Annotated in this window: 42 protein-coding genes and 2 pseudogenes; 16 read left to right on the top strand and 28 right to left on the bottom strand. The window is 63.1% G+C overall.

The window, feature by feature from the left end:
- Positions 1 to 229: 229 nt before the first annotated feature.
- The 4 genes from FNJ84_RS20425 to mobC all read right to left on the bottom strand — a co-directional run bounded on the left by FNJ84_RS20425 (position 230) and on the right by mobC (position 3,395).
- Complete coding sequence (locus tag FNJ84_RS20425; RefSeq protein WP_143795007.1) at positions 230 to 637, bottom strand: PIN domain-containing protein; 408 nt, start codon at positions 635 to 637, stop codon at positions 230 to 232.
- Positions 627 to 857, bottom strand: coding sequence for an AbrB/MazE/SpoVT family DNA-binding domain-containing protein (locus tag FNJ84_RS20420; RefSeq protein ID WP_143795006.1), 231 nt, complete (start codon positions 855 to 857; stop codon positions 627 to 629). Before FNJ84_RS20420 ends, FNJ84_RS20425 begins: the two co-directional genes overlap by 11 nt.
- Before the next feature lie 79 nt (positions 858 to 936).
- Entirely contained in the window at positions 937 to 2,811 is a 1,875-nt protein-coding gene (locus FNJ84_RS20415) for a relaxase/mobilization nuclease domain-containing protein (RefSeq protein ID WP_143795005.1), read from the bottom strand.
- Positions 2,808 to 3,395 (bottom strand): plasmid mobilization relaxosome protein MobC, encoded by a 588-nt coding sequence (mobC, locus tag FNJ84_RS20410; RefSeq protein WP_143795004.1) that lies wholly within the window; start codon positions 3,393 to 3,395, stop codon positions 2,808 to 2,810. The genes FNJ84_RS20415 and mobC overlap by 4 nt, the downstream gene beginning before the upstream one ends.
- A gap of 663 nt (positions 3,396 to 4,058) precedes the next feature.
- On the opposite strand from mobC, the gene FNJ84_RS20405 reads away from it, so the two are divergent.
- The 3 genes from FNJ84_RS20405 (at position 4,059) to FNJ84_RS20395 (ending at position 6,051) form a co-directional block, all read left to right on the top strand.
- Positions 4,059 to 4,439 (top strand): hypothetical protein, encoded by a 381-nt coding sequence (locus tag FNJ84_RS20405; RefSeq protein ID WP_143795003.1) that lies wholly within the window; start codon positions 4,059 to 4,061, stop codon positions 4,437 to 4,439.
- Between the two features lie 668 nt (positions 4,440 to 5,107).
- Positions 5,108 to 5,425 carry a hypothetical protein gene (locus FNJ84_RS20400; protein ID WP_143795002.1) on the top strand — a complete coding sequence of 106 codons (318 nt, stop codon included), beginning with the start codon at positions 5,108 to 5,110 and terminating at the stop codon, positions 5,423 to 5,425.
- Positions 5,426 to 5,463: 38 nt separating this feature from the next.
- Entirely contained in the window at positions 5,464 to 6,051 is a 588-nt protein-coding gene (locus tag FNJ84_RS20395) for an SOS response-associated peptidase (RefSeq protein ID WP_143795001.1), read from the top strand.
- A 418-nt stretch (positions 6,052 to 6,469) separates the two neighbouring features.
- Here the strand turns inward: FNJ84_RS20395 and FNJ84_RS20390 are convergent, their stop codons facing one another.
- From FNJ84_RS20390 to FNJ84_RS20365, 6 genes are all read right to left on the bottom strand, one after another.
- Entirely contained in the window at positions 6,470 to 6,796 is a 327-nt protein-coding gene (locus FNJ84_RS20390; RefSeq protein WP_143795000.1) for a hypothetical protein, read from the bottom strand.
- Between the two features lie 10 nt (positions 6,797 to 6,806).
- Positions 6,807 to 7,007 (bottom strand): hypothetical protein, encoded by a 201-nt coding sequence (locus FNJ84_RS20385; RefSeq protein ID WP_143794999.1) that lies wholly within the window; start codon positions 7,005 to 7,007, stop codon positions 6,807 to 6,809.
- 23 nt (positions 7,008 to 7,030) lie between these two features.
- Positions 7,031 to 7,927, bottom strand: a complete 897-nt coding sequence (locus tag FNJ84_RS20380; protein ID WP_255471353.1) for an ArdC family protein — start codon at positions 7,925 to 7,927, stop codon at positions 7,031 to 7,033.
- The gene (locus FNJ84_RS20375; protein WP_143794997.1) at positions 7,927 to 8,166 is read right to left on the bottom strand and encodes a hypothetical protein; all 240 of its coding nucleotides are present in this window, start codon (positions 8,164 to 8,166) and stop codon (positions 7,927 to 7,929) included. The genes FNJ84_RS20380 and FNJ84_RS20375 overlap by 1 nt, the downstream gene beginning before the upstream one ends.
- A 463-nt stretch (positions 8,167 to 8,629) precedes the next feature.
- Positions 8,630 to 8,821: a hypothetical protein gene (locus FNJ84_RS20370; protein ID WP_101754930.1), complete on the bottom strand. Its 192-nt coding sequence runs from the start codon at positions 8,819 to 8,821 to the stop codon at positions 8,630 to 8,632.
- 470 nt (positions 8,822 to 9,291) lie between these two features.
- Positions 9,292 to 9,492, bottom strand: a complete 201-nt coding sequence (locus FNJ84_RS20365) for a hypothetical protein (protein ID WP_143794996.1) — start codon at positions 9,490 to 9,492, stop codon at positions 9,292 to 9,294.
- Between the two features lie 76 nt (positions 9,493 to 9,568).
- Here FNJ84_RS20365 and FNJ84_RS20360 point away from each other — a divergent pair, with 76 nt between their 5' ends.
- Both FNJ84_RS20360 and FNJ84_RS20355 read left to right on the top strand, forming a co-directional pair.
- On the top strand, positions 9,569 to 10,840 hold the full coding sequence (locus FNJ84_RS20360; protein WP_255471352.1) for an ATP-binding protein: 1,272 nt from the start codon (positions 9,569 to 9,571) through the stop codon (positions 10,838 to 10,840).
- Positions 10,830 to 13,358 (top strand): S8 family peptidase, encoded by a 2,529-nt coding sequence (locus FNJ84_RS20355; RefSeq protein WP_143794995.1) that lies wholly within the window; start codon positions 10,830 to 10,832, stop codon positions 13,356 to 13,358. The genes FNJ84_RS20360 and FNJ84_RS20355 overlap by 11 nt, the downstream gene beginning before the upstream one ends.
- A 319-nt stretch (positions 13,359 to 13,677) precedes the next feature.
- Here FNJ84_RS20355 and istB read toward each other — a convergent pair.
- The 7 genes and pseudogenes from istB to FNJ84_RS20315 form a co-directional block, all read right to left on the bottom strand.
- A pseudogene (gene istB, locus FNJ84_RS20350) lies at positions 13,678 to 14,142 on the bottom strand (IS21-like element helper ATPase IstB); the annotation flags it as partial.
- Positions 14,133 to 14,948 (bottom strand): annotated as a pseudogene (gene istA, locus FNJ84_RS20345) (IS21 family transposase); the annotation flags it as partial. The pseudogenes istB and istA, both read right to left, overlap by 10 nt.
- Before the next feature lie 187 nt (positions 14,949 to 15,135).
- Positions 15,136 to 15,498: an antitoxin Xre/MbcA/ParS toxin-binding domain-containing protein gene (locus tag FNJ84_RS20335; RefSeq protein ID WP_255471351.1), complete on the bottom strand. Its 363-nt coding sequence runs from the start codon at positions 15,496 to 15,498 to the stop codon at positions 15,136 to 15,138.
- Between the two features lie 67 nt (positions 15,499 to 15,565).
- Complete coding sequence (gene repC / locus FNJ84_RS20330; RefSeq protein WP_143795009.1) at positions 15,566 to 16,879, bottom strand: plasmid replication protein RepC; 1,314 nt, start codon at positions 16,877 to 16,879, stop codon at positions 15,566 to 15,568.
- 220 nt (positions 16,880 to 17,099) lie between these two features.
- On the bottom strand, positions 17,100 to 18,047 hold the full coding sequence (repB, locus tag FNJ84_RS20325) for a plasmid partitioning protein RepB (protein ID WP_255471350.1): 948 nt from the start codon (positions 18,045 to 18,047) through the stop codon (positions 17,100 to 17,102).
- A 23-nt stretch (positions 18,048 to 18,070) separates the two neighbouring features.
- On the bottom strand, positions 18,071 to 19,255 hold the full coding sequence (gene repA / locus FNJ84_RS20320; RefSeq protein WP_143794993.1) for a plasmid partitioning protein RepA: 1,185 nt from the start codon (positions 19,253 to 19,255) through the stop codon (positions 18,071 to 18,073).
- 434 nt (positions 19,256 to 19,689) lie between these two features.
- A complete protein-coding gene (locus FNJ84_RS20315; protein WP_143794992.1) occupies positions 19,690 to 20,751 on the bottom strand; it encodes a tyrosine-type recombinase/integrase in 1,062 nt (353 codons plus the stop codon).
- A gap of 41 nt (positions 20,752 to 20,792) precedes the next feature.
- Between FNJ84_RS20315 and FNJ84_RS20310 the strand changes: the two genes are divergently transcribed.
- The 10 genes from FNJ84_RS20310 (at position 20,793) to FNJ84_RS20260 (ending at position 31,077) form a co-directional block, all read left to right on the top strand.
- The gene (locus tag FNJ84_RS20310; RefSeq protein WP_143794991.1) at positions 20,793 to 21,029 is read left to right on the top strand and encodes a hypothetical protein; all 237 of its coding nucleotides are present in this window, start codon (positions 20,793 to 20,795) and stop codon (positions 21,027 to 21,029) included.
- Positions 21,026 to 21,484 carry a type II toxin-antitoxin system VapC family toxin gene (locus FNJ84_RS20305; RefSeq protein WP_143794990.1) on the top strand — a complete coding sequence of 153 codons (459 nt, stop codon included), beginning with the start codon at positions 21,026 to 21,028 and terminating at the stop codon, positions 21,482 to 21,484. The genes FNJ84_RS20310 and FNJ84_RS20305 overlap by 4 nt, the downstream gene beginning before the upstream one ends.
- A 144-nt stretch (positions 21,485 to 21,628) precedes the next feature.
- Positions 21,629 to 22,645, top strand: coding sequence for a helix-turn-helix domain-containing protein (locus tag FNJ84_RS20300; RefSeq protein ID WP_143794989.1), 1,017 nt, complete (start codon positions 21,629 to 21,631; stop codon positions 22,643 to 22,645).
- 291 nt (positions 22,646 to 22,936) lie between these two features.
- Positions 22,937 to 24,763 carry a Hint domain-containing protein gene (locus FNJ84_RS22570; RefSeq protein WP_304611158.1) on the top strand — a complete coding sequence of 609 codons (1,827 nt, stop codon included), beginning with the start codon at positions 22,937 to 22,939 and terminating at the stop codon, positions 24,761 to 24,763.
- Positions 24,764 to 25,112: 349 nt separating this feature from the next.
- Complete coding sequence (locus FNJ84_RS20290; RefSeq protein WP_143794988.1) at positions 25,113 to 25,460, top strand: hypothetical protein; 348 nt, start codon at positions 25,113 to 25,115, stop codon at positions 25,458 to 25,460.
- Between the two features lie 179 nt (positions 25,461 to 25,639).
- Positions 25,640 to 26,137, top strand: a complete 498-nt coding sequence (locus tag FNJ84_RS20285) for a DUF421 domain-containing protein (RefSeq protein ID WP_185968619.1) — start codon at positions 25,640 to 25,642, stop codon at positions 26,135 to 26,137.
- 527 nt (positions 26,138 to 26,664) lie between these two features.
- Positions 26,665 to 28,572 (top strand): alkaline phosphatase, encoded by a 1,908-nt coding sequence (locus FNJ84_RS20280; protein WP_255471349.1) that lies wholly within the window; start codon positions 26,665 to 26,667, stop codon positions 28,570 to 28,572.
- Between the two features lie 64 nt (positions 28,573 to 28,636).
- The gene (locus FNJ84_RS20270; protein WP_143794986.1) at positions 28,637 to 29,074 is read left to right on the top strand and encodes a hypothetical protein; all 438 of its coding nucleotides are present in this window, start codon (positions 28,637 to 28,639) and stop codon (positions 29,072 to 29,074) included.
- Positions 29,075 to 29,123: 49 nt separating this feature from the next.
- Positions 29,124 to 29,744 carry an ABC transporter ATP-binding protein gene (locus tag FNJ84_RS20265; RefSeq protein ID WP_255471347.1) on the top strand — a complete coding sequence of 207 codons (621 nt, stop codon included), beginning with the start codon at positions 29,124 to 29,126 and terminating at the stop codon, positions 29,742 to 29,744.
- Entirely contained in the window at positions 29,737 to 31,077 is a 1,341-nt protein-coding gene (locus FNJ84_RS20260; protein WP_143794984.1) for an ABC transporter permease, read from the top strand. The genes FNJ84_RS20265 and FNJ84_RS20260 overlap by 8 nt, the downstream gene beginning before the upstream one ends.
- A 249-nt stretch (positions 31,078 to 31,326) precedes the next feature.
- On the opposite strand, the gene FNJ84_RS20255 is transcribed toward FNJ84_RS20260, so the two are convergent.
- The 11 genes from FNJ84_RS20255 to FNJ84_RS20205 all read right to left on the bottom strand — a co-directional run bounded on the left by FNJ84_RS20255 (position 31,327) and on the right by FNJ84_RS20205 (position 43,368).
- Positions 31,327 to 31,599 (bottom strand): CoA-transferase, encoded by a 273-nt coding sequence (locus tag FNJ84_RS20255; RefSeq protein WP_255471346.1) that lies wholly within the window; start codon positions 31,597 to 31,599, stop codon positions 31,327 to 31,329.
- The gene (locus FNJ84_RS20250; RefSeq protein ID WP_143794983.1) at positions 31,596 to 32,774 is read right to left on the bottom strand and encodes an acetate/propionate family kinase; all 1,179 of its coding nucleotides are present in this window, start codon (positions 32,772 to 32,774) and stop codon (positions 31,596 to 31,598) included. The genes FNJ84_RS20255 and FNJ84_RS20250 overlap by 4 nt, the downstream gene beginning before the upstream one ends.
- Positions 32,771 to 34,144 (bottom strand): bifunctional enoyl-CoA hydratase/phosphate acetyltransferase, encoded by a 1,374-nt coding sequence (locus FNJ84_RS20245; RefSeq protein WP_143794982.1) that lies wholly within the window; start codon positions 34,142 to 34,144, stop codon positions 32,771 to 32,773. Before FNJ84_RS20245 ends, FNJ84_RS20250 begins: the two co-directional genes overlap by 4 nt.
- A gap of 1 nt (position 34,145) precedes the next feature.
- On the bottom strand, positions 34,146 to 36,659 hold the full coding sequence (locus tag FNJ84_RS20240) for a DUF3141 domain-containing protein (RefSeq protein WP_143794981.1): 2,514 nt from the start codon (positions 36,657 to 36,659) through the stop codon (positions 34,146 to 34,148).
- 14 nt (positions 36,660 to 36,673) lie between these two features.
- Entirely contained in the window at positions 36,674 to 37,438 is a 765-nt protein-coding gene (gene fabI / locus FNJ84_RS20235; RefSeq protein ID WP_143794980.1) for an enoyl-ACP reductase FabI, read from the bottom strand.
- Positions 37,439 to 37,650: 212 nt separating this feature from the next.
- Positions 37,651 to 37,983, bottom strand: coding sequence for a hypothetical protein (locus tag FNJ84_RS20230; protein WP_255471344.1), 333 nt, complete (start codon positions 37,981 to 37,983; stop codon positions 37,651 to 37,653).
- Positions 37,980 to 38,537: a histidine phosphatase family protein gene (locus FNJ84_RS20225; protein ID WP_143794979.1), complete on the bottom strand. Its 558-nt coding sequence runs from the start codon at positions 38,535 to 38,537 to the stop codon at positions 37,980 to 37,982. Before FNJ84_RS20225 ends, FNJ84_RS20230 begins: the two co-directional genes overlap by 4 nt.
- The gene (locus FNJ84_RS20220; RefSeq protein WP_143794978.1) at positions 38,534 to 39,643 is read right to left on the bottom strand and encodes an MBL fold metallo-hydrolase; all 1,110 of its coding nucleotides are present in this window, start codon (positions 39,641 to 39,643) and stop codon (positions 38,534 to 38,536) included. Before FNJ84_RS20220 ends, FNJ84_RS20225 begins: the two co-directional genes overlap by 4 nt.
- On the bottom strand, positions 39,636 to 40,709 hold the full coding sequence (locus FNJ84_RS20215; protein WP_143794977.1) for an ABC transporter ATP-binding protein: 1,074 nt from the start codon (positions 40,707 to 40,709) through the stop codon (positions 39,636 to 39,638). The genes FNJ84_RS20220 and FNJ84_RS20215 overlap by 8 nt, the downstream gene beginning before the upstream one ends.
- Positions 40,697 to 42,397, bottom strand: a complete 1,701-nt coding sequence (locus FNJ84_RS20210; RefSeq protein WP_143794976.1) for an iron ABC transporter permease — start codon at positions 42,395 to 42,397, stop codon at positions 40,697 to 40,699. Before FNJ84_RS20210 ends, FNJ84_RS20215 begins: the two co-directional genes overlap by 13 nt.
- Positions 42,394 to 43,368, bottom strand: a complete 975-nt coding sequence (locus FNJ84_RS20205) for an ABC transporter substrate-binding protein (protein WP_143794975.1) — start codon at positions 43,366 to 43,368, stop codon at positions 42,394 to 42,396. Before FNJ84_RS20205 ends, FNJ84_RS20210 begins: the two co-directional genes overlap by 4 nt.
- 120 nt (positions 43,369 to 43,488) lie before the next feature.
- On the opposite strand from FNJ84_RS20205, the gene FNJ84_RS20200 reads away from it, so the two are divergent.
- On the top strand, positions 43,489 to 43,698 hold the full coding sequence (locus FNJ84_RS20200; RefSeq protein WP_143794974.1) for a hypothetical protein: 210 nt from the start codon (positions 43,489 to 43,491) through the stop codon (positions 43,696 to 43,698).
- Positions 43,699 to 44,013: the final 315 nt, after the last annotated feature.

The raw sequence follows: 44,013 nt of genomic DNA, 5'->3' as shown, positions 1-44,013 counted from the left end.
AAGCGAAAACGCGTAGAACAGTGCCGCTTGTGCTTCCTGCCGTGGACCCATCATTGCCGATCCTCCCGCCTGACAACGGAATTGAATCAGCGACCAGCCCACCAATCAAGGAGAGTTTTTCAACAAAATACGCCCAAACTTTCATAGTCCAGCGAGGGAAAACACGCCGACCCTGCTCCTAACCTGGACGGGTGATCACATGGCGATCCATCATAGATAGCTGCGCGGATCATATTTGCGCGGCGAATGGATTACGGATCGTGATCCTATCGGCCACCCTGAACCCGTCCTGCATGTCCTCGGAAAGCAAGGTATCACAGCCAGCTAGCAGCCCGGCCGCAACGATCACCGCGTCATAGACAGACAGCGCGTGTTTCCGCGCCAAGGCGATACCAAGGTCATGCGTCTCATAGGTCAACGGCTCGACGGTCACAAATTCACGGATCATGAGCAGGAACTCATCCGTCTGCGACCAGCTCATCCTGAGCTTCCTCTGCGTGACATTCGCAATCTCGTTCAGCACCTGCACGCTGACGGTTCCACCGCCGCGCAGCAGCCCTTCGGCAATGTCAGCCTTGGTGTGGTCGTCAGAAAGCAAGTAAAGCAGGATGTTCGTGTCGAAGAACCTACCTGGCATTCGCCTCGTCCCGATCGAACCGATAGCCCTCGGGCATCAATCCGCGAAACTCGCGCAGGCGGGCCAGAATTTCTTCGGGATCGCGGCGCCGGTGGACCTCAAAATGCCCGGCATCGGCCGCAGTTATCTCGATCTCATCGCCCGCCTTCAGCCCGAGCTCCTGGACCATCCGCGCAGGTAGACGGACGGCCAGAGAGTTGCCCCATTTCGCGATCTGCATGGTGTTTGGCCCCGCCTAGAATGATACACATCACCAGTAATGTATATCTTGCTGCCCGACGGTTCAATCAGTGATGCGATTACAGCTCGTGACCGAGATCTTTGTTGCGCGAGACGTGCTGATCGTCAGCCTCCTGCTCGGCCATTTTCTCTTTGACCTGCCGGGTCTGGGCGAGGGTCATGCCGACCGACTGATGGGCTTCGCCCGCCGCTGCCACAGCCCGCGCAATGGCCCGACGCTGACCTGCGTCAGGGAAATCGACGGCCAGAGCGTTGGTGTCACCCGCTGCAATCCGCGACATGGCGTTTTCGCCATAGCGTTCACGGAAGTCGGAACCGAAGCGGGCAGCATGCTCGTCATTCTGGAACTCGACCTTGCCGTGTTGGGCATGGGCCTCGGCCATTGCCGACAGGGTGCGGGCGAGCTTGTCGTTCTGGGCCTCCTGCTCGATCGGCACCGCGCGGGAAATCGTCCGCGCCGCAGCGGCATAGAAGGTGTCAACCAGATCGGCCGCTCTGCCCCGCCCGTCCTCGGAAGCGAGATCGATCTTCTTCGTGTTGGCCACGGCCAGAATATCGGCCTTGATCCATTCGCGCTCCTGCCAGGCATTTGCCGCTCCGGTCTCCAGCCGGGACTGGATCACGCTCGGATCGAGACCTGCCTTCTCTGCGGCCGCACCGATCTGCGCCGTCATTTCCTTCGCGCCATCCGGCCCGATGACCTTGTGCTTGTCCTCGACAGTGATGCGATCGCCGTCCATCTGCGCCTGATAGACCGGCGTGCGCGGGGCATGGCGCATCAGCTGCGCACCGCGGTTATCGCCCAGATCGCGCACGATCTCCGAGGCAATGCCATACAGTTCTTCACGCATTTCACGCTGTTCCTGCACGGGCATGCGCGAAATGTCGTTCTCGCTTTCATCCAGCCAGTTCCCGAAGGCATTGGCCAGATCGCCGCGATTGCGGATGGTCTCGAGGTCCATGACGATCTCCTGATTTCGATGATTGATGATGCCGCCCTGTTCCAGCAGGTCGGCTGCGGCTTCTATCTTCCGGGCCAGATCCTCGTCACTGATCAGCGAGGCCACGACTGCGAGACTGCGCAGCGTCTCGATATTACGCTGAATGTGATCGATGGCATCGCTGAGCGCCCTGCCCTGCCGGCGGGCTTCGACGGGCTCACGGCCCTCACGTGCCGCCCGCTCGATCTCCGCCCGTGACGGCCCATAGGTCAGGACGCCGCGATCCAGGCGGCTGCTCTTGTCCAAAAACATGCCCTGCCCAGCCGCGATCTCGACCAGCCGTTCCTTCATGAAATCCAGATTGAAGACATGATCCTTCGCCATGAAAAACCAGTCGCCATTTTCCAGGCCCCGGTTGTTCACGACGACATGGACATGCCGATTGACGCGATCCGTATGCAGGGCTGCGACATAGGCCCATTCCTCGCCATCCGAATGCAGTCCCGACTGGAACATCTCCATGCACCATTCCTCGACCACCGGCCGGGCCCGCTCGCCGCTCACATCGAAGGGGAAGGACACCAACAGATGCGTGGTATGGCCGTTCTTCGGATCGCCTGTCCATTCGTCCGACCACTGATCGACGACAGCCTTGCGCTGGTCACCGTCCAGCGTCCTGGCCCGCGGGTCCAGCTCGGCCATATTGCCGAACACCGCCGCCGCCTTGGAAAACAGGTAATCCAGCTGATTTCCGAGCTGCTTGCCGGTATGGGTGCCGCCATTGTGGATCTTCTTCAGCACCACCGCATTAGAGCCCTGGGCGACGCGCCACAGGTTCGCGGCACGCCCCGAAACCTTTGGCTTCGGCGTCATGAACCTGTCGAACTCGCGGGCCACTTCGGCCTGCTGAAAAGCCAGCATGCCCGCCCCACCCTGCCAGATCGGGAACTCGATCTCGCCGATCAGCGCCTTGGCCAGACCGCCGCGTGTCATGCTTCACCCTCAACGAAGGCCTTGAAGAGACGCACGCCGCGCCGACGCTGCTCAGCGACGACCGCCTGCAAAAAGGTCCGCACCTTCGGCATGGTTAGCCGTAGATCATCCAGGGCGCGCATCTGACCCCTTGCCAGCTTGATCTTCCGGGTGTTCGCGGCGAAGGCGATTTGGTTGATGTTGACGCCGATCTTGTGCAGCTCGTGCTTGATCGCCTCCAGTTCCGCCGCCTGCTCGGGTGGAAATTCAAGCATCCCGACGCTGGAACGCAGCAAGGTGCGCAGCACTTCTGATCTGCTGTCCGTGCCAAGAACGTCCTTCAGCCGGTCCAACTGCTGCACCTCCTCAGGGGACAGGCGCACAGTCACGACGCTTCCATAGGTCGTGGTGGCCTCCGACTGACGCAGTTTCAGGGCCTTTTCCTTCTTGATCGCCTCCGGCTCGGCCCCGACAGCATCGGCAACGCTCGAAACAGCCCCGCCCGCTTTCAACTGGCGGATGGCCTCTGCCTTCTGGTCTTTCGTCAGCGATTTACGCGCCATCAATAGTCTCCTGACGATGGCGGTCAGACGGTTTGTATACATTCCGCATTTCCTGCCACTTCCCCATATGTGCCAGAGTAGCCCACAATCGCGATCATAACAAACAAAATCGCAACCAAAGGTTGCGTCCGCTGTCGCGATCACAGGGATGCTCGGTGCGGCACATAGGGTCCGTTTGCTTCAATGAAAAAACAGCGCCGGCACGCCGGCACCGCTGCCGGCGCCAACATGGCGCCGTCGCCTGTGACCGGATGAACCCTGGGGTGATCCGCTGCCCCGCTATGGGGATCCTCTCAATCGATAAGAAATCGCGTTGCCGCGACCTCGCTCCTCACGCAGGGCTTGTCGGAAGAGCCCCTGCAGGTCGGCGGTGCCGCGAGCCCCAAAAGGTAAAGAGGCCCCTGCCCTTTGGCCGGCACCGATGCGGTCGAAACCAAATCCGTGACAGATTGAGACCAGTACAGAAGATCGTGCGCCTACGGCGCAAGATATCTGGGCAGGCGAAGTTTAGGGGCGTTGCCCCTCGCTCTGGCAAGGGAAATCGACAGAACCGGGTCCTCGCCGCTGGCGCGGCTGCGGGCCGCACCACTTCCATCGATTCCCCTTGCCAGAGCTACCCCCAGTCTCGGCGACGGCCAGACCCCGAAAACGAATGTTTTCGGGGCTGTCCCCATTGCGGGGTGCCCCATACCGGTGGAGGGGAAGATGGCCGATGCTGCTGGACGGGATTGCGAAGAGATGAGCCCGGGACTGCGCCTGTCGCGTGTGGCGGACCTGATCGATGCGATCCATGCCTGCCATCCTGAAGATGCCGAGCAGGTTCTGTCGGTCGTCCTGGAGGAATGGCAGACCGGGGCGCCCATGCAGCCCTTCCTTGACGCCATGAGCGATGCAGAGTTCTGGGCCCATGCCGCGACGTTCGACGATCTGCGTGCGGTGTTCCTGGCAGCAGGACAGAAGATGGCGCGCTATCCGCTCGGGCCGCGCGGCCGGATCCGCATGATCCGGAGATTGATGGCAGGTCTGAGTGATGACGAACGGCAGGAGATCATCGGCCGGGGCTCGGCAGAACGCGGTCCTGCGTGATAAAGCACGATGGAGACACCAAGCCGGGATGTGCCCGCAAGGGTTCGTTCTCGGAGGACCTGCTGTCAACTGCAGATCCGTCGATAGAGATCGGCGAAAGCCACCCCCTGAACCGGTTGCCCCGGGCGGCGGCCCAGGGCCAGGAGACGCGCATGGCAGCGCCGACCTGCACATCGGTTCGAAATTTGCTGTGGATCAGGCGGTGGCCCGCATCGCTGCTCCCCTCAGAGCCCGTCGCGGCCACCGCCTTCCCTTCCGTCCAGTTTCCGCCGGCGGCACTGCGCCGGACGGGAAACACTCCTGCGCATCTTCGGCCCCTTCCAGCCGGGGTGGAGCAGAATAGCCCCTGCGCGAGACCCAATGTCGACACTGCACCGGAGGTGAGTTTTGCAATGCCGTCGGTGCCGATTGATTGGCTCTGGACGTCCCAACTGTACTCCCGATGACGACTCGGCGCGAGAAACCGGTTTGTCACCTCCGGCTACAATTCTGTATCACGGCTACCCCGTTCCTGCTCCAGTCTTACTGCGATTGCGTGATCGATAGCGCGCCGGGCAGCGGGCCTCTCGATCGCTGACGGCATTTTCGTTCACAGCCTTGCGCCTGCAACCTCGGGCTGACGTTTGGACAGCTTGTCGGTGGGCATATGTTCCCATTATGTTCCTACCATGCCGTCGATCCCCTCAACCAACAGATTCGCCAACCGCTCGATCCGCGACTGTGCCCGCGACCATATGCTCATGGTGATGCGCTGCGACCTCTGCGGCCGGACGGTGAACTATTGGGCCGAGGATCTGGCGAAGGTCATCGATGACCCGTTTCACGAAGCGCATGTGCCGCCCTGGGGTTGCGGCCAGTGCCGGACGATCGATTACATGTCGATCCGCTGGCACCTGCCGAGCGCCAATGAACTGGCGGCAGGCTTGACCGTTCGCAGGCCAGTCAGGCAGGTTGTCAAATGGATCTGGCGCGATGAAAGGGTCTGACGATCTGCAATCTGTATAATAACGGCACCACGCAGGAAATGATGCGCCGACTCTTCCCCGGCGTGACGGACCGTGCCGGCAATCTGCAGCCGGGCCGCGTCTATCCCGACCAGCCCGGTGCGATCATCCGCCATGACGGTGACGGGTTGGAGCTGGTCACAGCGCGCTGGGGTCTGCCCTCGCCGAAATTCGCCCTGAAGACGGAACGCGACCCCGGCGTGACCAATATCCGCAATCTTGGATCGCCGCATTGGCGCCGCTGGCTCAGTCGGGACAATCGCTGCCTCGTCCCGCTGAGCGCCTTCGCCGAGCCACGCGGCAAGGGGAAGGGCAACCAGTGGTTTGCCGCCACGAACGACCAACCGATGTTCTTTGCCGGCATCGAGATCCGCGACTGGACCTCCGTCCGCAAGGTGAAGGACGGCGAGACGACGGATGATCTCTATGCCTTCCTGACTTGCGAACCGAATGCCGAGGTCCGGGCGATCCATCCAAAGGCGATGCCAGTAATCCTGACCCAGCCCGACGACTGGACGGCCTGGTTGAGCGGGATCCCCGCTGCGGAGCTTCAACTGCCCCTGCCCGACGGATCCCTGGCGTTGCTGGACGAGGCCGAGCTGACCTGACCGGATAGACGACTGGCTCTGACTACCTCAGCGACGCCCCCCGCACGGCGAGACTGCGAGATCGACAGCGCTATGACATCCTGCAACCTGGCCATCACAAACATCTCCGGCGGTGCGGATCAGTCTGGAATTGATCTCGACGAAACCAGTAGCGAGTGACGAAAGGTCATGGGTGTCAGTTCCAGAGAAGCCGCCTTTATCGGCGATCGCGAGGCCCGCCCGATCGTAACCTAGACTGCAGCGGGAGCGCGGCGTGGCGCATTGGAGACGTAGCAACCAGTCAAACTCAGGTGTTTCCGAAAGGTCGAGAACGCATTGGGAAATTCATCCCCGGAATCATCCACAGAAACTGGGGATAAGTCTCGCCGCCCAAAAGACACCGCTCGAGGCGGGGCAGGCATAAACAGTGCCCCGGTCTTCAGCGCAGCAGTTCCGCCCGTTCCTCATTCGTCATCTCACCCAGGAGGCGGCGCATGAGGCGCATGCGCCCCCGTGCGCCAAGCCGGCGCTTGCTCAGGCGCGCCCCGGTGGCGAAAAAATAGGCCGTCAGTTCCGGCAATGTCGCAAAGGCCGCCCAGGCTTCCGCCTCCTCCTCGATGGCCCCCAGAGCGGGCAGCGGCGGGCCCGCGCCCATCTCGGCCAGAACTCCCGACAGGATGAATTCCGCATCGGCGCGGTCGCAGGCCGCGATGGCATCGAACAGGGCCTGCGTGCGTTCCAGGCGCGTTGGGTCGGGGCCGGCCATGAGCTGACCCTCAGAGCCGGATCCGCGCGGCCAGGTCGCGCGCATCGTGCTGGTGATGGAGCCTGTCGCGACCATCGTCGTGGCGGTCGCCGCGCCGGGCCAGATCGAACCGGGTGCGGGGATTGATTTTCATCGCGGCGGCCCGGATCACGGCGCCGCCGCCGGCTGAGATCAGCACGTTGAGGCGGGAATATCGGGCAAGGATGGGCATGATTGCTCTCCCATGGGGCCGCCTTACGCGGCGGCCCGGTTGGTTCTGTCCAAGAGACCCGCGGGGGCGGTGCGCATCAGCCAGTCGGCGGCTTTCTGCGCCTCGGTCGCGGCCTTGAAGATGAACCGCTTCTCGGACTTCAATGCTCGCAACCAGCTTTCCACATAGGCCGCCGTCTGCCCGAACTCCGGTGTCACCCCGATCTGTGCGCAGACCATGGCACCGCCGATCTCGGCCACCAGTTCCTCGAAGGCCCGATCCGCCCGCCCGTTGAAGCGGCTGAACCGGTCCAGCCGATGCGCCGCGCCCGTGCCGTGGCAGCTCTCATGGGCGAGCGTGGAATAAAATCCGGCGGCATCATGAAAGGTCCCGACCGGCGGCATGTGGATGAAATCGCCTGCCACATCATAGAAGGCTTCTGGTCGGTCGCTTGTGCGCCGCTCGATGCCGGTCGCGTCAAAGAAAGCCTCAAGCGCCGGGTCGGTCTTGGTGCCAAGATCGCGCGGGGCCTCGATGGGCTTGCCGTGAAATTCCTCGGGCAGGCCGTCGATCTGATCGCCGTTGAAGACGCGATAGGCCTTCGCATAGCCGAAGGTCTTTTCTTCGCCGGTCTCGGCATCCTCTTTTTCAAAGGTGCCGTATTTGACGACCGTGGCGGATGTCTCGCCCTTGCGGACCTGACCGCCGGCCTCCTGGGCCTGCCGATAGGTGAACCAATGGCCGCTGCGATAGCCCTGTTCAGCCGCCCGCGCCCAGAGCATCAGGATATTTATGCCGCGATAATACTCCCCGTTGCTGCGGCGGGGGAAAGGAATGCCGCCCGCATCGCCGGTCCAGGGCTTCCGCCAGACCGGGGTGCCAGCCTCGAGGCTGGCAATGATCTGGTCGGTGACATGCTGGTAGACATCGAACTCGGCCATCATGCGCCCTCCTGAACGGGACGCTCCACAGCGAACACGACGGTCTCGGTCTCGACGCGATAGTCGATCTTGCGCAGCAGCACCTGTTCCAGTGCCTCGCGCGGAACGCCGGGATAGGTCGCGGCGATGACATCCAGCAACTGCGGGCGATCTTCCTCGAAATAGTAGCCGTTGATCGCCCATGCGATCAGGCCGGGGGTATGAACGAGAGGGGAGGATCCCAAGCGATAGTCAGCCATGTCTGGCCTCCTTTCCAGTGACGGGCGGCGAGGTCCTTGCCCCGTTCCGCCGGTGGGCGGACCTTCCTGCTCTGCTTGTCTCGAAAGGCCCATGCCTTTCGGAAAGCAGGAGCGGGAAGGGCGTAGCCCTGCCCGAGGCCCTGGGGCTGACTGTCACGGGGTCGGGAAGGCGGGGTGGTGCGGCCCGCAGGCGCAGCCGAGGACACGGCCCGCCTGGACGACGACGCGCGATACGCGCGGCGCTTGCCCCTTGACCGGCAGACGCAGGGATGCGTGGCGGATGAAACAAACAGGAAGGTCGTCGGGTCGGGGGTGAGCTGGGCCTGCCCGGTCGATCCCCCGGCACGGCCACCGATCATCCTGGACCGCAAAAGCGGGCCTCCATCGATCTTCCTGGCCGCAGGCTGCCCGCGTGAGCGACTGGATGGAACGGTAAAGGGGCGGCTTGCGCCGCCCCTGTCGTTCACTCCTGGTCGTCGTCCCGTTTCGGGAAGGCGACCATATCGACGCCGGGGAACATGTTGTGGCGGACCTGGATGGAGGTGATCTCGCCGGCGTCGTTGCGGTTGATGAAGAGGACACCGCAGTTGTCCCAGAACGTCTTGCCGTCTTTCTCGCCGGTTTTCACGCGGAGCTTCATGCTATCAAAGGCCATCTGGTGTTCCTTTCCTGTCTGGCGTTTCGATGAAATTTCCGGGACGGGGCAGGAAGAGCACCGGTCAATGAGGAATTTGTCTTCCGCGGGGAATGGCCGGAGGCCAGGGGAAATTCGTCATTGAAGGCCGAAGGCCGTCCGGCGCGCTGCCCTGTCATATTTCATCAATGAGAAACGCACCTGCCGGAAAGGACCGGGTTGGCCACGACAGCAAGCGACCGCGTCACCGTGGGCGAGAAAGGTGGCAAGACCGGGACCGGCTGCCGTCTCCGGTTCAACTGCAATGCTGCCAGGATCAGTGCGCCCGACGACGACCGCCACAATATCGTCCTGCACGCGAGATTTTGCCCCATCCAAACAGGCCGACCGGGATTGGCCGGGGGCGGTGGAGGCTGCCCCATGATCCGGTTGCGAACGCAGGCGGCTCAAGGCCAGCCCGCGTCATGCGGCCGAATGGGCCAAGTCGGGCGTCACAGCGGCGCGGGCCCTGCTGCGCCTGCAAAGGTATCTGCAGGCCGGGCGGAGAGCCGCCTGATGGCAGCGCGGCATGGCAACTGCAGCGCCCCCGCCAAAGCGGTCGTTCGCACAGCTCGCAGCGAGGTGGTGGCGGCGAAATCCTGAGTGATCGTCCGCTTGGCGGCGATACCAAACGCGAGATTTTCGATCAGCACGGCTTGAACCCGATTCAGATGAGAGTGCGGTCGATTCCTAGTAGAAAATCTCCGATAAAATTGCAATACGTGGCTTGTGAAATCGAGAAAATGGCGATACAGATCGATACAACACGATCTTTATGGTGGATTTGTCGATATGGAGCACTTCGCGGTCATCCAAAGCATCGTTCGGGCCAGCTTAGCCGGGGACCGGGAGGCTGTGGACAAGCAGGTGCTGCGCCTTCGTGAGCGCCTCGAGAAGGCCGGGGCTACGAAGGAAGCCGCTACGTTGGAGCGCTTGCGCGCCGCTGCGCGCGACAGACAGGAACTAGCTCCGAGCCGCGTGGAGGTGTCTCGCGGCCAGATCTCCGGAGAAGCCCTCGAACAGGGAGTCAATCCACCGATTGATCGAGAAACCGGAGCCCGATTGTGCACGGTTGATTTTCCGGGTCGGAACGGCCGGGCGCCCGTTTATGGGGCAGCAGTGTCGGAAACGGTTGAGGGACTGTTGCAGGAATGGACCAGTGAGGCCGCGCTGCAGGAGGTGGGCGTGTCGCCCACGCGCTCTCTGTTGATTTACGGGCCGCCTGGCTCGGGTAAGACCATCACCGCCCACTATATCGCTGCCCGGTTGGGATTGCCGTTGGTCGTGGCGCGCATCGACGGCTTGATATCATCGTTTTTGGGCACGACCGCGCGCAATATTGCGAACCTGTTCGACTTCGCCAACCGATACGCCTGTGTTCTGCTGCTGGACGAGTTCGACGCGCTTGCAAAGCTCCGGGACGATCCGCAGGAGATCGGAGAGATCAAACGCGTAGTCAACACCTTGCTGCAGAATCTCGATCAGCGGCGCAACTTTGGAATCACGATCGCTATTACAAACCATGACAGGCTCCTGGACCCAGCTGTTTGGCGTCGCTTTGAAACACATCTTCAGCTTGGGGAGCCAGACGAGTCTGCTCGCGAAAGCCTGATTGCGCGTTTCCTCCAACCGCTGGAAGCGCCTGCCTCTACCCTCCGGGTCTTCTCATACTGTCTCGCAGGGCGCACGGGAGCCGACATCGAAAGAGTATGCACGGCTGCAAAACGGACGCTGGCGCTCAGCGGCGAATCTCATGACGGGCCAGGATTGTTCCATGCCTTGAGCTCTGTACTAGCCCGTTCGCCGCAACACGATCACGTGGGAGCCCGCATCCTTGCCGTCGATCCAGAAGCGTTCGTCAGCCTGATCGCGAATGATAGTGCGCTTGCGCTCAAGCAAACCGAAATAGGTGAGGCGACGGGATATGGTCAGTCGCGGGTGAGTGATCTCAAGAAGGCGAAGCGCCATCTGCCACTGCTAGAGGCAGCGCATGCCCAATAATCCGGTTCAAATCATTCTGAATGATCGCGACTTTCATCAGGCACCCGATCCGGGCCGGCCGCCGCGGAACAAGGATTTTTTCGAAGGAGCCGACAAGGCATTCGTCACCCACAAGGACTTGCTGCTGGCCGAGATCGACCGGATCATAGACGAAATTCGTACGAGCCCTTACGGTCCCGCGGCGTATCTCAAAGTCCAGATGCGAAACGAGGCGCTGGCGAAATCCTATCGACCGGTATGGTGGCTGTTCAAGCCTGACCAATTTCCATGTGTGGGAGCGGATGCAGTCGGAACGCTCTATTTTCGAGCTCCGTTGATCTATCTGAAAGCTCTGCGACAGCGCATCGAGCAGGCTGAAGCCTCCGTCGAGACAAAGTATCGGAGGGCTGACGAAAAGCCATACAAGGCGCCGACCATCGCCCGAGCCGAAGTCGGCGCCATCGAGACCATCGAAATCGCACCTCCCGAGCAGAAACGTGCATTTTCTACCGCAGCAGCTCTGGCAGCGATCGAAGATCCTCGTGCGGTCTCCGGCTATCAAATCGAGCTTTTCGAGACGCCGGCTGAACGGGTGATTGCCGATGACCCGCTCGGACGGATCGCATTACGGCGCTCGCTTGAGCGGCTGTTGTTGTCTCTCGGCTTGGGCGCGCGCAGTTACCTCGCCTTTGAGGTCGGACGAACCCCCGTCCTTGAAGTTCAACTGACCACGCAGCCTGTCGACGCCCTGATCGACCATCGAGCAGGTGCGGCTGGAAGCGATTCAGGCCAGGAAATCAGCCTCTCCTCGATTGACCGAAATCCGGAGCGACACGAGACGACCCTGAATGCACTCCAGAAGCATCCTCTGGTGCGTGCGATCTTGCCACCTGTTCTGCTCGAGCTGACAGACGACCGCTCAAGTTCTGATGCCATTGCAGCGATTGAACCAGTTGACATTCCCCTTCCGCAGGGCCGGTCGACTTACCCGATCGTGGGTGTCATCGACTCTGGTGTGGCGCCGGTTCTTGAGGGTTGGGTTGCGGGACGGTTCGACTATCTATCGTCAGGGGAATATGACACGGTCCACGGCACGAACGTCGCCGGTCTCCTGACCGTCGGGCAAGCCCTCAATGGTGTGGACGTTGCGCCCGAGGCAAATGGCTGCCATCTCTACGACATACCCCTCTACCCTAGCGGACCGTTCATGGCTCATTATCATCGAGGTTTCTCCGACTTCCTCGAAGAGATCGAGCAAGCCGTCGCAGAGGCGAAGAACGAACATGGCGTCAGAGTGTTTAATCTCTCCATAAACGCCGTCGCGCCGGTCGAGAGTCACCGATACAGCATCTACGCTTCCCGCCTTGACCAGATCGCAGATACCTATGGCGTGGTCTTCGTGAATTCCGCCGGAAACCTGCCACGCGCTCAGGCGCGTTCCGCCTGGCAGAAGCGTCCTGTCGACGTCATCAACTATTTCGCGTCGCGAACTTCACCCGACACGATCTTCAAGCCCGCCGAGAGCGTCAGGTCTATCTCGGTCGGCGCGCTCAATCCTCCGAACACCGATCAGATTGCCGACGCGCCGACCGTTTACACGACGCGCGGGCCTGGTCTCCAAGTTGGTGTCAAGCCCGATGTGGCGTTTTATGGCGGAACAGGGGGAAGCGGCCCCGGAAAGCCCACTGGGCTTTCGTCATTGTCTCCTTCGGGCGGCAGGAACAGCGTCGTCGGCACGAGTTTCGCCGCACCGCTGGTTGCGCGTACGTTGGCGGGCCTCGACACCGCGACCGAGGGCGGCCTGTCTGTAGAAGCACTGCGGGCCATGTTGCTGCATCACACGGCGATGCCCGACCCACTGACGAAGCGTGGCCTCAAGGACATCGGCCGGCAATTCGCGGGTTTCGGCAGGCCGCAAGCCGTCGCCACGATGCTGGAAACGGACGACCACCAGATCACGCTGCTTTTCCAAAGCCGCCTGAGCATTGGCGAGAAGAAGCCGGTCATACTCCGGTTCCCGTTCAGCTGGCCACAAAGCCTCGTTACAGACGGACGCTGCTCAGGCCGTGCCAAAATCACACTCGTTTACGCACCACCGCTTGATCCAGCCTTCGGTGCCGAGTTTGTCCGCGTCAATCTTGAGGCATCGCTGAAGCAGCGTCAGCCGGAGCCTGCTTCCGATGGCAGTGTCCGCTTCACGAACCAGATCACGGCCCGCTACCTGCCCAAGTCAACCAATCTCGCTATACCCGAGAAGGCGCTTATAGACCACGGGCTCAAATGGTGGCCGGCCAAGCAGTATGAGAGTACATTCATTGAGAACGGAAGCTCGTCGCAATGGCGGCTGGAGGTCACCAGCCTTGTTCGTGCTGAGGCGCAGTTTCCCGCGGAAGGAGTGCCTTTTGCAATACTCTTAACCCTAGAGGATCCAGACGGCAGCCAGCCTGTTTTCCAGGAAATGCGGCAGTGGCTACAGGCGAGCACTGCGGTAGCACAGGATGTTCGAACGGTAACGAGGCTGCGGCCACGCGGTCGGTAGTGGACACCCTCGCCGCCGTCAGTCAGGAATTCTCAGCCTTTAAAAGATACGGCAGCATTGGCGCGCTGCGCGCAAGAGCAAAGTCTTCGCCAGCACGTAAGTGAACAATTGGTCTCAGAACTGAGCTTCATGGTCGCAGCGGCCAGCGGGCGTGCTAGGACGAAGTGCTGCGGGGCGCGGGCGTAATTCCGGGTTTTCGGGATCGGTCCGGCTCGATGCAGTTCTCAGCGGGAGGAATGCGACCAAGTGCGGAAGCAGATGGACGAACCAAAGAAGCATCACTACATCCCGGCCTTCTACCTTCAGGCCCTGATCGGGGTCAGGCGCGGTTCTTGAAGCGCCATGACTCGTTGCCGGTTTCGATGATCTCGCAGTGATGGGTCAGGCGGTCGAGGAGCGCCGTGGTCATCTTGGCGTCGCCGAAGACGGTCGGCCATTCTCCGAAGGCCAGGTTGGTGGTGACGATGATGGATGTGCGTTCGTAGAGACGGCTGATGAGGTGGAAGAGCAGCTGTCCGCCGGATTGCGCGAAGGGCAGATAGCCGAGTTCATCGAGAATGACGAAGTCGAGGCGGGTCATGTAATCGGCAAGCCGTCCCTGCTTGCCGCCGCGGGTCTCGGTCTCGAGCCGGTTCACCAGATCGACGACGTTGTAAAAGCGGCCGCGGGTGCCATTGCGGATGAGCGCACGGGCAATGGCAATGGCGAGGTGGGTCTTGCCGGTGCCAGTGCCGCCGATGAGGACGACATTGCGCTGGTCCGCGACGAAGCTGCCAGCAGCCAGGCGTTCAGTTCGTCCAGACTTTTGACGCGGAGGCGCGGCGTAAAGAACCGTTCCCGCACCAGCCCGACCTGGTTCTCGACTTGTCCCTTCTCCCAGCCCGATGCGGGTGTGCAGGCGACCGGTTGAACAAGGTAATGGCTGCACATCTGCAGGAAGCGGCGATTGTAATGCCGTTCCTTGCCCGTGAAGACCGCTTCAACCGCCGTCTTCATGTTGTCGTAAATCCCGCGCGTGCAGGTGCCCTTGAAGAAGGCGAAGGCCCGGTCATGCGCGTCAAAGACCATCTCTTGACTCTCGCGCATGTAGGCCCGGGCGAACATCATCCGGCTGTGGCAAAGCCGGATATGCGCTACCTTCACCGTCACCGTGACGCCCGAGATCACCACGACCTCATGGCTCCAGTCGAACTGGTATGCCTCACCCGGTGCGTAGTAGAGCGGCACATAGGCTTCGGCTGTCATCGCGCCCCGGTTCTGCGACCAACCCTTCGCGAACCGGCGCACGGCATCATAGCCGCCTTCGTATCCCAGCCCGCGCAACTCCTCAAAGATGCGGATCAGCGTCAACCGTTCCCGCGACGGCTTGTTCGCATTTGATGACAGGAACTGTTCGAGCTGCCCTTGCCACGGTCCTATCCGCGGCATCGGTTGCCGCTCTCGTTCGTAGCTGAAGTCCGTCTCGTCCGTCCGCAGGATCTTGCGCACGGTATTCCGCGACACGTGCAGTTCCCGCACGATCTTCTTCACAGACCACTTCTGAACGTAATAAGCCCGCCGGACCCGCGCGATCGTATCCACCCGCTTCATCTCCCCTCCGTCCGCTGCCTCGCAACGAACGGTCCGACAGAACGTCAGGGGGGGCAAAATGGGACGCCGATACCCCGCCTTAGGGGGTCAAAATTGCATGCCGAAACACACCCTCCCCCGACAACGGGTCACGGGCGTAGATCGGATTCAGCGCCCGGTAAAGGAGTCCTCGATACCGCATATGACGTCAGGCGTGGACGCCTGCATCGACGGCATCGATATAGTCCATGACCGCCTCAGCCTGCCCATCGCGCACCAATTGCATTGCGGTCAGGCCACTAAATCCCGGCAGTGGTTCCGACCGATACCAGGCATAGGCGATCAAGGCCGAACCGAAGCGCGGTTCGACCCGGTTCAGGATCTCGACCATCTCGCGAAGGCGCTTCTGGGTTTTCGGACTTTGCACCCGGTGGGCCCGCATCAACGCGTCACGCCCAAGGCCGACGGTCCGCGCGACTTCATCCTTCGTCGTGCGCAGGATTTCGGCGATGCGGGCAGGGGCAAAGAGACCACCTTCAGCGAAAGACTCTATCTGCATGACGAACTCCACTTATCTTGACAAGATATAGCGTCATTATGTGCGGCGATCAAGGCCGTCACTGTCGTCCGATGCACCGTCACGCCGCCTGCCCGCTCAGTCTGCCGTAGAAGCTGCGCTCGAGATGCAACTCCCCTGCCCCGGCCTTTTCGACCATACCGCGGAGATAACCTCCCGGAGACGCAACTTCGCCCGCATTGTGCTTTTCGAAGACAAGCGCGAACGCCGCTGTCGCCACCTGCTTACCCAACCTGTCCTGCGCCACATTCCAGGCATGCTCGGACACCCCGATCATTGGCCTGAGTTGGCCGGCAACCCGGTGAAGATCTCCCCAATCCTTGACAAACCCTTCCAGATTGCGCGCCCAGGATGCGAATTCCGGACAAGCCTGCAGGACGGTCGGCAGATCCAGCGATACCCGCTTCTTGCGTACTTCGGCCACCCACTCTTCCAGCTCCCGATCAACCTGATCTTCGGGCTGAGCATTGTGCACCACGGCCGCGACTTCCTCATCTTCTGAGGAATTACTGATTACAGGATCAAGTTGGTTTGTAATTAGTATATGAGGGTCGGTAATGACCTCCCTGGGGTTCATTTCTTGAGTCTTCTCGGGCACTTGTGCTGTGGTTTCAGGCGTGTTTTCCACAGGCACGCTGGCCTCAGTTGCCTTGAGATAGGCGGCTTCGACCCGCGCCTGAAGCTCCTTGAACCAACCGAGCAGTCGGGCAAGCTGTTCGGACGCTTCATGACGGCGCGGAAGCCGGTCCAGAAGCTCCTCGAAGAACCCCGTGAACTGTGTCCAAGGCCCACGCAGCGCGCTGCTGACAGCCGCCTCAATACGCGCGCGGATCATCCGGCGCGCCACCGTGATCTGACGCTTTAGGCGCTGGCAGATCTCGCGTTCTGCCAGCAATTCGACATGCAGCTCTTCAAACTCCTCGACGCGCGCTGCGAGTGGCGACAGATCGAAGCCGTAGGCCTCGACGATGCGCCCTTCTGCGTCCCTGCGTCCCCACCGCTTGCCGTTGGGGCTGTCCTGGAAGGAAATCACGCCGATCTCGGCCAGACGCCGAGCATGGCGCTTGAGTGCGGAGAGCGAGAAGCCCGTCTGCTCCATCAGGTAGGCATTGGATGCCCAGACGATCGGGCGCTGCCCCTCCTCCCAGTCCTGGGCTTGGGTGAAGGCCCCGAGCGTGTCGAGGAGCATCAAGTCTCCGGCCTTGAGGCCAATATATGCACCGACCCGCTTCACGGCCACAAATGCCCGAGTTTTGGGTACAGCGACCTGTTCACCGGCTTGGGCAAGCTGCTCTGCAATGCCAAGACCCGGTGTAGGCTTGCGCCAACCTGAGGGCTGCCGCACGGTGGACACACTTCTCTCGAGCTGAGGCATGCCTACCTCAGTTGCTCCCGGCGGAGCATCAATGAATTTTTCCATACTTTGTCAGCAGACAAAGAAATCCCGTTCGCTCAGAAGCGATTTTTCTTGTATGGCGATTCGCTGGCTGCTAGTTTCTAGGTGTCTAATCTAAGAATTGCGCTCTGCGCGGCAGCCCTCGAAGCTTCGGTTTCGGGGGTTTTCTTTGTTTACCTTTCCTCCTTTCTGCTCGTCCTCACTTGCCATCCCCAGAGTTTACATGTGTAAACTCGGCGTAGGATCTCTTGATAATGTCCACTAGATTGGTCTCGAGCCAGTTCGCGAACTCGGCATTTGTACCAGACTTCTTCACGGACAGAGACAGGACCCCTCGCCCAGCCTTGATAACCACGCCATCCACGGGCGTAGACTCTCGAGGACCACTGGACACTTTCGTCCCGCGCTTGCTCGCCTCCTTGATGAGCGCTTCCAATCGTTCATCCGACGTCAACGAAGCGCTGATCTTGGTCAGCAGATCAAGCGCGACTGTCTCGGTGAGTTTCCGCGCAAGAAATAACTCAGCCAAGTCCGTCCACCTCGGTCGGCCGGATTTAGGCGCAGCACCAATCATGTCCCCAACCTTAGACGGGACATTCTGCGTCACTTTCGTCAGATGCGAATGCCCTGAGGCGGAGAGGTTCAAGACCTTGCGCACCGTCGCACTTTCGTGCCCCGCAGATTGGATCGCTTCGGCAAAGCGGGCCTTCTCATAGAACGAGAGGTTGCGACGGGCCGCGTTCTCAAGTCCCTTAGCCAACAAAGCGGTGGCATCATCGACGTCTTGGACGTTCGCACGCACCTTAAGGCCGAGATCTCGACACGCCTTCAAGCGACGGCGGCCATAGATCGCTTCAAAGCGGCCCTCCGAAGTCTTGGAGCGCCTAACGAGTATCGGCACCTGTTGACCGTCACGGCGGATGCTGTTCTTGAGGGCTTCAAAGCCTTCGTCGTCATCTTCGTCGTTTACAGTTGTAAAATCATCGAGTCGATCCTTGGGACCCCAGTCATCGATCAGGCTTGGATCGATCTCTCGGATAGACGCAAGAGACCCCTGCAAGGCTCCCAAAGCGGGTGCGCTTGTTTTGGGAGTTCTTTCTGTTGTGGCACTACTGGAACGCGCGATGGTGTTGGCGATACCCGACATGTCTCTAAGGGACTTTCTTGCCATTATTTACGCCCCCATGACTGGTGAATCATGGCTTCCACCTCATCACCCACGGCATCCATCGAACCTTTTGCGCGATCGTAAGTCGCACGTGTCATCTCTGAGCGCACGACCTCATAGATAGACTGCTTGAGCATGGTTGCGTCACTGATTGCAGTGCTCTTTAGAGCGGTCGCGGACATAACCCGATCTTGAAAAAGCGCGCGCATGAATGAGGTCAGCTGTTGTGACGGCACATCCGTTGGTTCATCCCGAGTGATCAGGAACTTGAACTGATCGTATTGAAGTGTTGCGCCTGCATCCTCGATCACCCCCATGTAGGCCCCGGCAAGTTCAAGGAACTGAGCTGTCGACGAAACGTCCAACATTGAGGGCGATAAAGGGACGATCAGGGAGCTCGCCGCAGCCATCCCGGCGATGGTTAAAAAGCCGAGTTGAGGTGGACTGTCCATCAAGACCAGGTCGAAATCATCGCCGACCTGAGACAACGCATTTCGGATGCGCGTGAAGAACGGCTGGTCAGGGTTCGAATGTACCGCAGATTCCGTCTCAAACTCTGACAACATCAGGCGCGACGGCGCGACTGAAAGCCCCGGAAAATACGTGGGGACCACGACATCTACCATGCTTACGGGCTCTTCATATCGGATAGCGTCATAGACCGTCAGACCGTCAAACTCGATCTCCGGGCTAATACCGCACATGGATGTCAGCGATCCTTGAGGATCGAGGTCAACGACCAACACGCGGTAGCCGCGAAGCGCAAAATAATGCGCAAGATGGATGCTCGTGGTGCTTTTGCTTGAGCCGCCCTTGAAGTTCATCAACTGCCAAACTTGCAGTTTCTCGTCACCAGAACGCCGCGGCAGATAGCGCCCTTTCTTGCGCGACGACTTCTCAAGAATCTCGCGCGCGTTCCACATCTCTTGCGCCGTATAGAAGCGCCGCCCACCACGAACATCCTTGGGCTCGGGGATTGTCCCTTCCGAATGCAGTTTACGCATGAACTGACCGGAGACCCCGAGTAGATCGGCTGCCTCCGGCGCGGAAAAAGATCGTAGCGTCTTGGTGCTATCTGGGGCAAAAGCAGAAAGAAGATGCTCCCGGATGGCAGCATTCAGTCGCTCGGAAATATCAGTCGCGAGCGCTGAGGGCTTCTCGTTTGCCAGTGGTGTCACAGGAATCATCTAGTTGCCCCAAAATCGAAAATATGGCCTTTTTCGCGCCACTTGAGGCTAAGAGCCGTGATTCACGGCGCTAAGTCAAGATTATTCCTCTATATAGCGTCACTAAAACTGGATAAGACTACATGTGCGGACTAGTTCGCTCTGCATTTTACAGCTGTAAAAAGGCCCCGCCACAGCTAAGCCCTGCCAGCCCGCTACTCCGGCGGCGGCCCTGACCCCAAAGGGACGGCCCGTGTGCAGATAGAGATCGTCCTGGTTGGCAGCCTTTCCAAGCTTGGCGCTGAAACCGTGGTCACGGATGGTTGGCGCGGAATAGACGGCATCGGTCGCCGATCAGTTGAGCGCGCCAGCAGGGCAGGGCGCGGCTGCCGTCGGACCCCGACATGCAACATCAAGGCCGCGCGGAACGCAGGATTGGCGCTGCTGGGCGAAGGTCAATCGAGCTGACGGCGCTCAAGCAAATCCGTCGCCGGGTTATCCTCGATCTCGACATCGGCATAGTATTTCTGCGCCTGCGCCGGATCGCGGTGCAATGACAGCTGCATGGCGGCGGCGAGCGGCGCGCCATCCAGCGCCGCCTGGGTCAGAAACCCGGATCTGAGCCCGTGCGGGCTGGCAAAATCCCTTGGATAGCCGGCCAGCTCCAGACGGTGCGCGACGATTTCGCGGAACCCGCCGGGTGTCAGCCGGCGTTTCAGCACCCGATCGGCCTGGCTGACCGGGCGGAAGAGCGGCCCGCCGGTGATCCCGGCGGCCTCGATCCAGGCCAGCACGGATCGCGCCGGAAACCCTTTCAGCGGCAGCCAGGGCGCCTGGTCCGGCGTGGTGGTCTTGGTGTGCAAGAGGCGAATGCGGATCAGCCCGCGCTCCGCCATTGGCCGGGCGTCGATATCATCAAAATTCAGCGCCGTGACCTCGGAGCGCCGGCGCCCGCCGCTGGCCCAGGCCAGCGCCAGGGCGGCGTGATCTCGGAGATCGCGCCTCGCGCCGGTGCGGCAGGTGGCCAGCATCGCCCTCAGCACCTCGCGGGTGATCGGGTTTTCGGATTTGCGCTGGCGCGGCCGGGCCGCGGCCCGCCGCGCCTTCACGCGCGCCTCCTTGATCAAGGGCGCATCGAAGGGCGACGGCAGGTTTTTCATCCGGTGGAAGGCACGCCAGCTGGCGATGCGTCGATCCAGTGTCGACGGGGCAGGGGCGGCGTATCCGCGCCTCAGTCCCGCGGCCACCAGGGCCTCGGCTGCCTCACGGGCCGGCCCGGTCGCGTCGCGCAAATCCCGCGCGTGATCGAGGATGAAGCGCAGCGCCACGGGTTCTTCCTCGGGCCAGGCGAGTGCGGCACCGAACGCAGCGGCTTTCCAGGCCCCGATATAGGCCAGGTCCTGTTCATAGGCGCGCAGCGTGTTCTCGGCCGTGCCACGTCGGAACAGCTCGGCCAGGGCGTCCTGGTCGGCGGGCGTCAGCGAGGCGGGAAGGGGCAGGGGTTGAAGTCGTGACATCAGGTTGCTATCATTGATACCGAATTGATGGAGAACCAGCCATGGCACAGCTGATCGTGCGGGATGTCGACGAAACCACGGCGCAGGCCCTGCGGCTGCGCGCGGCTGCCAATGGCCGCTCGGTCGAGGCCGAGCACCGGATGCTCTTGCGCGAGGTGCTGGGCACGCCCGGCCAGTCCGAGGACTTCGCGGCGGCGGCAGCCCGGTTGCGGGCCCGCCTCGATCGCGGCACCGACAGCGCCGCGCTGGTGCGCGCGGGACGGGACGCGCGCGGGTGAGCGACGCCGTCGCCGGTCCGCTCTCCGGACCCTGTGTGGTCGATGCCAGCACCGCGCTGAAATGGGTGCTGCAGGAAGAGGGCAGCGAGATGGCGGCCGCGCTGCTCGACGGACGGCCACTCTATGCACCGGCCCTGATCTTCATCGAGGTCGCGAATGCGCTGTGGTCGGCCGTGCGGCGACAGCGGCTGCTGCCGGCAGAGGCGGCCGATGCCCTCGACCTGATCACCCGGGCGCCGCTGCGGCCGGGCGCAGAGGACGCCTCGCTGGCGGCCCGGGCGCTGCAGCTGTCGTTGCTGCTGGATCATCCGGTCTATGACTGCACCTATCTCGCCCTGGCGATGCGCCAGAAGGTGCCCGTGGTGACCGCGGATCGCCGCTTTGTCCGGGCTGCGGCGGCGGTGGCCGAGGCCGCGCCCTTCGTTCGCCTGCTGGGCGATTCTGCGGCGCATTGACGCTCTCCCTGACCGGTTTCTCCGCCCGGTGATAGCGGTTTTCACGCGCCATCTCAACACTGTCGATAATGGCATCTTATCGACAGTAATTGCGTCAGAACGAATCTGCTTCAGTGCTCCGCAATTCTGGCCTATTTTGCGGACATGAGTGATTTGAATGAAGACTGGTTCGATCCGTCAAAGGACGACGATACCGGCGATCCGCCCCTGCCACGGGGTGATCGACGGCGGCTGCTGGATCCCGCGGCCTGGCGCGTCGCCGAGGCGGCCTGCGCCGTGGACCTGGCGCAGGCGGCGCAGGCGATCGGCCGGCTGGACGGGCTGCTGGCCGGGCAGGACGAGACCATGCGCCGCGGTCTGGTTACCCGGCTGGCATTGACGGAGGTCGTGTCCATGCTCTGGGCCGCGGGGACGCCGATCCCGCAAGACGTGCTGATCCGCGACCTGGCCGATGCCCCGGCCTCGGTCGACCTGGAGGCGCTGTCCCTGGCCCGGTGGGCCATCGGGCGGTTGCAGGGCAGGGGGCGTCTGGAGGCGTTGCGGGATTTCCTCGGGCTGCACCGGGCGGGGCAGGGTCGGGGCGACAGCGACCTGCTGCGCCCGAGTGGCGCAGCGTTCGACGACGAGGCCGAGGGCTTCGCGGCGGGGCTGGCCGCGCTGGAGGGGTGCCATGCGATCACCCGCGCCGCCTATGGGTTGCGGCTCTGGCGGCTCACCGATCTGTCGCCGGACGGGCACCAGCTGGAAGCGATGTGCTGGGCGGCACGGGCCATGGCGGACAGCGCGGGGCCGCTGGTCACGGTGCCGATGGGGCAGGCCGGGCGGCGAGTTTGGACGATAGGTGGTGATGCGGAGGAGTTTCTGCGGACGTGGTGCGGGGCCATTGCGGCCGGCTGCGAGGCCGGGTTCCGCGTGATCCGGCAGCTGACGGAGTGGGCAGATCGGGCGAGGCGAGCAACGGCGCGGATCAAGGGCGGCAATGCCGCATTGGTGATCGATGCGCTGGTAGTGCATCCGGTTCTGTCGGCCATGGTTCTGGAATCCACGACCGGGCTGAGCCGCGATACCGCCGAGCGGCTGCTGGCGCGCTTGCAGGGCCTGGGGCTGGTGCGCGAGATCACGGGCGGAACGCGGTTCCGGCTGTGGACGGCGGTGCTGTGACCACGAGCCCGACCGTCCCGGCGTGATCGTCTGTGTCACGCGACAAGGAATTTTCCGGTGGACTAGGCGGCTCCTCGGTAGCTCGAGAACCATCGCGCAACATCGATGAAGCGTCTCGATCGAGTAGTCGCGCGTCGTCAGGGCACTTCTGCGACTACCGAAAACGATAGATGACAGAACTCCGGCGTCACATATATATAGCGCGATTAAGGCCGAAGTGAACGGCACATCTCCGATGGCTCGACGGCTATCGCGGCTATATGTGAAGTAGTTTTTTTGGAGCGGATGTTCATGCCCAGTTTTACCTACCAGATGCTGTATCTCGGCCAATTGGCGGACATGGATCCCACCGAGACCAACAACACCGCAGAGAACGTTGGCGCTGTTCTTGGGAACCGGGTTTTTGGCAGCGCCGGGACGCCGCTCTTCTCGCAGAGTACCCAGGTGACGCTGAACGACAACCGCGGCACCGGCAATACCGTCTCGCTGAACCACAACCAGCCGGGCGGGACTGGAGCGCTGGACAATATCACTTACACGCTGAACGACACGACCTACACGCTGCAAGCGGACTCGACGATCCGGGTCTATAACGTATCGGTGGTCCAGGCCATCGGTGGCGGTGCGACCCGCACCATTACTGTACCGGTCCGGCTGATACAGGATGTGAGCGGCAATGTCTTCCTGATGCCGCCGCCGGTTGTCGGCAGCGAACCGGGTGAGTCGGCGATCACCGAATTTCCGATCATCTCGGTTTCGGTCCCGAACAACCCCTCGAACATCAGCAATTTCGGCGGGATCACGGCGGATCGCAATTTGCTGCCCTTCCGAGATGGCTATGTCGATGGCACCGACGGCAATAATGTCATCGGTCCGGGCTATATCGACGGGGCCGGTGACCGGGTCGATGCCAATGATGCCATCCTGCCCGGGATGACCGGCGATGACGATTATATCCGCGCCGGTCTGGGCAATGACTCGGTCTCGGCCGGGGCGGGCAATGACATCGTCGAGGGTGGGGCCGGCAATGACACGCTTCTGGGCGAGGCCGGCAATGATACGCTTTTCGGCGGTGCTGGTAGCGACACGCTGCGCGGCGGCGCCGGGAATGACAGCCTGAGCGGCGGCGCCGATAATGACCGGCTCGAGGGCGGGACCGGCACGGACAGTTTGACCGGGGGCGAGGGCTTCGACACCTTCCTTGCCGGCGACGCCGACATCATCACCGATTTCAACACCGCGACCGGGCAGAACATCGCCGATGGCAATCAGGCGAATAACGACTTCGTCGATCTGAGCGGCTATTACAACGCCGCCAACCTGGCCGCCTATAACCTGGCGAATGGCACGAATTACGCCACGCCGCTTGGCTGGCTCAGGGCCGATCAGGCCGATGGCGTGCTGCAATCTGCGGGCGGGCTGATCATTCGCAATGGCGGCGCGGCCGTGGCGGGGGCCAACCTGACCTGGGACAATACCAATGTCCTCTGCTTTGCCGCCGATGCCGGTATCTGCACCGCCTCGGGCGAGGTGGCGGCGGGCGATCTCAAGGTCGGCGATCTGGTCGAGACGCGGGATGCCGGCCTGCAGGCGATCCGCTGGATCGGCAAGCGCCGGCTGGATGCGGCGATGCTGGCCGCGCATTCGAAGCTGCGCCCGATCCGCATCCGCAAGGGCGCGCTTGGCGCGGGCCGGCCGACGGCGGACCTTGTCGTCTCGCCGCAGCACCGGATTCTGGTGCGCTCGCGCATCGCCCGGACCATGTTCGGCGCCGACGAGGTGCTGGTTGCCGCCAAGCAGCTCTGCCAGATCGAGGGCATCGACGTGGCGCAGGATCTGGACGAGGTGACCTATGTCCATTTTCTCTTCGATACCCACCAGATCGTCCTGGCCAATGGCGCGGAAACGGAATCGCTCTTCACCGGCGCCGAGGCGCTGAAATCGGTTGGTCCGGCGGCGTTGGAGGAGATCTTCACGATATTCCCTGAACTTCGAGCTCCTGAGCATGCTCCTGTCCCGGCGCGGGAACTGGTCTCGGGCCGGCAGGGCCGCAAGCTTGCGATGCGTCACCTGCAGAACCGTAAGCCATTGGTGGGAGAGGTCCGAGGAGAGGGCTAGACTGTGTGACCAGTCGCAAGGCTGTGGAGGACGTCTCACGGCCCGGGCGTGATCTCGGCAGAGAATTCGGCCCCCGAGTCTGCAAACTGACGGGGGGGGCTAACTGGCCGCGCGGTGGCCCAACTGGACCGTTGAAAACAAAAATGCCCCGCCAAAACAGGCGGGGCTTACTCTTTCCTCGGGGGGACAGAACTATATGAAGAAGTCGCGGATATGCGCCATTCAAGTTGGGTGAAGCGAAGCGTTTACAGCGAGATTTTGCCGACATTTGATAATTTAAGCACTGGAAATTGGCTGGCACCTAACGGACTGCTAGCATTCATTTCTATCAGTCAGACTGGAGGGAGAAATGGGGCGGAAATTCCTATCCGAGCTTCCTGATCCAAACCATCGGAAGGCTGAGGGACAGAAGGGCGAATTGCTGACGGAGGATGAAGCCGAACAGCGGTTCGATGCGATGATCGCCAAGCTGGATGCCGAAGACCGTGCGGCACATGATGCGAGTCGTCGACGCGCCGTCGGGAGGCAAGTTCGTTCTACTGATGGCCGTGTTGACGGGGGGCGCGAGAGCTTTCAAGGCCAGACGGAGACGGAACTGGGAGAACTGGCTGCCCGTTGTCACGCGAGGCTCGCGGCCCGCCCCCTGTATGAAAGTGCTGATCAGCGATGGATGATCCGGTTGTTCCCTTTGATCTGATCAGGATGTTTCTGGGCTCCGATCCGGCGCTGTTCTACCTGGAAATCGTCTTTCGGACCTGCATAATCTATGGCTATGCCTTGCTGCTGATCCGATGGGTTGGTGGGCGTGGCATTGCCCAGATGTCGGTGGTTGAATTTCTACTGGTCATCGCGCTTGGATCGGCTGTTGGCGATGGCATGTTCTATGCCGATGTTCCCATCTTCTATTCGATGCTGGTCATCACCCTGGTCATTGTGATCAACAAGGGGCTGGATATCCTGATCTTCAGATTCCGGCCTGTCGAGAAGGCGCTGGATGGCAGAACGGCCGAAGTCATCCGCGACGGGGTGATTGATACCCGCATTCTTCGCCGCCGCAAACTGGGCCAGAGCGAGCTGTTCGAAGGGTTGCGGGAAAACGGCTACAGAAACCTCGGCGAGGTCCGAATCGCTTATCTTGAGTCCTCGGGCCGATTCAGCACATTCAGTCAGTCGCAGCCTCGGCCAGGCCTCCCGATTGAACCGGCTTGGGATATCGAGCCCCCGGTCACCGTCGGGCCGGGGACCAAGATCGGGCAGGACCGGCGCCTTGCATGCTGTTCCTGCGGCTTTGTGCTGGCCGGCAATCTTGCCATGACCCCGTATCACTGCCCTCATTGCCAAGGGAAGTCATGGACTGCGGCGGTCATTGCATAGGAAGATTTCTCGCTGCATCATCATTGGGAGGGTAGCGCGCATGGTCAGCAGGCGGTGCCTTGTCCAGTCCCGACGGGCGCGGGCGACTTCGGGCCTGCGGCACTCATCCGGAACCAGCTTTTTTGGAGTGATAGACTAAGGGGCGCGGCGCCGGCGATAGCGAGCTTTCATCCACCCGGACACTCACGGCCTGGGCCAGCGCGCTCTTCAACTTGGCAGTGGTGATGTCGTGGTGAACCCTGCCTTTATGCAGTTAAGCGACATGCATTTTTTAAAGGCCCGTTCTCTTGACGCCGATAAATGACTTGGCACCGGCCGAGCGAAGGCAATGTCCTGAACAAGAAGCGCAGTGGTTGACTGATGCGGACGTGGCCCCTCACCTCGATGTATCGAGCACTTAACTCCAGCAAGCTCGCCCGCCGGCTAATCGTGAAAGGAGGGAGCCGCGGCCTCGTTCCGTGCCGCGCCCGTCACCGGGGCGTCATACAGCCCGCGTAATCTGCGGTAGTTTCTCAGAGGAGCCTTTCATGAACCGCATCCTTTTGACCACCGCCATCTCCGCGCTCGCGACCGCAGCTGCGGCGCAGGATCTGCCGCAGGCCCAGGACGCCTGGTTCACGGCGGGCGCGGCTGCCATCGAGGCGCGCATGGCTGTCCAGCCGAACACCGCGAAGGCGAAGAACGTCATCCTGTTCACCGCCGACGGCAATGGCGTCGGCACGAACTACGCCATCCGCCTGTTTACCGGGCAGAAGGCCGGTGGTCTCGGCGACAACTATGTCCAGCCATTCGAGACTTTCCCAAATGTCGCGCTGGTCAAGACCTATTCGTCGAACGGCCAGACGCCCGACTCGGCGCCGACAGCGGCGGCGATGAACTCGGGCATCAAGACCAAGAACGGCATGATCAACATCATGGACAGCGTCGCGGTCGGCGACTGCGCTGCCGGCGCGTCGGCTGGTACCCGCACCTTCGCCGAGATCGTCAACGACATGGGCAAGTCGGTTGGTGTCATCTCGACGGCGCGGATCACCCATGCCACGCCGGCGGCGGTCTATGCCCGCACCGTGAACCGCGACTGGGAGGACAACTCGGCCCTGCCCGAGGGTTGCGAGCAGCAGGACATCGCCGCGCAGCTGATCGACCAGATGAAGGCCGGCGTGATCGACATCGCGCTGGGTGGCGGCCGCCAGCACTTCCTGCCCGAGGGGACCAGGGACGTCGAGGACAAGGAAGGCAAGCGTACCGACGACCGCAACCTCATTGACGAGGCGCAGGCCCTCGGCGCACAGGTGGTGTTCGGCCAGGACGACTTCACGGCACTCTCGACGGCGGCAAACAACGCCCCGATCCTCGGGCTGTTCGAGGCCAGCCACATGAAATACGAGGCAGACCGCACCGGCGAGCCGTCACTCGCCGAGATGACCGAGGCCGCGATCAAGGCCCTGCAGGGCAACGAGAACGGCTTCTATCTCAACGTGGAGGCGGGCCGCGTCGACCACGCGAACCACGACGGCAATCTGGCCCGCACGCTGACTGACGGCCAGGCCTTCGCGGACGCGATCGCCAGGGCGATGGAACTCACCGACGAGGCCGATACGCTTATCATCGTCACAGCGGATCATGAGCACGCCATCACCTTCAACGGTTATTGTGGCCGCGGCTCCGACATACTCGGGCTCTGCATGGAGGAGAACGAGCAAGGGGTCGAACATACCGGCAAGCCGAACCTGGCCGCCGACGGCAAGCCCTACACCGTTGCCGGCTTCCTGAACGGTGCAGGGTCGATCCTGGTCGAGCAGCCAGCGCCGGCGGCCGAGATGGCGACACAGGAAAGCGTTCCAGCGCCGGGAACCGCACCCGATGCGACCGGAACCAGCTCGGCCGCCACTCCGGCTGATGCGGCGGTTCCTGCCAGCGACGCCGCCGGCGCGGCGTCAGCCGCTGATGCCGCAGCGACCCCGGCCGAGCCCGTGGCAGCGGACACGACTCCCGCCCCGACGGCTGACGCGACGGCGACGCCCGCCGCAGATGCCGCAGCGACCCCGGCCGAGCCCGCGCCTGTGAACACGACTCCCGCCCCGGCGGCTGGCGTGGCCGCGGCACCGGCGGCTGACGCCGCGGCGACGGCTGCCGCGGACGCCCCCGCTGCAGCGCCGGCGGCGGATACTGCCGCGGCGCCGGCGACTGCCGCGCCCGAGGTCCAGGAGGCGACGCCAGTCTATGCCGCGCCTGAGGGGCGCCCGACTGTGACCGAGGAGGAGGCGACGGATATCGACTACCTCCAGCAGGCCCTTGTGCCGATGTCGTCCGAGACCCACTCGGGCGAGGACGTCGCGGTGTTCGCTCGGGGCCCCTGGGCACATCTCTTCGGCGGGGTAATCGAGCAGAACGTCATCTTCCACGTGATGAACAAGGCCGTCACGGCCGAGTGACGTCCTTCCACGCCATGAGCGGGCTGGCCGCAGGGCCCGCCCGCCACCGTTTCGGAGACTGACTATGCACCGCCGCCCGCTGATGCTCGCAGCCCTTTCCGCGGCCCTCCTCCCCGCCCTGCCGAAGCTCGCGGCAGCGGAGGAGGCCTCGACCGTGCGACTGCGCGACCTCTACAACAAGGACCTGTCCTTCTCCGACCTCGCCCTGACCAGTGAGGGCAAGCGGATCACGGTCGCCGGGTTCATGGCGCCGCCCCTGAAGGCCGAATCGACCTTCTTCGTGCTGACCAAGAAGCCAATGGCGGTTTGCCCCTTTTGCGAGCCGGGGATGCCCTGGCCGGACGACATCCTCGCGATCTATGCCCGCCGCGTAGTCAACGTGATCGGCTTCAACATCCCGATCCTGACCGAAGGCGTGCTCGAGCTCGACGACTACGTCGATCCCGAGCTGGGCTTCGCCTCGAAAGTGCGACTCAGCGATGCCACCTACCGGCGCGCCTGAGCCGCTAGGGCTGAGCGTTGCCGGCCTGCGCGTCGAGGCCGGCGGGCGGGTGATCCTCGACATGCCGGCCCTCGAGCTGCGAGCGGGTGAGCTTGTGGTGCTGCGCGGCGCCTCGGGCGCGGGCAAGACCACGGCGCTCAACGCCTTCGCGGGCATTGCGCCGGTGCGCTCCGGGCGCGTGGCCTGGGGGAAAACGGATCTCGCCCGCCTGGGCGCACCGGCGCGCCGCGCCTTCCGCCGCGAACGGCTGGGACTGGTCTTTCAGGATTACCGCCTGTTCGACGAGCTCGACGCCCTCGAGAACGCCTCTCTCGCCGCCAGCTGGACCCCTGCCCGGCGGCGAGCCGCGCTGCGGGCTCAGGCAGAGCGCGCGCTCAACGTCCTTGGCCTCGTCTCCGCACGGCGGCGGCGCACCGCGGTCATGTCCGGCGGCGAGCGCCAGCGGGTTGCCGTGGCGCGGGCGCTGGCGACCGATCCGGTCGCGATCCTCGCAGACGAGCCGACGGCAACCCTCGATCGGACGAACGCCGAGGCCCTCGCCGCCGACCTCGCTGCCCTGGCGGGCAGGCGGACGCTGATCGTCGTCAGTCACGATCCGGCGCTCATCGGGCGCGCCGGACGTGTGCTCACGCTTGCCGATGGCCGCATCGTCGAGGACAGCCATGCCTGAGCTATCACCACGCGCCGTCGACGCCCTCCTGGCGCTGGCCCTGGTCCTCTGGCCGTTGCTCTGCGGACTCGTCGTGCTACGGGGCTTCCGCCCCTGGCGGGTGATCCTCGCCATGCTGCGCCGCGCCGCCGGCACTGCCGCGCTGTTTGTGGGCCTGATCGCTGTCTCTCTGGCGCTCGGCCTCGTCCTCACGGCGCAAGAGCGCGCCCTGCGCCAGGCCACGGCGCGCGCCGCAGATCCGTTCGACGTGGTCGTCGCAGCTCCGGGCAGCGAGGTCACGGCGATGCTGGCCGCGATCTACCTGCAGCCCGCCGACATCCCGCTGCTCACCGGCGCGCAGATGGCCGAGATCGCCGCCACGCCGGGCGTCCGGTTCGCCGCACCGATCGGCTTCGGCGACAGCGTCGAAGGGGCCCCGATCGTCGGTACCACGGCCGAGCTGGTCACCCATCTTGCCGGTCCGCTGGCCGAGGGGCGCGGCTTCGAGCGGACTGGCGAGGCGGTCGCCGGGGCGCTGACGCGCTTTGCCGTCGGCAGCGAGCTGGAGCCGGCGCATGGCGTTGGGGCCGCCGCCGAGGAGCACGCCCATGCGGGCGAGCACCTCGTGGTCGTGGGTCGGCTCGCCCGCACTGGCGGCCCCTGGGACCACGCCCTCGTCACGCCGATCGAGACCTTGTGGTACATTCACAAATTGCCGTACGGCCACGCGCCGGAGGCAGGACCCGAGCCGGGGACCGAGGCCGGTGACCGGGGCGAACATGTTGATCGCGACAATGCCACCGGCACCCGCATTGGTCCGCCCTGGGTCCCGGCGCTGTTTCCCGGCGTGCCGGCTGTCGTCGTCGACACCGGCGAACTGGCAGCCGCCTATGCGGTGCGTTCTACCTTGAACCGGCCGGATCTGATGGCGTTCTTCCCAGGCGCGGTCCTGTCGCAACTCCACGGCCTGCTTGGCGATGTTCGCGCCGCCCTGTCCGTCATGGCGCTCGCGTCTCAGGTGCTGGTGACCGTCGCCGTTCTGGCCGGCCTGAGCCTGGTGATGGCACTGTTTTCCCGGCAGTTCCAACTTCTCGCAGCAATGGGCGCGCCGACCCGCTTCGTCATGGCGGTCTCCTGGGGGTTCAGCGGGGTGCTGATCCTGGCGGGCACGGCGCTCGGCGCCGCACTGGCCGTCGCGGGGATGAGCGCCGCCTCGCGCATCATGACGGGGCGCATGGGGATCGACATCCATGCCGCACTCGGCTGGCCCGAGTTGCACATGGCGGCCGCGTTCGTCGCCCTGATGATGACAGCTGCTCTCCTGTCAGCCGGGTGGCAGGTGCTGCGGAACTGAGCTAAGAGGGGTGTCAGGGAAAGCCCGCCTTGCCGAGGTGATCTACGCTTCCGCTTTCCTTTGGAACGTCAAGGACCTGCTTTACCAACGCGGCATCGACATCTGCCACGAGACGGTACGCCAGTGCATCGAGGGACCATCAGAGGTTCGCGCTCGCTCCGGCACTTAAGTCGAACGGTCATTCGTCCGACAGCATATTCAGGTCGGCTCTCCCCCGAGGGGATCGTCGCTGTCTGGGTACCAATCCACCTAGCCCGCGATCATCTTGGCCTGGGTCTCGGGGTTCAGGCCGATGTGGCTGGCGATCACATGGCGGACAAGGCCCGCCGAGATCAGCTTGCCGATCCCCTTGCCGGGCATGGCGGTGTCGTTGGCGATGACGGTGAGGTCGCGAATGCCGCGCGCTACGATGGCGTCAATCATGCGCTCGGGCGTGCCGACGGCCATGAAGCCACCGATCATCAGGCTTGCGCCTTCGGGGATCATTTCCGCCGCCGCTTCGGGTCTCAACGCACCCTTCATTCTGCTGCCTCCTGCAGGCCCACCGCCGCACGGGCGGCGCGGGCAATCACCAGTTCCTCGTTGGTCGGAATGACCATGGCCGTCGTGCGGGCGAGGTGGGTCGAGATCACGCGGTCATTGGCTGCGTTCTTCGCGTGGTCGACTTCGATACCCATCCAGCCAAGGCGCTCGCAAATCCGGGCGCGGATCAGGCGCGAGTTCTCACCAATGCCGCCGCAGAAGACCAGGGCATCGATCCCGCCCAGAGCGGCGGCCATCGCCCCCACCTCGCGCTGACAACGGAAGGTGAAATAGTCGATGGCCTGCATTGCTTCGGGAGTGCCGGCCGTCTCCAGCGTGCGCATGTCGTTAGAGAGGCCCGAAAGGCCCAGAAGCCCGGACTTCCGGTAGAGAAGATCGGTGATCTCCGCAGCCGTCATGCCCTTCTGATCCATGAGGTAGAGCAGCACGCCCGGATCGACCTGCCCGCAGCGGGTACCCATCGGCAATCCGTCGAGCGCCGAGAAGCCCATAGTCGAGGAAACCGAACGGCCGTTCACAATCCCGCACATCGACGCCCCGTTGCCCAGATGCGCGACAACAACCCGACCAATGGAAAGTTGCGGCGCGGTACGGGCAAGTTCGTTGGCAATGTACTCGTAGGAGAGCCCGTGAAAGCCGTAGCGACGGACGCCCTCGGCATACATCTCGCGCGGGAGGGCGAAGGTGTCGTTGACGAATGGCTGGTTGCGGTGGAATGCGGTGTCGAAGCAGGCGACCTGCGGGACGCCCGGGAAGGCTGCCATCGCGGCGCGGATGCCAGCAAGGTTGTGCGGCTGGTGCAGGGGCGCGAAGGGGGAAAGCGCTTCAAGTTCAGCGAGTAGCGCCTCGGTCACCGGAGCCGGTGCATCCCGGTCCGCCCCGCCATGAACAACCCGGTGCCCGATGGCCACAAGATCAAGCTCCGGCCAATGCGCCCGGAAACCGTCGATCACGGCGGCCATCGCTCCGGCATGGGTGGAAAGGTCGCCTGAGGCCGCGACGGGTTGGCCTTCGGCATCTTTCAGCGTCAACACACCCTCGGGGCCGATCTTGTCGGCAAGGCCGCTGGCCAGCGGCACCTCGCCTACTTCGGGAAAGAGCGAGACCTTCAGCGACGATGATCCCGCGTTCAAGGTCAGGACGGCGCGGGTCATTTCTGCCCCGCAAAGTGATGGATGGCCGCCACGGCGCACGAAGCCAGCCGGGACATCGGGCTATCCGAACGGCTGTTCAGGATCACCGGCACCTTGGCCCCGATCACCAGCCCGGCCCCTTCGGCATGGCTGATGAAGGCGAGCTGTTTTGCCAGCATGTTTCCGGCATCCAGCCCCGGCACGACCAGAATGTTCGCTCGGCCCGCGACATTGCCTGTCAGGCCTTTGGTCTTGGCGGCGCCCATGTCGATGGCATTGTCCATCGCCAAAGGCCCTTCGACCTGGCCACCCTTGATCTGGCCCCGGTCGGCCATCTTCGACAGCAACGCCGCGTCGATCGACGATTGGATCGCGGGGTTCACCGTTTCGACCGCCGACAGCACACCGACCCGAGGGTCCATCCCCAGCGACAGTGCAAGGTCGATGGCGTTCTGGCAGATGTCGACCTTGGTGGCGAGGTCGGGCGCGATGTTGATCGCAGCATCGGTGACGAACAGGGGCTCGGGTTGGCCAGGCACATCCATGACGAAAATATGGGTCAAGCGGCGCCCCATACGCAGGCCAAACGTCTTGTCCAGCATCGCCTTCAGCAGGTCATCGGTGTGCAGATGGCCCTTCATCACGGCCGCGGCCCGCCCCTCATGCACCAGCGCGCACGCGCGTTCGGCGGCAGCGGCATCGCCGGCCACATCGACGATCTCGATCCCAGCAAGATCCGCGCCGATTTCGGTGGCGGCAGCGTGGATGGCGGCGGCATTGCCGACAAGAATTGGGGTGATGATGCTTTCTCTCATCGCCAGGAGCGCGCCGCCGAGCGATTTCGGTTCGTCCGGGCAAACCACTGCCGTCGGTAGCGACGGCAACGGACGCGAGCGCTCCAGCAACGCCTCGAAATGGCGGTGGCGCTGGACCAGGAGGCCCGGCACTTCGATATCATCACGATCAAATTTCTCGGTCGGTGCCAGCACTTCGGCCTCACCGGAAAGGATCAGCTTGCCGGTCTCGGCGTGGCTGACTTCGGTCCGCAACCGAACGATGCCATCGGCCTTGGACAGAACTTCGGCGTGGACGATGACCTCTTCACCCGCATGTGCGCGGGCGTGGAAGTCCAGGACCTGGCGGCGGTACAGCGTGCCTGGCCCAGGAAGCTGCGTGCCAAGCACTGCCGAGATCAACGAGGCCACGAACATCCCCGGTGCGACACGTTCCACTGTGCCATCGCCGTCCAGATCGCTGTCGGTCAGGTGCATCGGGTTCGTGTTGCCCGAGGCAACGGCAAAGATGTAAAGGTCATCCGCCGTGATCAGACGGCGCAGCTCGGCTTTGTCGCCGGGCTGCATCTCGTCGAAGGTCTTGTTCACCAGCCGCATATCAGCCCTCCGACCCGGCGTCCGCGACAGGCGGGGCCCGGCGGCGCGACCGACCGTTGCCCTTTGGCGCATCGGTGGCGACAACCAGCGCTGGCAAGTGCTCTGACTCGACTTCGGGAAGAGCGGTCGCGGCCAGCGGGTCGGCGGTCACGTTCTCTGTCAGGGGATCAAGGTCAAGCACTTCGCGGAAGCGCTGGAGAAGCGACAAGGTGCGCGGCGACATCTCTTCGATCACGCCGGGGACAAACTGGACGACACGCAACGCCAGTTCCCGCTCGGCCTTGTCGCCAAGAAGCAGAGGCAGGGTCTTGATGGCGGCCTCGGTTTCGAAGGTCGCAATCAGGGTCTGCTGGTGGATAATCATCGCGCGGCGGTCGGCGCCAAGCGACTTGAAGGGCTCGTCCTGGGTCAGGACCTGCGCCGAACGCTCCAGCCGGTCGCGGCGCACGGTGCCGCGGTTTTCGGCCAGCAGGACCAGCATCCGGATCACCGCTTCGGGGAAGCCGCCCTGTTCGATATGCATCAGCGCATTGGCCACTTCAGGCAGACCCCGAAGCTCGCCATGGCTTTTAAGAGTGCGGCGGGCCTCATGCGTCTTCCCGAAGCTGCGGGCCCAGGGGCTGCCCCAGACCGAGTGGAAGGTCAGCTCGACCATCATGTCGCGGCTGTCGCGCATGAGGTCGATCATGTACTCGGTCGACTGGACCCAGAACGCCTCGGCCGCGAGAAACGGGTTTGTGGCGGCGGCCTTCTGGCGCTCGGCCTTCACTTTTTCGGCTGCGGCCTCGACCCTTTGCATCGCCGGGTTGCGGCTCGACATCAGCGCGCGCGTCAGCCGAGCGGGATGCAGCGCCCGGGACATCTCGGCGCCGGTTTCGGTGACCAGCGCCATGACCATCGGGCGCAGGACTGTGTCGTAAAGCTGCGCCTGCACTTCGGCCGCACGCGCGACGGCAGCAAAGGGACGCTCGTCGCCAACCGTGTCATCCAGCGCGCGGATGTCATCCAGCGTGCGTTCGACGAATCCGACCGTGAAATGCTTTTGGCCGTTCTTTTCGGTCACATCCTCGATGATCATTTCGTAAAGACCGGGCGCCAAAGCTTCGATGGTCTTCAGGGTCGAAGCGACCTCGGAATACTCTTTCTTCGCGATCTGCGACGAGACGAAGATCCCCAGATGCCCGACCTGATCATGCACCATATAGATGATGCGCTGGCCGCGGATGCGGATCTCGTTCACGTCGGTATAGGTTTCGGCCACCCAGTTCAGCGCTTGCTGCGGTGGGGTGATGTTGTCACCGTGGCTGGCGAAGACGATGATCGGTGCGCGAATGGCCTTGAGGTCGATCGGGCGGCCGGGTTCGATCCGCGCCTCGTTCTTGACCAGTCGGTTGCCGACAAACAGCTGCTCGACGATCCACTTGATCTCGGGCTCGGTCATCAGGAAGAAGCCACCCCACCATTTCTCGAACTCAAGGAAGGTTTCGTCGCCCTTGTCGATGTCACGGAAGAGGTCGGTATATTTGCGGAAAAGGGTGCGGGAGGGGTTCATCTGCTCGAAGTTCTGCACCAGATGCGCGCCATCGAAGATGCCGCCGCCAAGGTCCGACAGCATCATCGGAATCCACGTCCCACCCAGCACGCCCGCATTATAGCGCATCGGGTTTTCGCCGACCTTGCCCGCCCAGGGGGCGACCGGGGCTCCGTTGATCACGATAGGGCCGGTCAAGTCGGGGTTTGTCGCAGCAAGAAGCAGCGTCGCCCAGCCGCCTTGGCAGTTGCCGGTGATCACCGGACGCGAGGCTTCGGGGTGGCGCCGCATCACCTCGCGCACAAAGGCCGCTTCGGCACGGGTGACATAGGACAGGTACTGGCCCGGCTCGGGCATCCGCTTGAAGGCGACGAAATAGACCGGGTGGCCTTCACGCAGGGCAACGCCGACCTGGCTGTCGGACTTGAAGCCGCCAATGCCGGGGCCGTGGCCGGCGCGCGGGTCGATGATGATGTAGGGGCGGCGGTTGTCGTTGACGATCACGCCGTCGGGCGGGGTGATCTTCAGCAGCATGTAGTTTGACGGATAAGGCAGGTCGGCCCCGTCCATGATGATCTCGTAGTCATAGATCAGCACCGGCGGGCAGCCTGCCGCCTCATGCTCCAGGAAGATGTCGCCGCGTTTTCTCAGCGTGTCGGTCGTCAGGACCATCCGCTCCCAGGCGTCGCGCATGTATTCCGACCAGTCCGTGCCCAGCCGCCCTTCGGTCTGCGCGGTCCGCAACTCCTCCATGAGGCTCTGCGCCTTTTCCAGCGCCTCTTCGGCGCGGCGGGAATGCGTCTCGGTGATGCGCGCCGACTGCCGCTGCGCGGCGGTGGTCAGAATGTTCAAGGTCGTCGATCCTGCCTTGATCTCGCCCTCGGCCGTGTTCATGCCGGTGCGCAAGGCGGCAAGCACATCGCCTTCCGGACGCGGCACTTGCGGCTGATGGGCAGGGTCGAAAAGATCAAACACGTTGGCCATGGGAAATTCCCCCTTCAGGCGGTAATCGAAAAGCCGCCGTCGATGTCGTGAACACCGCCGGTCAGGTTGCGGGCAGCAGAAGATGCCAGGAAGGCCGCCACCGCGCCCACATCCTCGATCGTGGCGAGTTGATGGGTCGGGGCGCGTTCGGAAGCGGCTTCAAGAAGCTCGTCAAAATGGTCGATGCCGCTGGCCGCGCGGGTCTTCAACGGCCCGGGCGATAGCGCATGCACCCGTATTCCCTTTTCGCCCAACTCGGCGGCCGCGTATCGCACAGAGCTCTCCAGCGCGGCCTTGACCGGGCCCATCATGTTGTAGTGCCGCACGACGCGTGACGATCCGAAGAAGCTGACCGCCAGACAACAGCCGCCATTCGGCATCAACGGTTCGGCCAACCGGATCATCCGCAGGAAGGAATGCACCGAGACATCCATCGCCAGCGAGAAACCGTCGGCCGAGCAATCCACCACCCGGCCATGCAGGTCTTCCTTGGGCGCATAGGCTATCGAGTGCAGAAGCGTGTCGAGTCGCCCCCAGCGATCCGCGATCTCACCGAAGACCGCCTCAAGCTCACCCGGTTCGCTGACATCCAGCGGCATCATGATCGCCGCCCCAAGCCGTTCGGCCAATGGGCGAACGAAGCGTTCGGCCTTCTCGTTAAGCCAGGTCACAGCCAATTCAGCACCCTGCGCCTTCAGGGCCTGCGCGCAGCCCCAGGCGATGGAGTTTTCATTGGCGATCCCGACGATCAGCACCTTCTGGCCAGACAAGGAATACAAGGCAATACCTCCAACCAAGGCCCATCATCGCCTCAATGCGAGGAGAGAATGCGCGTCCCGTGAATTGAAGGGGCTACAGATCGGCAAACATTTTGCGACATCGTCGAGGCAGTTTTCTGCCCGTCGCCGCAAGGTCTGACATTCATACGGAGCATTGCGGCGACGACGAAGTCATGTTGTTCAGAAATCTCCTGGCGCGCACTGCAGGCATGTCAGCCCTGCTGCACGCCAGAATGCAACAACGGACGAACGGTCATCCACCACCAGCCATGGCTCGAACCCATCGGCATGGATGCGGCAAAGCGCACTGGCCTTTGCTTCAGGATCAGGCAGCGGATCTTCGTCTGGCTGACGCAGATAGACGGCATCAAAGGGGATTTCTGCCTGTCGCAGCCATGCCTCCGTACGGGCCTGCCATCCAACGGGACGGCCATCGCATCATGGAAATCGTCCCAGTGCTTCTCGGCGCCATGAACCAGATGTCCCAGACGGGCCGCGTCAAACGTGGCCAAGGTGCCATCGACATCGAAGATGACGCAGTTCATGAGACCATCCTTGCCGCAAGAAGCGGCTGTTCTTCCCAGCTGCCGGATACGACCGAGTAAAGCAGCGGAGTGGTGTTTGGGGCCGAAGGCCCATTGAGGTCACGCCCTGTCAGGACGCGGGCGGCGCGGATCACCCCCGAATGGGCCACGATGACGGGAAGCGTATCACCCGCCATAGCCATGCAGCCGCTCAGAGCCGCGCCGATCCGGATCAGCATGTCCGGCCACCCTTCACCCCCTTCAGGGGTGGAGGTCCGGGGTGGCAATTCGGCGACCGGGCGACCTTCGAAGATGCCCCAGTCCCGTTCACGCAGATCCTCGACCACACGAGCGGCGTGGAACGGAAAGGCAAGACGGGCAGTATCCCGTGCGCGGTCCTGCGGGCTGGTAAACAGCGTGAAGGGCTGCGACCAGGCATGGTCCGCCAAGGCGCGGGCTGCAGCGCGTCCTTGGCCTGTCAAGCGCGCCTCAATCCGTCCAGCGATGATGCCATCGCGATTGGCGTCTGTTTGACCGTGGCGGATCAGGCAGAACGAGCGCTTCGGCAGGATCACAGCAGCGTCCTTCCGGCAAGAACAGGTGGCAGGTCCGGTTCGAGCAGGTAATCCTCGGGCATGGGGCAGAACAGCGGCGCGAAGCTTCGTGCTCCAAGCCGTGCCAGCATGCGCTTCTGATCGCGCAAGGGCGGATGGACGTTCCAACGCGCAAAATGCCCACCATGTGCTGCGATCGCCCGCGCATGGGCGGTCATGTGTCCGGTAAAGAACACAACGCCCCGTTGGCCCAGGGCACCGTTGTCGCGCCAATCCTGGACGATCCGCCAGGCCATCCCGCCATCTGCATTTGGCGTGTCGCAGATCAGGAACTGCGCCGTCGGATCGAAGGATGACGCGATCACCGGAGCCAGGCGCTGCGCAGCAGTCGATACCCCGCCCCTTGCGAGTGCATCGCACAGGGTAGCGCGACAGGTATCGTCCAGGGTCACGCGGCCGCGTGTCATCAGATGCAGCGCCAACTCTCCCGCGCGACCCGAGGGTGGTACGGGAAACAGCACCTGCACCCCTGGACCAAGCCTGTCGAGCGCCGCATTCAGTGCCTTGAGCCGGTCTGACTGCGGCACCGCGTCCAGATGGTACGACGCGTCAATAAGAGCCGTGCCCGCAGGTGGCGGGATATCAAAGGCGAACCACTCGGACTCTTCGGACCAGTCGCCGGAATAGAACAGTCCTTCCTGGCCAAGAGCAAAGTGCAGCCAGACGCCACCCAAGGCGTGACCATTGCGGCCAGTCGTCACGGTGATCCCGTCGATGATTGTCAGGCCTTGCTCGGGCAGCAGCCGCAGATCGGCCCCGGGCGGCAGCGCCCGCGCTGTCTGCGCCGTGGCATGGATCGGGATCCCGGCTCGGATCACATGCGCAGCCCCGCCGATATGGTCGATGTGGTCATGCGTGATGAAGACGGCATCCGCCCCCTCCAGCCACTCGACATGGAAGGGAGAGCTCGCTTCCGGACCGAAACCCACGTCCAAAAGCCAAAGCTGCCGTCCCGTCCACAGTTGGACGCACGCCGGGCCTTTTTCTCCAAGGCCAGACAGGACCTCGATCCATGGGGCCGTCCCACGATCCCGTGTGGCAGGATGAAGGAGAGGTTGATCAAGCATCCTGCATCACCCGAAGGATCGCTGGCGTGGCAGGATCGCGGAAAGCCCAAGGATTATGGAGTGAAAGGCGTACTTCCTCGCCTATTCGTGCGCGGGCGGGAGCATGGGCGACCAGCGTTTCAGCATCCGTTTCCAGCACGAGGCGGAAACGTCCGCCCTGGTAGGTGCAGGCGCTGACGCGGGCGCGGATCGGGCCAGCGGGATCGAGGCGCACCTGTTCAGGGCGAACACAGATATGCGTCGGAACCGTGCTGTCGCAGCGCGCCTCGATCTGTTGGCCAAGGGCCTGGACCATGACGCGACCTGCCGCGGATTGCCCGGCAGCGGATAGAGCGATCACCGCACCGTCGCCCACGAAGCCCGCGACGAAGCAGTCCTGCGGCCTGTCATAAAGCGCCTCGGGCGAGGCAAATTGCCGGATGCGACCGCCTTCCATCACGGCCACGCGGTCAGCCAGGGCCAGCGCCTCGGTCTGGTCGTGGGTGACATACAGCATTGTGGCGCCCGTTCGCCGATGAAAGGCCGCAAAGGCTTCCTGCATGGCCGCGCGCAGGGCAAGGTCCAGGTTCGCCAGCGGCTCATCCAGCAGGACGGCGCGTGGGTCGGCCACCAGGCAGCGCGCCAACGCAACCCGCTGGCGCTGCCCGCCCGAAAGCTGCGCCGGGGCGCGATCCGCAAAGGCCGAAAGGCCGGTCATTTCCAGTGCCTCGGCCACGCGGCGCTTGCGCTCAACGGCGGAGATACGCCGCACCTCCAGCGGATAAGACACGTTGCCCGCCACGGTCTTGTGCGGCCACAGGGCATAGGACTGGAACACGATGCCGATGTTGCGATCCTCGGGCGCGACAAAGGTGCCGCTCCCCGCCAGCACCTGTCCGCCAAGCGTGATCGTGCCGCTGTCCGGAACCTCGAACCCGGCCGTCAGGCGCAGAAGTGTGGTCTTGCCACAGCCCGAAGGGCCAAGAAGCGCAACGAATTCGCTTTCGGCGATTTCCGCATTGATCCCATTCAGAGCGGGTGTGCCGGCGAACAGTTTCGAGACGTTGGAAAAGCTCAACCCTGCCACGGCACGGTTCCTTTCGGCAGATGGGAGGCAGACAGCTGCACGATCCCCATGAGAAGGATGACAAGCGCGACGATGGATGCGGCCAAGGCCGAGGCCATCACCGTGTCGCCGCTGTCTTCCAGATTGAAGATGACGACGCCCAGAGTTTCCGTTCCTCCCACCCACAGGAGGGCGGAGACGGTCAACTCGTTCACAGCCGTCAGGAAGACAAGGATCGCGCCCGCTGCCGCCGCAGGCGCGGACAAGGGCAGCACAATGGTGCGAAGGCGGCGTCCGAGGCGCGCCCCAACGCTGGCGGCGGCTTCCTCCATTGCAGGGTCAAGCTGACCAATGGCGGCCTGCACCGGGCGCAGCATCACCACAAGGAAGCGTGACAGATAGGCCAGCAGGATGATCGTCAGCGAACCGTAAAGCGTGATCCCGAAGGGCAGCCTCATGAAGGCGAGGATGCAGGAAATCGCCAGCACCACGCCCGGCAACGCGTAGGGCAGGTCCACAAGGGTATCGACCGCACGTGTCAGGCGCGTCGGGCGCCGCGTCATGATCCAGGCCAGCGGAATGGCGACCGCCATCAAGATTACGGCGGCGAGGGTCGCCAGCAGCAGTGAGTTGGCATAAGCCCGCCGCGTGACAGGCTGGTTCAGCAGAACCTCGACCCAAGCCTTGAGGGTCGCGGTTTCAAGCGTCAATGGCACGCCATAGGCGGGGATCAGCGAGGTCGCCAGCAGCGCCAGAAGCGGGACCACAAGCACAAGGGCGATGAAGGCCCACAAGGCCGCCTCGACCAGCGATCTCTTGCGGCCAAGCGACAGGACCAAGGGCTGACCGGACAGGCCCACCAGGCCGTAGGCGCGGCGGCGCAGGAACAGGCGCCCCGCCAGGACGCCCGCAAGCGCGACTGTTCCGATCAGCAGCGCCAGAACGGCGACCTCGGGCAGGACCGACTGGCCCATACCCGACAGCCGCTGGTAGATCAGCGTCGGCAGCGTGGAATAGCGTGCGGGAATGCCGAGCATCGCGGGAATGCCGAAATTACCGAGCGCGGTCACGAAGGTCATGGCGGCACCAGCGGCAAGGCTGGGCAGGCTGAGTGGCAGGACGATCTGCGCCCAGACCCGCCAGCCGCGCGCACCGGAAATGCGGGCAGCCTCGACCAGATCGCCAGGGATCATGCGCAAACCAGCACGCAGGGTCAGGAATACGATTGACGCATGCTGGATGCCCAGGAGGATCGCGATCCCCCAGGCGGAATGAAGCGGCTGAGGGCTGCCCAGGGGCGGCGCAATGCCCAGCGTCGTCAGAAGGACAGAGGACGGGCCCGTGACCTGCATCCAGGCCAGGGCGGTGATCTGCGGCGGGATCATCATCGGGATCATCAGGCAGAAAACCAACGCCCCCTTGGCGCGGATATCCGTAAGCGCAACCACAAAGGCAAATGCCGCCCCGATCACAATCGAGATCAACGTGCCCGAACCGGCGGTAACAAGCGAATGCTGCAGAGCGGTCAGCGTGCTGTCGCGGCTCAGGACCTCGGTTGCATGGGCCAGCGTCAGGCCGCTGCCGATGCCGAAGCCTTCGGCCAACAGGCGCAGGACAGGGCCAAGCGCGATCAGCACGACAGGCAGCAGAAGCAATGAGATCAGCCGGTCCGGGGACCGGCTGATCGCGTTACCATGCGTGGCGATCATTGGACGCCGAAGACCTCCGAGAAGCGGGCCTTGTTGGACTCCGTATCGGCAAGCGCCTTGGCGGGATCGAAGGGCATCAGCTTCAGGCTGTCGCGGGCAGGAAAGCCCTCGGGGCTGGGGACGTCGTTGCGCGCGGGGATATAGCCCATGTCGGACACCAGTTGCTGGCCTTCCTCGGACAGCACGAAATCGACAAAGGCTTCGGCCGCATCGCGGTTGGCGGCGCCTTCCATGATGGCGACCGGCTCGGTCACATAGGTCACGCCTTCGGACGGGAAGACGAAATCGACGGGCGAGCCCTCGGCCTTGGCGCGCAGGGCCATGTAGTCCACCAGAACGCCATAGGGTTTCTCGCCCGAGGCCACGGCCTTGAACACGCCGCCATTGCCACCTTCGGCGCGCGTCTCGTTGGCGGCCAGTGCCTCGTAATGCTTCCAGCCCAGGGCCGGGTCATTCGTCAGCGTGGCCAGGTGAATCATCGCCGCGCCCGAGTAGAGCGGCGAGGGGGAGGCGACGAGGCCCTTGTACTCCGGCCTTTCCAGGTCCGCCCAGGACGCGGGAACATCCTTCGCGCCGGTGTTGTAGACGATGCCCGTGGTGATCAGCTTGGTCGAGTAATAGTAGCCCTTGGGGCTGAAGAGAGACGGATCGAAGAAGCCCTCGGCCTCGGGCGAGGCGTAGGCGGCCAGCTTGCCCTCTTTCGCAAGCCCTTCCAGCGTGACCGTGTCGGCGATCAGCAACACGTCGGGCTGGCCTGCCCCGGCCTCCATCTCGGCCGCCATGCGCGTCATCAACTGGGTCGTCCCGTCCCGCACCCAATCCACGGTGATGTCGGGATAGGCCGCTTGGAAGGCATCGACGGTCTTCTGGGCGTCTTCGTTCGGCTGCGAGGTATATAGCTTCAGCGTTTCGGCCGACGCCGCGAACGGCAGCGCGAGCGGAACGATCAGCGCAAGGGCAAGGCGGGACATCTCGATCTCCGAAGAATGTGTTTTCGAACGAAAGCCGTTTGCCTTCGTTGGGTGTGGCCAATACCTGCGGTTTGTGACGGAGGAATGACGTAATACCTGCATAGAAGCATAATTCTCGTCTTGGTTCAGAGTATCTTAGGGCTTAAAGGTTCATTATCCTGGCTTCGTAAGAAAATGAAGAACACTGAAATTGCTCGCCGCCACGATCGAATCCTGAGCCTTCTGGCAAGCCACGCCTCGTTGTCCGCGGCAGCAATGGCTGGACAACTGTCTGTGCAGGAGCTGATGGCGGAACTGCATCACCTGACAGTCAATTCTCTGATCAACTGAGGCTAACCCCCCGTGCGGCGCGTCGATTGCCCAAAAAGTGGCAATTGACGCCAAATTTTGGTTCTTGCTCAAAGCTGCTGCAATGCTGCGGCGAAGCGGGTGTGTTGATTTCCACCCAGAACTGAGCCGGATCGGCGCGTAATTTTCACTGAGAAGTGAGCCATGTGAACCTTTCCCCAAAGCGGTGAGCGGCGGGGGTAACGGGAGTGATCCACATGGGACTTTTGAACATCATCCGACGCATGCACTTGCGGCAGAAGCTGTCGGTCCGCGAGATCGCGCGGCGCACCGGCCTTTCGCGCAACACGATTACCA

Source organism: Paracoccus sp. M683 (assembly GCF_007096355.1).
Taxonomy (GTDB): domain Bacteria; phylum Pseudomonadota; class Alphaproteobacteria; order Rhodobacterales; family Rhodobacteraceae; genus Paracoccus.
This window is presented reverse-complemented; position numbering and strand designations above follow the sequence as displayed.

Coding starts and splice junctions, on each gene's coding strand:
- FNJ84_RS20425 (WP_143795007.1), bottom strand. CDS start 637: ATGCCAGGTAGGTTCTTCGACACGAACATCCTGCTTTACTTGCTTTCT.
- FNJ84_RS20420 (WP_143795006.1), bottom strand. CDS start 857: ATGCAGATCGCGAAATGGGGCAACTCTCTGGCCGTCCGTCTACCTGCG.
- FNJ84_RS20415 (WP_143795005.1), bottom strand. CDS start 2,811: ATGACACGCGGCGGTCTGGCCAAGGCGCTGATCGGCGAGATCGAGTTC.
- mobC (WP_143795004.1), bottom strand. CDS start 3,395: ATGTATACAAACCGTCTGACCGCCATCGTCAGGAGACTATTGATGGCG.
- FNJ84_RS20405 (WP_143795003.1), top strand. CDS start 4,059: ATGGCCGATGCTGCTGGACGGGATTGCGAAGAGATGAGCCCGGGACTG.
- FNJ84_RS20400 (WP_143795002.1), top strand. CDS start 5,108: ATGCCGTCGATCCCCTCAACCAACAGATTCGCCAACCGCTCGATCCGC.
- FNJ84_RS20395 (WP_143795001.1), top strand. CDS start 5,464: ATGATGCGCCGACTCTTCCCCGGCGTGACGGACCGTGCCGGCAATCTG.
- FNJ84_RS20390 (WP_143795000.1), bottom strand. CDS start 6,796: ATGGCCGGCCCCGACCCAACGCGCCTGGAACGCACGCAGGCCCTGTTC.
- FNJ84_RS20385 (WP_143794999.1), bottom strand. CDS start 7,007: ATGCCCATCCTTGCCCGATATTCCCGCCTCAACGTGCTGATCTCAGCC.
- FNJ84_RS20380 (WP_255471353.1), bottom strand. CDS start 7,927: ATGGCCGAGTTCGATGTCTACCAGCATGTCACCGACCAGATCATTGCC.
- FNJ84_RS20375 (WP_143794997.1), bottom strand. CDS start 8,166: ATGGCTGACTATCGCTTGGGATCCTCCCCTCTCGTTCATACCCCCGGC.
- FNJ84_RS20370 (WP_101754930.1), bottom strand. CDS start 8,821: ATGGCCTTTGATAGCATGAAGCTCCGCGTGAAAACCGGCGAGAAAGAC.
- FNJ84_RS20355 (WP_143794995.1), top strand. CDS start 10,830: ATGCCCAATAATCCGGTTCAAATCATTCTGAATGATCGCGACTTTCAT.
- repC (WP_143795009.1), bottom strand. CDS start 16,879: ATGCCTCAGCTCGAGAGAAGTGTGTCCACCGTGCGGCAGCCCTCAGGT.
- repB (WP_255471350.1), bottom strand. CDS start 18,047: ATGTCGGGTATCGCCAACACCATCGCGCGTTCCAGTAGTGCCACAACA.
- repA (WP_143794993.1), bottom strand. CDS start 19,255: ATGATTCCTGTGACACCACTGGCAAACGAGAAGCCCTCAGCGCTCGCG.
- FNJ84_RS20315 (WP_143794992.1), bottom strand. CDS start 20,751: ATGTCACGACTTCAACCCCTGCCCCTTCCCGCCTCGCTGACGCCCGCC.
- FNJ84_RS20310 (WP_143794991.1), top strand. CDS start 20,793: ATGGCACAGCTGATCGTGCGGGATGTCGACGAAACCACGGCGCAGGCC.
- FNJ84_RS20300 (WP_143794989.1), top strand. CDS start 21,629: ATGAGTGATTTGAATGAAGACTGGTTCGATCCGTCAAAGGACGACGAT.
- FNJ84_RS22570 (WP_304611158.1), top strand. CDS start 22,937: ATGCCCAGTTTTACCTACCAGATGCTGTATCTCGGCCAATTGGCGGAC.
- FNJ84_RS20290 (WP_143794988.1), top strand. CDS start 25,113: ATGGGGCGGAAATTCCTATCCGAGCTTCCTGATCCAAACCATCGGAAG.
- FNJ84_RS20285 (WP_185968619.1), top strand. CDS start 25,640: ATGTTCTATGCCGATGTTCCCATCTTCTATTCGATGCTGGTCATCACC.
- FNJ84_RS20280 (WP_255471349.1), top strand. CDS start 26,665: ATGAACCGCATCCTTTTGACCACCGCCATCTCCGCGCTCGCGACCGCA.
- FNJ84_RS20270 (WP_143794986.1), top strand. CDS start 28,637: ATGCACCGCCGCCCGCTGATGCTCGCAGCCCTTTCCGCGGCCCTCCTC.
- FNJ84_RS20260 (WP_143794984.1), top strand. CDS start 29,737: ATGCCTGAGCTATCACCACGCGCCGTCGACGCCCTCCTGGCGCTGGCC.
- FNJ84_RS20255 (WP_255471346.1), bottom strand. CDS start 31,599: ATGAAGGGTGCGTTGAGACCCGAAGCGGCGGCGGAAATGATCCCCGAA.
- FNJ84_RS20250 (WP_143794983.1), bottom strand. CDS start 32,774: ATGACCCGCGCCGTCCTGACCTTGAACGCGGGATCATCGTCGCTGAAG.
- FNJ84_RS20245 (WP_143794982.1), bottom strand. CDS start 34,144: ATGCGGCTGGTGAACAAGACCTTCGACGAGATGCAGCCCGGCGACAAA.
- FNJ84_RS20240 (WP_143794981.1), bottom strand. CDS start 36,659: ATGGCCAACGTGTTTGATCTTTTCGACCCTGCCCATCAGCCGCAAGTG.
- FNJ84_RS20230 (WP_255471344.1), bottom strand. CDS start 37,983: ATGAACTGCGTCATCTTCGATGTCGATGGCACCTTGGCCACGTTTGAC.
- FNJ84_RS20220 (WP_143794978.1), bottom strand. CDS start 39,643: ATGCTTGATCAACCTCTCCTTCATCCTGCCACACGGGATCGTGGGACG.
- FNJ84_RS20210 (WP_143794976.1), bottom strand. CDS start 42,397: ATGATCGCCACGCATGGTAACGCGATCAGCCGGTCCCCGGACCGGCTG.
- FNJ84_RS20205 (WP_143794975.1), bottom strand. CDS start 43,368: ATGTCCCGCCTTGCCCTTGCGCTGATCGTTCCGCTCGCGCTGCCGTTC.